Source organism: Streptomyces sp. NPDC059906, assembly GCF_042730645.1.
In the GTDB taxonomy this organism is placed as follows: domain Bacteria; phylum Actinomycetota; class Actinomycetes; order Streptomycetales; family Streptomycetaceae; genus Streptomyces; species Streptomyces rubrogriseus.
In genome coordinates this window covers 1-57,671 of the sequence record NZ_JBHWKU010000045.1, presented here as the reverse complement: position 1 = coordinate 57,671, position 57,671 = coordinate 1, and the positions used below count along the sequence as shown (strand labels likewise).

General features: G+C 70.7%; 42 protein-coding genes and 1 pseudogene (1 of these 43 running past the window's edge). 24 read left to right on the top strand and 19 right to left on the bottom strand.

The annotated features are described in order from the left end of the window. From ispG to ACFV9J_RS37555, 4 genes are all read left to right on the top strand, one after another. Positions 1-935 carry the 3' portion of a flavodoxin-dependent (E)-4-hydroxy-3-methylbut-2-enyl-diphosphate synthase gene (gene ispG, locus ACFV9J_RS37570; RefSeq protein WP_385362261.1) on the top strand. 223 nt of this gene lie to the left of the window's left edge, so the window shows 935 of its 1,158 coding nt (coding positions 224-1,158); its start codon lies beyond the left edge, outside the window; it ends in the stop codon at positions 933-935. A gap of 317 nt (positions 936-1,252) precedes the next feature. After that, positions 1,253-2,101 (top strand): GNAT family N-acetyltransferase, encoded by an 849-nt coding sequence (locus tag ACFV9J_RS37565; protein WP_385362259.1) that lies wholly within the window; start codon positions 1,253-1,255, stop codon positions 2,099-2,101. A gap of 67 nt (positions 2,102-2,168) precedes the next feature. Next, on the top strand, positions 2,169-2,711 hold the full coding sequence (locus ACFV9J_RS37560; RefSeq protein ID WP_385362257.1) for a GNAT family N-acetyltransferase: 543 nt from the start codon (positions 2,169-2,171) through the stop codon (positions 2,709-2,711). A gap of 73 nt (positions 2,712-2,784) precedes the next feature. Beyond that, positions 2,785-4,488 carry a proline--tRNA ligase gene (locus ACFV9J_RS37555; protein WP_385362255.1) on the top strand — a complete coding sequence of 568 codons (1,704 nt, stop codon included), beginning with the start codon at positions 2,785-2,787 and terminating at the stop codon, positions 4,486-4,488. Between the two features lie 379 nt (positions 4,489-4,867). Here the strand turns inward: ACFV9J_RS37555 and ACFV9J_RS37550 are convergent, their stop codons facing one another. From ACFV9J_RS37550 to ACFV9J_RS37540, 3 genes are read right to left on the bottom strand one after another with little or no spacing between them, the layout of a single operon-like run. Beyond that, complete coding sequence (locus ACFV9J_RS37550) at positions 4,868-5,767, bottom strand: aminoglycoside phosphotransferase family protein (RefSeq protein WP_385362253.1); 900 nt, start codon at positions 5,765-5,767, stop codon at positions 4,868-4,870. Positions 5,768-5,806: 39 nt separating this feature from the next. Beyond that, entirely contained in the window at positions 5,807-6,283 is a 477-nt protein-coding gene (locus ACFV9J_RS37545; RefSeq protein WP_385362251.1) for a ferritin-like domain-containing protein, read from the bottom strand. 3 nt (positions 6,284-6,286) lie between these two features. Continuing rightward, positions 6,287-6,817, bottom strand: coding sequence for a hypothetical protein (locus tag ACFV9J_RS37540; RefSeq protein WP_385362249.1), 531 nt, complete (start codon positions 6,815-6,817; stop codon positions 6,287-6,289). Between the two features lie 293 nt (positions 6,818-7,110). Between ACFV9J_RS37540 and rimP the strand changes: the two genes are divergently transcribed. The 9 genes from rimP to ACFV9J_RS37495 all read left to right on the top strand — a co-directional run bounded on the left by rimP (position 7,111) and on the right by ACFV9J_RS37495 (position 20,069). After that, a complete protein-coding gene (rimP, locus tag ACFV9J_RS37535; RefSeq protein ID WP_385362247.1) occupies positions 7,111-7,644 on the top strand; it encodes a ribosome maturation factor RimP in 534 nt (177 codons plus the stop codon). Positions 7,645-7,646: 2 nt separating this feature from the next. Next, positions 7,647-8,669, top strand: a complete 1,023-nt coding sequence (nusA, locus tag ACFV9J_RS37530) for a transcription termination factor NusA (protein WP_385362245.1) — start codon at positions 7,647-7,649, stop codon at positions 8,667-8,669. A gap of 102 nt (positions 8,670-8,771) precedes the next feature. After that, on the top strand, positions 8,772-9,077 hold the full coding sequence (locus ACFV9J_RS37525) for a YlxR family protein (protein ID WP_003973321.1): 306 nt from the start codon (positions 8,772-8,774) through the stop codon (positions 9,075-9,077). A 161-nt stretch (positions 9,078-9,238) separates the two neighbouring features. Beyond that, positions 9,239-12,322: a translation initiation factor IF-2 gene (infB, locus tag ACFV9J_RS37520; protein WP_385362242.1), complete on the top strand. Its 3,084-nt coding sequence runs from the start codon at positions 9,239-9,241 to the stop codon at positions 12,320-12,322. 151 nt (positions 12,323-12,473) lie between these two features. Continuing rightward, positions 12,474-12,767 (top strand): DUF503 domain-containing protein, encoded by a 294-nt coding sequence (locus ACFV9J_RS37515; RefSeq protein WP_003973319.1) that lies wholly within the window; start codon positions 12,474-12,476, stop codon positions 12,765-12,767. Between the two features lie 59 nt (positions 12,768-12,826). Beyond that, a complete protein-coding gene (rbfA, locus tag ACFV9J_RS37510) occupies positions 12,827-13,309 on the top strand; it encodes a 30S ribosome-binding factor RbfA (RefSeq protein ID WP_385362240.1) in 483 nt (160 codons plus the stop codon). Then, the gene (truB, locus tag ACFV9J_RS37505) at positions 13,306-14,211 is read left to right on the top strand and encodes a tRNA pseudouridine(55) synthase TruB (protein ID WP_385362238.1); all 906 of its coding nucleotides are present in this window, start codon (positions 13,306-13,308) and stop codon (positions 14,209-14,211) included. Before rbfA ends, truB begins: the two co-directional genes overlap by 4 nt. 255 nt (positions 14,212-14,466) lie before the next feature. Continuing rightward, entirely contained in the window at positions 14,467-18,969 is a 4,503-nt protein-coding gene (locus tag ACFV9J_RS37500) for a hypothetical protein (RefSeq protein WP_385362236.1), read from the top strand. A gap of 143 nt (positions 18,970-19,112) precedes the next feature. Next, positions 19,113-20,069, top strand: a complete 957-nt coding sequence (locus tag ACFV9J_RS37495) for a bifunctional riboflavin kinase/FAD synthetase (RefSeq protein WP_385362234.1) — start codon at positions 19,113-19,115, stop codon at positions 20,067-20,069. Positions 20,070-20,136: 67 nt separating this feature from the next. Here ACFV9J_RS37495 and ACFV9J_RS37490 read toward each other — a convergent pair whose 3' ends face one another. From ACFV9J_RS37490 to eccE, 8 genes and pseudogenes are all read right to left on the bottom strand, one after another. Beyond that, positions 20,137-21,180 carry an ABC transporter ATP-binding protein gene (locus ACFV9J_RS37490; RefSeq protein WP_385362267.1) on the bottom strand — a complete coding sequence of 348 codons (1,044 nt, stop codon included), beginning with the start codon at positions 21,178-21,180 and terminating at the stop codon, positions 20,137-20,139. Positions 21,181-21,608: 428 nt separating this feature from the next. Then, positions 21,609-22,559: pseudogene (locus tag ACFV9J_RS37485) on the bottom strand (ABC transporter ATP-binding protein); the annotation flags it as partial. Then, a complete protein-coding gene (locus tag ACFV9J_RS37480) occupies positions 22,556-23,512 on the bottom strand; it encodes an ABC transporter permease (RefSeq protein ID WP_385362232.1) in 957 nt (318 codons plus the stop codon). The gene ACFV9J_RS37480 and the pseudogene ACFV9J_RS37485, both read right to left, overlap by 4 nt. Beyond that, entirely contained in the window at positions 23,509-24,555 is a 1,047-nt protein-coding gene (locus ACFV9J_RS37475; protein WP_385362229.1) for an ABC transporter permease, read from the bottom strand. The genes ACFV9J_RS37480 and ACFV9J_RS37475 overlap by 4 nt, the downstream gene beginning before the upstream one ends. Then, positions 24,548-26,413, bottom strand: a complete 1,866-nt coding sequence (locus ACFV9J_RS37470; RefSeq protein WP_385362227.1) for an ABC transporter substrate-binding protein — start codon at positions 26,411-26,413, stop codon at positions 24,548-24,550. The genes ACFV9J_RS37475 and ACFV9J_RS37470 overlap by 8 nt, the downstream gene beginning before the upstream one ends. A gap of 302 nt (positions 26,414-26,715) precedes the next feature. Next, positions 26,716-29,877, bottom strand: a complete 3,162-nt coding sequence (locus ACFV9J_RS37465; protein WP_385362225.1) for an SCO5717 family growth-regulating ATPase — start codon at positions 29,875-29,877, stop codon at positions 26,716-26,718. 288 nt (positions 29,878-30,165) lie between these two features. Then, the gene (locus ACFV9J_RS37460) at positions 30,166-30,876 is read right to left on the bottom strand and encodes a hypothetical protein (RefSeq protein WP_385362223.1); all 711 of its coding nucleotides are present in this window, start codon (positions 30,874-30,876) and stop codon (positions 30,166-30,168) included. Beyond that, the gene (eccE, locus tag ACFV9J_RS37455; protein ID WP_385362221.1) at positions 30,876-32,204 is read right to left on the bottom strand and encodes a type VII secretion protein EccE; all 1,329 of its coding nucleotides are present in this window, start codon (positions 32,202-32,204) and stop codon (positions 30,876-30,878) included. The genes ACFV9J_RS37460 and eccE overlap by 1 nt, the downstream gene beginning before the upstream one ends. A 216-nt stretch (positions 32,205-32,420) precedes the next feature. Here eccE and eccB point away from each other — a divergent pair, with 216 nt between their 5' ends. Next, entirely contained in the window at positions 32,421-33,947 is a 1,527-nt protein-coding gene (gene eccB / locus ACFV9J_RS37450; RefSeq protein WP_385362219.1) for a type VII secretion protein EccB, read from the top strand. Between the two features lie 29 nt (positions 33,948-33,976). Further along, positions 33,977-35,260 (top strand): type VII secretion-associated serine protease mycosin, encoded by a 1,284-nt coding sequence (gene mycP / locus ACFV9J_RS37445; protein WP_385362217.1) that lies wholly within the window; start codon positions 33,977-33,979, stop codon positions 35,258-35,260. A 42-nt stretch (positions 35,261-35,302) separates the two neighbouring features. Here the strand turns inward: mycP and ACFV9J_RS37440 are convergent, their stop codons facing one another. From ACFV9J_RS37440 to ACFV9J_RS37425, 4 genes are all read right to left on the bottom strand, one after another. After that, positions 35,303-35,938: a hypothetical protein gene (locus tag ACFV9J_RS37440; RefSeq protein WP_385362215.1), complete on the bottom strand. Its 636-nt coding sequence runs from the start codon at positions 35,936-35,938 to the stop codon at positions 35,303-35,305. Between the two features lie 310 nt (positions 35,939-36,248). Continuing rightward, positions 36,249-36,932 carry a hypothetical protein gene (locus ACFV9J_RS37435; RefSeq protein ID WP_385362213.1) on the bottom strand — a complete coding sequence of 228 codons (684 nt, stop codon included), beginning with the start codon at positions 36,930-36,932 and terminating at the stop codon, positions 36,249-36,251. After that, complete coding sequence (locus ACFV9J_RS37430; protein ID WP_385362211.1) at positions 36,880-39,195, bottom strand: hypothetical protein; 2,316 nt, start codon at positions 39,193-39,195, stop codon at positions 36,880-36,882. The genes ACFV9J_RS37435 and ACFV9J_RS37430 overlap by 53 nt, the downstream gene beginning before the upstream one ends. A 77-nt stretch (positions 39,196-39,272) precedes the next feature. Next, positions 39,273-39,785 carry a hypothetical protein gene (locus tag ACFV9J_RS37425; RefSeq protein ID WP_385362209.1) on the bottom strand — a complete coding sequence of 171 codons (513 nt, stop codon included), beginning with the start codon at positions 39,783-39,785 and terminating at the stop codon, positions 39,273-39,275. Positions 39,786-39,906: 121 nt separating this feature from the next. Between ACFV9J_RS37425 and ACFV9J_RS37420 the strand changes: the two genes are divergently transcribed. After that, entirely contained in the window at positions 39,907-40,626 is a 720-nt protein-coding gene (locus ACFV9J_RS37420; protein ID WP_385362207.1) for a hypothetical protein, read from the top strand. A gap of 138 nt (positions 40,627-40,764) precedes the next feature. Here the strand turns inward: ACFV9J_RS37420 and ACFV9J_RS37415 are convergent, their stop codons facing one another. Together ACFV9J_RS37415 and ACFV9J_RS37410 are read right to left on the bottom strand one after the other, a co-directional pair. Further along, complete coding sequence (locus ACFV9J_RS37415; RefSeq protein ID WP_385362205.1) at positions 40,765-41,439, bottom strand: hypothetical protein; 675 nt, start codon at positions 41,437-41,439, stop codon at positions 40,765-40,767. Then, positions 41,439-42,848, bottom strand: a complete 1,410-nt coding sequence (locus ACFV9J_RS37410; RefSeq protein ID WP_385362203.1) for a hypothetical protein — start codon at positions 42,846-42,848, stop codon at positions 41,439-41,441. The genes ACFV9J_RS37415 and ACFV9J_RS37410 overlap by 1 nt, the downstream gene beginning before the upstream one ends. 456 nt (positions 42,849-43,304) lie before the next feature. On the opposite strand from ACFV9J_RS37410, the gene ACFV9J_RS37405 reads away from it, so the two are divergent. The 5 genes from ACFV9J_RS37405 to ACFV9J_RS37385 all read left to right on the top strand — a co-directional run bounded on the left by ACFV9J_RS37405 (position 43,305) and on the right by ACFV9J_RS37385 (position 47,558). Beyond that, positions 43,305-43,754 (top strand): hypothetical protein, encoded by a 450-nt coding sequence (locus ACFV9J_RS37405; RefSeq protein WP_385362201.1) that lies wholly within the window; start codon positions 43,305-43,307, stop codon positions 43,752-43,754. Positions 43,755-43,756: 2 nt separating this feature from the next. Then, positions 43,757-45,448, top strand: coding sequence for a WXG100 family type VII secretion target (locus tag ACFV9J_RS37400; protein WP_385362199.1), 1,692 nt, complete (start codon positions 43,757-43,759; stop codon positions 45,446-45,448). Positions 45,449-45,472: 24 nt separating this feature from the next. Next, entirely contained in the window at positions 45,473-46,759 is a 1,287-nt protein-coding gene (locus tag ACFV9J_RS37395) for a S8 family serine peptidase (protein WP_385362197.1), read from the top strand. Positions 46,760-46,814: 55 nt separating this feature from the next. Further along, positions 46,815-47,153: a WXG100 family type VII secretion target gene (locus ACFV9J_RS37390; protein ID WP_102932725.1), complete on the top strand. Its 339-nt coding sequence runs from the start codon at positions 46,815-46,817 to the stop codon at positions 47,151-47,153. 102 nt (positions 47,154-47,255) lie between these two features. Then, entirely contained in the window at positions 47,256-47,558 is a 303-nt protein-coding gene (locus ACFV9J_RS37385; RefSeq protein ID WP_385362195.1) for a WXG100 family type VII secretion target, read from the top strand. 237 nt (positions 47,559-47,795) lie between these two features. Here ACFV9J_RS37385 and eccCa read toward each other — a convergent pair whose 3' ends face one another. Next, a complete protein-coding gene (gene eccCa / locus ACFV9J_RS37380; RefSeq protein ID WP_385362193.1) occupies positions 47,796-51,770 on the bottom strand; it encodes a type VII secretion protein EccCa in 3,975 nt (1,324 codons plus the stop codon). 317 nt (positions 51,771-52,087) lie between these two features. Here eccCa and eccD point away from each other — a divergent pair, with 317 nt between their 5' ends. After that, positions 52,088-53,605: a type VII secretion integral membrane protein EccD gene (gene eccD / locus ACFV9J_RS37375; protein WP_385362265.1), complete on the top strand. Its 1,518-nt coding sequence runs from the start codon at positions 52,088-52,090 to the stop codon at positions 53,603-53,605. A gap of 188 nt (positions 53,606-53,793) precedes the next feature. Here the strand turns inward: eccD and ACFV9J_RS37370 are convergent, their stop codons facing one another. Beyond that, positions 53,794-54,090, bottom strand: a complete 297-nt coding sequence (locus ACFV9J_RS37370; RefSeq protein WP_385362191.1) for a DUF397 domain-containing protein — start codon at positions 54,088-54,090, stop codon at positions 53,794-53,796. A gap of 696 nt (positions 54,091-54,786) precedes the next feature. On the opposite strand from ACFV9J_RS37370, the gene rpsO reads away from it, so the two are divergent. Next, a complete protein-coding gene (gene rpsO, locus ACFV9J_RS37365; RefSeq protein WP_003973291.1) occupies positions 54,787-55,074 on the top strand; it encodes a 30S ribosomal protein S15 in 288 nt (95 codons plus the stop codon). A 283-nt stretch (positions 55,075-55,357) separates the two neighbouring features. After that, positions 55,358-57,574 (top strand): polyribonucleotide nucleotidyltransferase, encoded by a 2,217-nt coding sequence (locus tag ACFV9J_RS37360; protein ID WP_385362189.1) that lies wholly within the window; start codon positions 55,358-55,360, stop codon positions 57,572-57,574. The last annotated feature ends 97 nt before the right edge of the window (positions 57,575-57,671 follow it).

The following is a 57,671-nucleotide window of genomic DNA, read 5'->3' as shown; positions in this document are numbered from 1 at the left end:
AGGACGACGCCGACGCGCTGCCCGTCATCGCGCGGAAGTCGCAGATCCCGGTGATCGCGGACATCCACTTCCAGCCCAAGTACGTCTTCGCCGCGATCGAGGCGGGCTGCGCCGCGGTCCGGGTGAACCCGGGCAACATCAAGCAGTTCGACGACAAGGTCAAGGAGATCGCCAAGGCGGCCAAGGACCACGGCACCCCGATCCGCATCGGCGTGAACGCGGGCTCCCTGGACCGCCGCCTGCTCCAGAAGTACGGCAAGGCGACCCCCGAGGCCCTGGCGGAGTCCGCCCTCTGGGAAGCATCGCTCTTCGAGGAGCACGACTTCCGCGACATCAAGATCTCGGTCAAGCACAACGACCCGGTCGTGATGGTCGAGGCCTACCGCCAGCTCGCCGCCCAGTGCGACTACCCCCTCCACCTCGGTGTCACCGAGGCGGGCCCGGCGTTCCAGGGCACCATCAAGTCGGCCGTCGCCTTCGGCGCGCTGCTCTCCCAGGGCATCGGCGACACGATCCGGGTGTCGTTGAGTGCCCCGCCGGTCGAGGAGATCAAGGTCGGCATCCAGATCCTGGAGTCGCTGAACCTGCGCCAGCGCGGCCTGGAGATCGTCTCCTGCCCGTCCTGCGGCCGCGCCCAGGTCGACGTCTACAAGCTGGCCGAGGAGGTCACCGCCGGTCTGGAAGGCATGGAGGTCCCCCTCCGCGTCGCCGTCATGGGCTGCGTCGTCAACGGCCCCGGCGAGGCCCGCGAGGCCGACCTCGGCGTCGCCTCCGGCAACGGCAAGGGGCAGATCTTCGTCAAGGGCGAGGTCATCAAGACCGTCCCCGAGTCCAAGATCGTGGAGACCCTCATCGACGAGGCCATGAAGATCGCCGAGCAGATGGAGCAGGACGGCGTGACCTCCGGCGAGCCCTCCGTCTCCGTCGCGGGCTGATCCACCCCCCTAGGGGGGGCGTTTGGATCTTGCCGGGGTCGCGGGGTCTGGCACCCACATCTGCGGCGTTGTCGTCGGTTGCCAACTCCCCCACGCTCGACTTCGCTCGCGCGGGGGCCCCATCGCGTTGTCGCCCTCCTCCGCCTTGCAGCCGCACGCACCAGACCCCGCTCGGGTCGGCCACAAGGCACCGTCGGCCGCGGTCGGCCTGATCCGAACGACACCCCCTGGTGCCGCGTCTCCCCAGGGGGCGGCGCGGCATATTCGCGGCAGGTACAGTGCGGGGACCAGCAGATCTCAGGGTGAGGCCCCCGCACGTGTTGACGCAGACCACCTCCCGCGTGCTCGAACCGAGCGACCTGGACGCCGCGCTCGCCATCCTCGACCGCGACCCGGTCGCCAACGCCTTCGTGACCGCCCGCGTCCAGATCGCCGGCCTCGACCCGTGGCGCCTCGGCGGCGAGATGTGGGGCTGGTACGAGCACGGCATGCTCACGTCCCTGTGCTACGCGGGCGCCAACCTCGTGCCCATCGGCGCCACCCCGCGCGCCGTCCGCGCCTTCGCCGACCGCGCCCGCCGGGCCGGCCGCCGCTGCTCCTCGATCGTCGGCCCGGCCGGTCCGACCGCCCAGCTGTGGCGGCTGCTCGAACCGGGCTGGGGCCCGGCCCGCGAGGTCCGCACCCACCAGCCCCTCATGGTCGCCGACCGCCTCCCCGACGACATCGCCCCGGACCCCTACGTCCGCCGCGTCCGCAAGGACGAGGTGGAGCGGATCATGCCGGCCTGCGTGGCGATGTTCACCGAGGAGGTCGGCATCTCCCCGATGGCCGGCGACGGCGGCCTGCTCTACCAGGCCCGGGTCGCCGAACTCGTCGGCTCCGGCCGCTCCTTCGCCCGCTTCGACGCCGACGGCAAGGTCGTCTTCAAGGCCGAGATCGGCGCCGCCACCGACCGCGCCTGCCAGATCCAGGGCGTGTGGGTGGCCCCCGAGTACCGCGGCAAGGGCCTGGCCGCCCCCGGCATGGCGGCGGTCCTGCGCTACGCCCTCGCGGACGTCGCCCCGGTGGCGAGCCTCTACGTCAACGACTTCAACACCGCGGCGCGACGGACCTACCTCCGGGTCGGTTTCCAAGAGGTGGGCGCCTTCATGAGCGTCCTGTTCTGAGCCCTGGGCGTACCACCCGCACCGGCGCCCCCAACCCACCCCACCGCACCCCCTGTAGGCTCCCGGCATGGACCTCGTGATCGGCCCACTGGACCTCTCCGCGCACGTGGACGAGGCCCTGGCCGTCCAAGCCGCCGCCTTCGGCCTCGGCCCCGACGAGGTGGCCGTCCGCCGTCAGATCGTCCTGCGCCACATGACCCACCCGGGAGCCAGAGCCCTCGGCGCCACCGTCCGGGGCCGTCTCGTCGGCTTCGTCTACGGCATGCCCAACGACCGCACCCACTGGTGGTCCACCGTCGTCGAGCCGTACCTCCGCGCCCAGGGCACCGACGCCTGGCTCGACGACTCCTTCGTCATCACCGAACTCCACGTCCACCCCTCCCACCAGAACCGAGGCGCGGGCCGCGCCCTGATCACCACGATCACCGACGCCGCCCCGCAGCCCCGCTCGATCCTCTCCGCGATCGACACCGAGAGCCCCGCCCGCGGCCTCTACCGCTCCCTCGGCTACCAGGACCTCGCCCGCCGGGTCCTCTTCCCCAGCGCCCCCAAGCCGTACGCGGTCATGGGCGCCACGCTCCCCCTGCTGAGGCGCACTGCCGGTCGATAACCGATTTCCACCCCACCGGACCGCCCGGCTAACCTCCTAGCACCACCCTTACGCAGCAGGAGACACGAGAACCATGGCCAACGCACCGGTCCAGCGCATGTCGAAGTTGATGGCGAAGACGCTGCGCGACGACCCGGCGGACGCCGAGGTCCTCAGCCACAAGCTGCTGGTCCGCGCCGGCTACGTGCGCCGCACCGCCGCCGGCCTGTGGAGCTGGCTGCCGCTCGGCAAGAAGGTCCTCGGCAACATCGAGCGCATCGTCCGCGAGGAGATGGACGCCATCGGCGCCCAGGAGGTCCAGCTCCCCGCCCTCCTGCCGCGCGAGCCGTACGAGGCCACGGGCCGCTGGCAGGAGTACGGCCCCGAGCTCTTCCGCCTCCAGGACCGCAAGGGCGGCGACTACCTCCTCGGCCCCACCCACGAGGAGATCTTCACCCTCCTCGTCAAGGACCAGGCGTCCTCCTACAAGGACCTGCCGGTCATCCTCTACCAGATCCAGAACAAGTACCGCGACGAGGCCCGCCCCCGGGCCGGCATCCTGCGCGGCCGCGAGTTCCTCATGAAGGACTCCTACTCCTTCGACGTCGCCGACGAGGGCCTCGCCGAGTCCTACGCCCTGCACCGCGCCGCCTACCAGCGCATTTTCGAGCGCCTGGGCCTCGACTACCGCATCGTCGCGGCCACCGCCGGCGCCATGGGCGGCTCCAAGTCCGAGGAGTTCCTGGCCCCCGCGGAGGCCGGCGAGGACACCTTCGCGGACTGCCCGAACTGCGACTACGCCGCCAACACGGAGGCGATCACCTTCCGCCTCGCGCCGGTCGACGCCAAGGACGTCCCCGCCGCCGAGGACATCCCGACCCCCGACACCCCCACCATCGAGACGCTGGCCGCCTCCCTCGGCGTGGCGGCCTCCGCCACCCTCAAGAACCTCCTCGTCAAGGTGGACGGCGAGATCGTCGCCGTGGGCGTGCCGGGCGACCGCGAGGTCGACATGGACAAGGTCGAGGCCCACTTCGCCCCCGCCGCCGTCGAACTGGTCACGGCCGAGGACTTCGTCGGCCGCCCCGACCTGGTCCGCGGCTACGTCGGCCCGCAGGGCCTGGGCGAGAAGGTCAAGTACATCGCCGACCCCCGCGTCGCGCCGGGCACCGCGTGGATCACGGGCGCCAACAAGGCCGACACCCACGCCAAGAACGTCGTGGCGGGCCGCGACTTCGAGGTCGACACCTACGTCGACGTCGTGGTCGTCCGCGAGGGCGACCCCTGCCCCAACTGCGGCACCGGTCTCCGCCTGGACCGCGCCATCGAGATCGGCCACATCTTCCAGCTGGGCCGCAAGTACGCCGACGCCCTCAAGCTCGACGTCCTCGGCCAGAACGGCAAGCCGGCCCGCGTCACCATGGGCTCCTACGGCATCGGCGTCTCCCGCGCGGTGGCCGCCCTCGCCGAGCAGCACGCCGACGACAAGGGCCTCGTCTGGTCCAAGGAGGTCGCCCCGGCCGACGTCCACGTGGTCGCCGCGGGCAAGGCGCTGCAGACCGAGCTGGCCCTGGAGGTCTCCGACAAGCTGGCCGCGGCCGGCGTGCGCGTCCTGGTGGACGACCGGGCGGGGGTCTCTCCCGGCGTGAAGTTCACCGACGCCGAACTCATCGGCGTCCCCCAGATCCTGGTGGCCGGCCGCCGCTCCGCCGAGGGCGTCGTCGAACTGAAGGACCGCCGCACGGGGGAGCGCGAGGAGGTAACGGTCGAGGAGGCCCTCACCCGCCTCACCAGCTGACACCCGGGGTGATCCTGGCACCCCGGGTGCGTCGGTGGGTCACGTGGCCCGGCGTTACCGGGGCAGCCGGGGCGGTGCGGGCGCGAGGGGGGACGCGGCCCGGCGTTGCGGGGTGCCGCTGCGCCCACCCGTGCCGCCCCAGCGGCACGACTGCCCGCAGCTAGGGGGGCGGTCAGCCGCGTACGGCGCGAAGGGGGCGTGTCGGGGGGTGTCTGCCCGCAGTGGTTGGCGCGTCAACGCCCCGCACCCCCGTAGCCGACCGATTCCGCGCCGTTCCGAGGACGGACACCCCCCGGCGCGCCCCCGACCCACCCACCGGACAAACGGCGCTACGCACACCCCCACCGAACCCGCACAGGCGCCGCAGGCATCCGCACCGTCACAACCAGCCCGCGAACTCCAACAACAACTCCGCGTCCCGCTCCCGCCCCACCCGCCGGGCCCGCACCCCCGACTCCACCGCCCGGAACAGCGTCCAGCCGCGCAGCCGCTCCTGATCGACCTCCAACGACTCCGCCAGCCGCTTGATCCGCCGCCGAGTCGTCGACGCCCCCGACGGCTGGGCGATCAGATCCTCCACCCGGTCCCGCACCAGCCGCGCCAGATCGAACGCACTCTCCCCGACCACCGGATCGGGCCCCACCGCCAGCCACGGCATCCGATCCCCGGCGAGCACCTTGCTCTGCCGGAACGTCCCGTGCAGCAGCCGCTGCTCCGACGGCCCGCCCAACAGCTCTGCACGCGCCGCGAGCGCCGCGTCCACCAACGGTGCCACCTCCGCGTCCGCCGCCGCTCCCGCCCGCATCGCCTCCGCCTGCCGCCCCGTCCGCTCGGCCACCGTCTCGAACGGATGGGAGCCCGGCGGCTCCACCCACAGCCGCCGCAGCGTCCCCGCCGCCTCCAGCAACGCCTTCGCCTCCGGCAACGACCGCACCGACACGTCCGGATGCAGCCGCTCAAGCAACAGCACCCCCTCCTCGTCCCCCTCCTCCCGCACCTGCACGGCACCCCGCCCACCCCAGTGCACGAGCGCGGCCCGCTCGCTCTCCGGCCGCGCCCGGCGCGGGGCAAGCTTCAGCACCGCCGGCGCCCCCTGGGCCGTCCGCACCAGCACCACCAGGCTGCTGCGCCCCCCGGGCACCTGCACCCGCTCCACCGTCAACCCCCGCCGCGCCACCGCCCGCTCCGCCACTTCGGGCAGCGTCGCCAACCAGTCGTCACCCTCCGGTGCCGTCTCGCCGAACGCCCTGACCAAACGCCGCGGCGGTTCGAAAGCCATGCGCGAGCCGTTCCCTTCCCGTACGGAAAGCCGTACGCGTTACGCAGTCGGTGAAGCCGTCGCCGTACCGGAGGTATCCGGAGCGGCACCCCGCTCGGCGAGCCCAGGGAAGGCTACGCTCCCGCCCCGCCAGCGCACCGCGCGGACCGCCGCCTCGCGCAGCGCCCCGGCCGCCGAGGCCCGCCCGTCGCCCTCGGCCGCCCGCACCAGGTCGGAGTAGACCCCGGCCACCCGCTCCTCCAGCTCCGCCGCCAGCCGCACCGCCGCCGCCGAGTCCGGCACCGAGAAGGGGAGCGTGTACCCCGCCGCCGCGACGACCGGTTCACCACCCAGGTCCCGCACCTCGCGCGCCAGCACGTCCCGCCGCGCCCGGTGCGCGTCATACGCCGTCCGCGCCTCGGCACGCCGTTCCGCACCGATCCGCCCGCCGACGACCCCGTAGCCGTACACGGCCGCGTGCTCCGCCGCCAGCGCCGCCTGGAGGGCGTCCAGCCGCCCGTCCTCCGCCTTGCCCACCCGTCAGCCCTCCGTCAGCAGAAACACGTGCGCCGCCCCGGCCGCCGCGACGGAGGCCAGCAGCCGCGCCGACTCACCCGGCACATCGAGCAGCGTCTCGGCCCGCCGCCCGGCCAGCTTCCGCTCGGCCCCGGCGAGCAGGGCCAGGGCCCCCTTCTCGTCCGCCGGCACGGCATCGGAGTCGTTCGCCGGCCCGGCAGCCCGGGCGGAGGCCGAGGGGGAATCCGCCGTCCCCGACGCCGCCCGCACCGCGCCGAACGCCTCCGCGTGCCGCACGACCTCCTCCCGCAGCGGCCGCAGCCGCGCCGCCAGCCCCGGATGTGCCGCGATCACGGCTGCGTACCGCGCGGCCAGCTCCTCACTGTCCCGGGCCGCACGCGCGCGTGCCCGCTCGACAGCCGAGGGCCCGGCCCCCGCCTCGCCGGAGCCCGGCCCTCCGGTACAGCCGGAGAGCAGGGCGGCCCCGGCGGCCGACGCGAGCAGGCTCCTTCTGCGCGGCCCCCGGAGCGGGCGCGGCGATGGGGAAAGCGACACGGCAGACGTCCTCGACAGACTCGTACGGAAACGACGACAAGGCGACAAAGCGACGACAAAAGCGACGACAAACGAGAAGCAGACCAACGACGAACGAGACGGAAACCCGCAATCCCGCCCGCCCGTGATCACGGTACCCGTGCCCCGCCCGGCCACCACTCACCGCCACCTCACCGCCACCTCACCGGCACCGCCGGACCCGGGTGGACGGCAACACCCCCCGCGACCGGATACCCTTTGACCAGACACACGCACCGACCCACAACAGCACACGCGGCCGAGGAGTCACCCGGATGAGCACCACCCAGAGCGAGAGGCTGCGAGAGCTGCTTGAGCCGCTCGTCGCCTCCCAGGGACTGGACCTCGAAGAGATCGCGGTGGACTCGGTCGGCCGCAGGCGTGTGCTGAGCGTGGTCGTGGACTCCGACACCGGAGCGGATCTCGACCGGATCGCCGATGTGAGCCGCGCGCTCTCGGCGAAGCTCGACGAGACCGACGCGATGGGCGAGGGGGAGTACACCCTCGAGGTCGGCACCCCCGGCGCCGAGCGCCCCCTCACCCAGCACCGCCACTACGTGCGCGCCACGGACCGCCTGGTCCGGTTCCAGCTGCACGAGGGCGGCGAACTGGTCGCCCGCATCCTCGCCGTGGACGAGGACGGACTCGACCTCGAAGTACCGGGAGTGAAGGGCCGCAGGCCCACCACCCGCAGACTGCCCTTCGGCGACATCGACAAGGCACGCGTCCAGGTCGAGTTCAACCGCAAGGACACGAAGAACGACAACAAGACGGAACACGACAACAAGACGGAAGAGGAGGAGGCGTAGCCGTGGACATCGACATGAGCGCCCTGCGGGGCTTGGTACGGGAGAAGGAGATCTCCTTCGACCTGCTGGTCGAAGCGATCGAGTCGGCCCTCCTCATCGCCTACCACCGCACCGAGGGAAGCCGCCGGCACGCGCGCGTGGAGCTCGACCGGAACACCGGCCACGTGACCGTGTGGGCGAAGGAGGACCCCGACGACCTCGAGGAGGGCCAGGCGGCCCGCGAGTTCGACGACACCCCGTCCGACTTCGGCCGCATCGCCGCCACCACCGCCAAGCAGGTCATCCTGCAGCGGCTGCGCGACGCCGAGGACGACGCGACGCTCGGCGAGTACGCCGGCCGTGAGGGCGACATCGTCACCGGCGTGGTCCAGCAGGGCCGCGACCCGAAGAACGTGCTGGTGGACATCGGCAAGCTGGAGGCCATCCTGCCGGTGCAGGAGCAGGTGCCGGGCGAGACCTACCCGCACGGCGCGCGCCTGCGCTCGTACGTCGTCCGGGTGGCGAAGGGCGTACGGGGCCCCTCCGTGACGCTCTCCCGCACGCACCCCAACCTGGTGAAGAAGCTCTTCGCCCTGGAGGTCCCGGAGATCGCCGACGGATCCGTCGAGATCTCCGCGATCGCCCGCGAGGCCGGCCACCGCACCAAGATCGCCGTGCGCTCCACCCGCTCGGGCCTGAACGCCAAGGGCGCCTGCATCGGCCCCATGGGCGGCCGGGTGCGCAACGTCATGGGCGAGCTGAACGGCGAGAAGATCGACATCGTCGACTGGTCGGACGACCCGGCCGAGATGGTGGCGAACGCGCTCTCCCCGGCCCGCGTCTCCAAGGTGGAGGTCGTGGACCTGGCGGCCCGCTCCGCACGCGTGATCGTGCCCGACTACCAGCTCTCGCTGGCCATCGGCAAGGAGGGCCAGAACGCCCGGCTCGCGGCCCGGCTGACCGGCTGGCGGATCGACATCCGCCCGGACACCGAGCAGCCCTCCGACGCGTCGCCGGAGCAGTCGTCCGGCGGCCACGGGGAATAGATCCAAGCCGCACGCCGCTGAGATCACGACAGCTTTGCGTGCGGCACGTGTTCGATTCTTGCCCCGAAGGGGTGAGGTCGGTCCGGGGAGGTAGACTTAGGAGTGTCTGGCCGGACACGTACCCGAGCATGCCCCGAGCGCACCTGCGTGGGGTGCCGGGAGCGAGCGGTCAAGAGCGAGCTGCTGCGCACCGTGGCGGTCGAGGGTCATTGCACCCCTGATCCACGCGGTACGCTGCCCGGCCGGGGTGCGTACGTACACCCCGCACCGGACTGTGTCGACCAGGCGGTGCGCCGCAAGGCGTTTCCGCGGGCGCTCCGCGTCCCGGGTCCGCTCGATGTAAAGGCGTTGCGCCACTACGTCGAGCAGGCAGAAGGTTGCAGCAAGGTTGCTGAAAGCAGCATGTGAGCAACGTGGTAAGGAAGACATGCCGCGCGAAACCCCGCGCGGCTTGGTACCTCGCGAGTCGAAAGCAGGTCGAGATTGCGATGAGCACTCGATGAGTACGCGATGAGTACGCCCATGAACTAGCGACGGTCCGGACGCAACCCGGACCTCAGAGGAGCGAAGTGGCTAAGGTCCGGGTCTACGAACTCGCCAAGGAGTTCGGCGTCGAGAGCAAGGTCGTCATGGCCAAGCTCCAGGAACTCGGTGAATTCGTCCGTTCGGCGTCTTCGACCATCGAAGCGCCCGTAGTACGCAAGCTGACAGACGCATTCCAGCAGGGCAGTGGCAACGGCCGGTCCGCCGGTCGCCCCGCGGCCCCGAAGAAGGCGGCCCCCAGGCCCGCCGCGCCGTCCCCGGCGCAGGCGGCCCGTCCGGCCGCCCCGCGGCCGCCGGCCGCGCCCAAGCCCGCGGCTGCCCAGCAGCCCGAGGCTCCGTCGGTTCCCGCACCGGCGCCGTCCCAGGGCCAGCCCCAGGGCCAGCGTCCGACGCCGGGCCCGAAGCCCGCGCCGCGTCCGGCCCCCGCCGCCCCGGAGTTCACCGCTCCGCCGGCTGCTCCGGCCGCCCCCGCCGCCTCGACTCCGGCTCCGTCCGGCCCGAAGCCCGGCGGTGCGCGTCCCGGTGCCCCCAAGCCCGGCGGCGCCCGTCCGTCCGGTCCGGGTCAGGACCGTGGCCAGCAGGGCGGCCAGGGCCGTCCCGGCGGCCAGCGTCCCGGTGCCCCGGCGCAGCGTCCCGGCGGCCGTCCCGGCGGTCCGCGTCCGGGCAACAACCCCTTCACCTCCGGCGGCAACGCCGGCATGGCGCGCCCGCAGGCGCCCCGTCCGCAGGGCGGTCCCCGTCCGGGCGGTCCCGGTGGTGCTCCCGGCGGCGGTCCCCGTCCGCAGGGTCCCGGCGGCCAGGGCGGCGGTCCCCGTCCCCAGGCTCCGGGCGGCAACCGTCCGAGCCCGGGCTCGATGCCGCGTCCGCAGGGCGGCGGCGCAGGTCCCCGTCCCGGCGGCGGCCCGCGTCCGAACCCCGGCATGATGCCGCAGCGTCCCGCTGCCGGCCCGCGTCCCGGCCCCGGTGGCGGCGGTCGCGGACCCGGCGGTGCCGGTCGTCCCGGCGGCGGCGGTCGCCCCGGTGGTGGCGGCGGCTTCGCCGGTCGTCCCGGTGGCGGCGGTGGCGGTCGTCCGGGTGGCGGCGGCGGTTTCGCCGGTCGTCCCGGTGGTGGCGGCGGCTTCGGCGGCGGCGGTGGCCGTCCCGGCTTCGGCGGTCGTCCCGGCGGTCCCGGTGGCCGTGGTGGCACGCAGGGCGCCTTCGGCCGTCCCGGCGGTCCCGCGCGTCGCGGTCGCAAGTCGAAGCGGCAGAGGCGCCAGGAGTACGAGGCCATGCAGGCCCCGTCGGTCGGCGGCGTGATGCTGCCTCGCGGCAACGGCGAGACCATTCGCCTGTCGCGCGGTGCGTCGCTCACCGACTTCGCGGAGAAGATCAACGCCAACCCGGCGTCGCTCGTCGCGGTCATGATGAACCTCGGCGAGATGGTCACCGCGACCCAGTCCGTCTCCGACGAGACGCTCCAGCTCCTCGCCGGCGAGATGAACTACACGGTTCAGATCGTCAGCCCGGAGGAGGAGGACCGCGAGCTGCTCGAGTCCTTCGACCTGGAGTTCGGCGAGGACGAGGGGTCCGAGGAGGACCTGGTCGTCCGTCCTCCGGTGGTCACCGTCATGGGTCACGTCGACCACGGCAAGACCCGACTGCTCGACGCCATCCGCAAGACGAACGTCATCGCGGGCGAGGCCGGCGGCATCACCCAGCACATCGGTGCCTACCAGGTCGCGACCGAGGTCAACGACGAAGAGCGCAAGATCACCTTCATCGACACCCCGGGTCACGAGGCGTTCACCGCCATGCGTGCCCGCGGTGCCCGGTCGACCGACATCGCGATCCTGGTCGTCGCGGCCAACGACGGCGTCATGCCGCAGACGGTCGAGGCGCTCAACCACGCCAAGGCGGCCGAGGTCCCGATCGTCGTCGCGGTCAACAAGATCGACGTCGAGGGCGCCGACCCGACCAAGGTGCGCGGTCAGCTGACCGAGTACGGCCTGGTGGCCGAGGAGTACGGCGGCGACACCATGTTCGTCGACATCTCCGCCAAGCAGGGTCTGCACATCGACTCCCTGCTGGAGGCCGTGGTCCTCACCGCGGACGCCTCGCTCGACCTGCGGGCCAACCCGGTCCAGGACGCGCAGGGCATCTCGATCGAGTCCCGTCTCGACCGCGGCCGCGGTGCCGTGGCGACGGTCCTCGTGCAGCGAGGCACCCTGCGGGTCGGCGACACGATGGTGGTGGGCGACGCCTACGGCCGCGTCCGCGCCATGCTCGACGACAACGGCAACAACGTCGCCGAGGCGGGTCCGTCCACGCCGGTCCAGGTGCTGGGTCTGACCAACGTCCCGGGCGCCGGTGACAACTTCATCGTGGTCGAGGAGGACCGTACGGCCCGCCAGATCGCGGAGAAGCGCGCCGCCCGCGAGCGCAACGCCGCGTTCGCCAAGCGCACGCGCCGCGTGTCGCTGGAGGACCTGGACAAGGTGCTGAAGGCCGGCGAGGTCCAGCAGCTCAACCTGATCATCAAGGGCGACGCGTCCGGATCGGTCGAGGCGCTGGAATCCTCCCTGCTCCAGCTGGACGTCGGCGAAGAGGTCGACATCCGCGTCCTGCACCGCGGCGTCGGTGCGGTCACGGAGTCCGACATCGACCTGGCGATGGGCTCCGACGCCATCGTGATCGGCTTCAACGTGCGCGCCGCCGGGCGTGCCGCGCAGATGGCCGAGCGCGAAGGCGTGGACGTCCGGTACTACTCGGTCATCTACCAGGCGATCGAGGAGATCGAGGCGGCCCTCAAGGGCATGCTCAAGCCGGAGTACGAAGAGGTCGAGCTGGGCACGGCGGAGATCCGCGAGGTCTTCCGCTCCTCCAAGCTGGGCAACATCGCGGGTGTGCTCATCCGCTCCGGCGAGGTCAAGCGCAACACCAAGGCGCGCCTCCTGCGCGATGGCAAGGTCATCGCGGAGAGCCTCAACATCGAGGGTCTGCGTCGCTTCAAGGACGACGTCACCGAGATCCGCGAAGGCTTCGAGGGCGGTATCAACCTCGGAAACTTCAACGACATCAAGGTCGACGACGTCATCGCGACGTACGAGATGCGCGAGAAGCCGCGGGTGTAATCACCGCGACTTCCGGGAGTGACCGGTCCGGGGCCGGTCGGCGGAGCAAATATCCGTCGATCGGCCCCGGCCGTTCGTTGTACGGTTCAGATGATCCCGCCCGTTCGCGGCGGGGCCATCGATCCCGGACCGGCGGGTGAACCGGCTGCACATGTATGTGGGGACGCTGTCCTTCGACCTCCTCCTCGGCGACGTACATTCGCTGAAGGAGAAGCGCTCCGTCGTCCGTCCGATCGTCGCCGAACTCCAGCGGAAGTACGCGGTGAGCGCGGCGGAGGTGGAGCACATGAACCTCCATCGCCGGGCCGTCGTCGGCCTGGCCCTGGTGTCCGGCGACGCGGGCCACCTCAGCGACGTGCTCGACCGGTGCGAGCGGCTGGTGGCCGGCCGCCCCGAGGTGGAGCTGCTGTCGGTGAGGCGGCGCTTCCACGGCGACGACGACTGACCAGATCGGGCAGAAGACCAGATCAGGCAAGAGAAGAAGAAAGAACGGGAGACGGACCAGTGGCCGACAACGCGCGGGCGAAAAGGCTGGCGGACCTCATCCGAGAGGTGGTGGCCCAGAAGCTGCAGCGCGGGATCAAGGACCCGCGGCTCGGCTCGCACGTCACCATCACGGACACGCGGGTCACCGGTGACCTGCGGGAGGCGACCGTCTTCTACACGGTCTACGGGGACGACGAGGAGCGCAAGGCCGCCACGGCGGGCCTGGAGAGCGCCAAGGGCATCCTGCGCTCCGAGGTGGGCAAGGCGGCCGGTGTGAAGTTCACGCCGACCCTGACCTTCGTCATGGACGCCCTGCCGGACACCGCCCGCAACATCGAGGACCTCCTCGACCGGGCGCGGCAGTCCGACGAGAAGGTGCGCGAGGCGTCCGCGGGCGCCGCGTACGCGGGCGAGGCGGACCCGTACCGCAAGCCGGGCGAGGACGAGACCGACACCGAAGGCGCCGTCGAGGCCGACGAGACGGACGACACCGCTAAATGACCGAGAAGCACACCGCGCCCGACGGCCTTGTCATCGTCGACAAGCCGTCGGGCTTCACTTCGCACGACGTCGTCGCCAAGATGCGGGGCATCGCCCGCACCCGGCGCGTCGGGCACGCCGGCACGCTCGACCCGATGGCGACGGGCGTCCTGGTCCTCGGTGTGGAGCGGGCGACCAAGCTCCTCGGGCACCTCGCCCTCACCGAGAAGGAGTACCTGGGCACGATCAGGCTCGGGCAGACCACGCTCACCGACGACGCCGAGGGCGAGATCACGGGGTCGCGGGACGCCTCGAAGGTCACCCGGGAGGCGATCGACGCCGGCGTGGCCGAGCTGAGCGGCGCCATCATGCAGGTGCCGTCCAAGGTCAGCGCCATCAAGATCAAGGGCGTGCGTTCCTACAAGCGGGCGCGCGAGGGCGAGGAGTTCGAGATCCCCGCCCGCCCCGTCACCGTCTCCACCTTCGCGGTGTACGACGTCCGGGACGCCGTCGCCGACGACGGCACCCCGGTCCTGGACCTGGTGGTCTCGGTGACCTGCTCGTCCGGCACCTACATCCGGGCGCTGGCCCGCGACCTGGGCGCCGGACTCGGCGTAGGCGGGCACCTCACGGCGCTGCGCCGCACCCGCGTCGGGCCGTACAAGCTGGACGGCGCCCGGACGCTGGACCAGCTCCAGCAGGAGCTCACCGTCATGCCCGTCGCGGACGCGGCCGGCGCGGCCTTCCCCCGCTGGGACGTGGACACCAGGCGGGCCCGGCTGCTCACCAACGGAGTACGGCTGGAGATGCCCGAGCAGTACGCGGGCGCCGGTGCCGTCGCCGTCTTCGATCCCGACGGGCGCCTCCTCGCGCTCGTGGAGGAGCACAAGGGCAAGGCGAAGAGCCTGGCCGTCTTCGGCTGAGCCCACACACCGTCAGGTCCGCCCGTGGAGCGGCGCACACGGGGACTGCCACTGTCGCCGCTCCACGGTCCCCCCTCGGTTCCCCCACCCCCTAGGGTGTATCCGACCCACCCCTTCTGTTCACCCGTCCGGGCAGGCGCTCGGAGTGAACCGGGGGAGTGGAAGGGGGCGCGTTCGTCAGGGGCTCTGTCCCGCTGATCATCACGCGCCTACCGTCGAACACACAGCACGGGTGTACGGCGGGGAGGTTCGACGATGGCGTCGAGGAACCGGTCCCGGGAGGCGACGGGCGGCAGGGCGGGGCAGCGGCCCGGGGACGGCTCCCGACAGGCGCGGGGCGGGCCCCCGGCCGTCCGGGCGGCCGGCCCGGCGGAGCACGGCGCACCCGACGCCGCCCTCATCCGCGTCCACGACCTCGCCGGCCGCCCGCGCGGCACGGGATTCCTCGCCGACCACCACGGCACGGTGCTCACCAGCCACGAAGCGGTCGACGGTCTGACCCGGCTGGTCCTGAGCACGGCCGGTGGCCGCCGCCGCGTGGTGGCCGCCGCCGACGTCGTCCCGCTGCCCGCCCTCGGCCTGGCCCTCGTGCGCACCGAGGGCCTCGGCGCCGCCCCGCTGCCCCTGAGCACGCGGGACCGCGTCGAGGCCGGGACCTACGTACGCATCGCCGCCGGGGGCTGGCGCGAGGCCCGGGTGCTGGGCGCCACCGACGTCACCTACACCGCCACCGACCGCTTCCACCTCCTCGGCGACGCCCTGGAGCTGGCCGTCGGCACCTGCGGGCGCGACGCGCTCCGGCTGGGCGGGGGAGCGGCCGGCGGGCCCGTGCTCGACGTGGCCACCGGCGCCGTCCTCGGCGTCCTCGGCACCGCCCTCAGCTCCGGCCACAGCGACGTCGGCTTCGCCGTGCCGCTGCGCCGCGCGGCCGCGGGCCCGCTCGCCGACCTCTTCGCCGAGAACGCGGCGACGGTCCCGGCCTACGGCGCCGACCTCAACCTGGCCGGCGCGCTCGCCCTCACGGCGACGTCGGTCACGGAGGCCGTGCCGGACGGCGGACCCGCTCTCCGGGAACCGGTCGAACGGGTGGGGGTGACGCGCGAGTTCGCCGCCTTCGACGCGAGCGGCGCCCGCGTCCTGGGCCTGGTCGGCGCGCCGGGCAGCGGCCGTACGACCGAGCTGGCGGCCCTTGCCGCCCGTCGTACCGGGGGACCGGCGGCGGCCCCCACCCTGTGGCTGCGCGGGGCCGATCTGCACGACGACGACATGTCGCTGGCGGACGCGGCACGCCGCACGCTGGCCCGGTCCGCCCGCATCGTCGCCGCCCCGGACCCGGACCGCCCGGACCCGGACCGCCCGGACCCGGGCGGCCTCGGCGACGTCACCCCCGAACGCCTCGCCCACCTGGCCCGCACCGCCGGACGGCCGCTCCTGGTCGCCCTGGACGGCCCGGAGGAGATGCCGCCCGTCCTGGCCCACCGCCTCCCCGAGTGGACCGAGCGCACGGCCGCCTGGCTCCGGGAGACGGGCACACGTCTCGTGCTGGCCTGCCGCGCGGAGTACTGGGAGCACGCGGGGGCGGAGTTCCCGAGGGAACTGCTGCACGACCCGGACCCCGGGGCTCCGTCGCCCGGCCCGACCGGTGCGGGCGCGGCGCGACGACCCACGTGGGCGACAGAGGCCCCGTCACCCCTGGCGCCCACCGCTCCGGAGCCTTGGCCCGGTCCGGGCGGTGCGGTGGGGGTGCCCGGTGGCGTGTCCTCGCCCGGGGCCGGCCTGCGGGAGCCGGGGACGGGGGCTGGTGGGGGTATGTCGATGCTCGGTGCGAGTGGCGGGGTGTCCGGCTCGGCGGGGGCGGTGCGGTTGCCGACGGTATCCACGGCTCGGGGGCCTTGGCCCGGTCCGGGCGGTGCGGTGGGGGTGGCGGGCGGCGCGTTGCCGCCCGGGGCAGAGGTTGCCGTGCCGGGACCGGGGCCGGAGGCGGCCGGTGGCGTGTCCTTGCCCGGGACGGGCCTGCGGGAGCCGGGGACGGGGGCTGGTGGGGGTATGTCGATGCTCGGTGCGAGTGGCGGGGTGTCCGGCTCGGCGGGGGCGGTGGGCGGCGTGCTGTCGCCCGGGGCAGAGGTTGGCGTGCCGGGGCTGGGGCCGGAGGTGGCGGGTGGTGTGTCCTCGTCCGGGAGGGTCCTGCGGGAGCCGGGGTTGGGGGCTGTTGGGGGTGTGCCGATGCTCGGTGCGAGTGGCGGGGTGTCCGGCTCGGTGGGGGCGGTGGGCGGCGTGCTGCCGCCCGGGGCAGAGGTTGCCGTGCCGGGACCGGGACCGGGGCCGGAGGCGGCCCGTGGCGTCTCCTCGCCCGGGACCGGCCTGCCGGAGCCGGGGACGGGGGCTGCCGGGCGTGTGCCGATGGTCGATGCGAGTGGTCGGGCCTTCGGCGCGGCGGCGTGGCCGCGTCGTACCGGTGGCGCCGTCGGGCCGCGGCCGGCACCCGGGACGGCCGCGGGGCCGTCAGGCGGGGCGGCCGCCGGGCTGTCGGGCGGGGCGGCCGCCCTTGAAGGCGGGCCTGCGTCCGTACAGCGGGTGATCGCGGGCGGCGCCCGGGGGCGCGGGCAGGACGGGCTTCCGCCCTGCGTCCGCCTCGGTGACCTGCGCGACGACGAGGCGAGGGAGGCTCGCGCCCGCCACGGCGTGCCGGACGGCGCGCTGGCCGACCCGGACGCCGGGCACCCCCTCACGATCCGCCTGCTCTCGGAGGTCCAGGCCGCCCTCCCCGGCCCCCCGGCCCCCGCGCCCGTCACCCGGGACGCGGTCTTCACGGCGTACCTGGACCTGATGTGCCTGCGCGTCGCCACCCGCCTGGCCGGAGAGAACGGCCTGCACGGCACCGCCGTACGCCGACTCGCAGCCAAGGTCTCCGGGCAGGTCCACGAGGCCGCCCGGCGCAGTCTCGGGCCCGGGCAGGGCGGACTGGACCGGGAGTCCTTCGAGACGCTGTTCCCGTGCGGACCGGCCCCGGCCGGGCTGGGCGGCGGCACCGGCTGGGCACCGGCCGTGCTCGCCGAAGGCCTCTTCGTCCCCGCGGGCAGCGGCTACCGCTTCGCGCACGAGGAGCTCGCCGACTGGATCCAGGGCACCCACCTCGACCTGGACGAGGCCCTGCGCGCCCTCGTCCACCGGCGCGGCACCCCGCTCGGCACCCACACCCTCCCGGTCCCGCACCACCGCATCGGCTCCGTCGTCGAGGCGCTGCTGCTCCTCGCCCGCCAGCACGGCGTCCCCCAGCTCGCCCTGACCCTGGAGGAGCTGGTGCACGCCCTGGACCTCGACCCACACTCCTGGTGGGCGGCCAGGCTGCTCGCCGAGGCGCTGACCCGCGTGCCCGACGCGACGCCGTACACCGACGTGCTGCGGCTCCTGGCCGACGGCATCGCGGAACGGGGAGGGGACGGAGAGCCGACGCCCCAGATTTTCGGGCCCGGGTTCTGGACGGCCCTGCGCGTCCCGGAGGCCACCCGGCTGGACCTGCTGCGCCGCCTCGTCCTCGCGGACGGCCCGCCGCACGAACCCGGTCCCCGCCACCTGGACACCGTGGCCGGTCTGCTCGTCGCCGACCCCACGACCGTACAGCCGCTCCTCGTCCGCTGGTTCGACGACGAACGGCCGCTGCCCGCCACCCCGCACGCCACCGTGGCGACGGCCGCGCAGGCGCTGCTGCACACCCACCGCCACCGCGGCCTGGACGGGCTCACCGAGGTGCTGGTCGACAGCGCCCACCGCCACGCCGACGAACTGCTCGCCGTCCTGGCCGAAGAGGAGCCGTCCGCGCTCTGCCGCGCGGTGGAGCGGTGGGCGCGCGACGAACACCCCGCGCGGCAGCGCGCGGCGGTCACCCACGGCCTGCGCACCGCCCCGCACGCACGCCCCGGCGCCGACCGCACCCTGCTCCGCCACGCCGCCCTGGTGCTGCTCGCCGGACCTTCCGACAGCCCGCTGCGCGGCGGCGCGCTCGCCCTGCTCGTCCAGGACCCGGACTGCCGCGACCGCCACCTCCCCGCGGCCCTCGGCCTCTTCGCCGCCTGCGATCCGTACCTTCCGCCGAGCGCGGTGGCCGCCGCGCTGCCGACCCACCCCGAGCCCGTCCTCGAAGCCTTCCGGGCCCGGCTGCTCGGCCCGGACGCCGGTGAGGCGCTGCGCAGACTCGCCGACGCGACCACACCCCCGCTGACCCACCGGGTGGCCGCCCTCGTCGGCCGGAGCGTGGCCGAGCGCCCCGAGACCGCCGGCCACCTGGCCGCGTACGTCGACCGGCGCCTCGACCGGGACCCGGCACCCCGCGCCGTACTCCTCCCCCTGGTCACCCGCCTCCTGGACGACGGCCCCGAGCCGGCGCGGGCCGCACTCGCCGGAGTCCTCGCCGCCGACGGGGCGATGGCGAGCGCCCCGCTCCGCCGCGCGCTGCGGGAGCACCTCTACGCCCACGAGCACGAACCCGCCGTCCTGGACGCGCTGCTGCACGCCGCCGCCCGGTGCGACGGAGCGGAGCTGCGGGCCCTCGTGCACCGCATCGGGCTGCTCCTCGTCCGCACCCCCGAGGGCGCCACCCGCTACGACCGCGGCCTCGTCGACCTGGCCCGGCACCTCCCGGGGTTCGCCCCCCGGCTGACCGGCTGGCTCACCGACGCGCCCGAGGACTGGGCCGCGCTGGTGGGCCCCAGCACCCGCCGCACGATCGAGCACCTGGCGGGCGTCCGCGTCCCCGCCTGACCCGCCCGCGCGCGGCGTGGGGTGCACCGGGTCACAGCACCGATGCCGATGCCGACCGGAGCCGGACGGCATGGCACCCTTAGACCTGCGTAAGGGTCACCACGGAACCATGGAAACCACGGAAGCACCGAGGAGCGGACACAGTGCAGCGCTGGCGTGGCTTGGAGGACATCCCCGAGGACTGGGGACGCAGCGTCGTCACCATCGGCTCCTACGACGGTGTCCACCGCGGACACCAGCTGATCATCAGGCACGCCGTGGACCGCGCCCGCGAGCTGGGCGTCCCCGCCGTCGTCGTCACCTTCGACCCGCACCCCAGCGAGGTCGTCCGCCCCGGCAGCCACCCGCCGCTCCTTGCCCCGCACCACCGCAGGGCCGAACTGATGGCGGACCTGGGCGTGGACGCCGTGCTGATCCTCCCCTTCACCAAGGAGTTCTCGAAGCTCTCCGCCGCCGACTTCGTGGTCAAGGCCCTGGTCGACCGGCTGCGCGCCAAGGCGGTCGTCGAGGGCCCCAACTTCCGCTTCGGCCACAAGGCCGCCGGGAACGTGGACTTCCTCACCGAGCAGGGGAAGGTCTACGACTTCGAGGTCGAGGTCGTCGACCTGTACGTCACCGGCGACGCGGGCGGCGGCGAGCCGTTCTCCTCCACCCTGACCCGCCGCCTGGTGGCCGAGGGCGACGTGGCGGGCGCCGCGGAGATCCTGGGCCGCCCGCACCGCGTCGAGGGCGTCGTCGTGCGGGGCGCCCAGCGGGGCCGCGAGATGGGCTTCCCGACGGCCAACGTCGAGACCCTTCCGCACACCGCGATCCCGGCCGACGGCGTCTACGCCGGCTGGCTGCACGCCCAGGGCGAGGCGATGCCGGCCGCGATCTCCGTCGGCACCAACCCGCAGTTCGAGGGCACCGAGCGCACGGTCGAGGCGTATGCCATCGACCGCGTGGACCTCGAGCTGTACGGCCTGCACGTCGCCGTGGACTTCGTGGCCTTCGTACGCGGACAGGCGAAGTTCGAGACGCTGGACGCGCTCCTCGAGCAGATGGCCGTGGACGTGGACAGGTGCCGGGAGATCACCGCGACGGACGCCCCCAGGCCCTGAGGGCGGCGTCCTCCCCTCCCCTCGTCGGCGTCGGCGTGCCGGCCGGTGTGCCCTTCGGCGTCAGGAGTCAGCCCGCCCGTTCGGCGGCGGGCCGCTCCGCGCGGGCCCAATGGCAGGCGACCTGGGACTCGTCGCCGCCGCGCAGGATCTCCAGCTCCCCGCCCCGGCAGGCGTCCGCGACGCCTGCCCGCCCGGCCTCGCCGCTCGCCAGCACCGGGCAGCGGACGTGGAAGCGGCAGCCGCCGGGGATGTACGACGGGTCCGGCGGCTCGCCGGTGAGCACGACCGGGGCTCCGGGCGCCTCCGGGAGCACGGACAGCAGGGCCTGGGTGTAAGGGTGGCGCGGGGCCGTCAGCACCTGCTCCACCGCCCCGGTCTCGACGATCCGGCCGAGGTACATCACCGCGACCCGGTCGGCGATGTTCCAGGCCAGACCGAGGTCGTGGGTCACCACCAGCGCGGACAGGCCCAGCTCGGTGCGCAGCCGCAGCAGCAGCGCGAGGATCTCGCCGCGCACCGACGCGTCGAGGGAGGCCACCGGCTCGTCGGCGACGAGGAGTTCCGGTTGCAGGACGAGTGCGCCCGCGATGACGACCCGCTGGCGCTGGCCGCCGGACAGCTCGTGCGGATAGCGCAGGAAGAACCGCTCCGGCGGCCGCAGCCCGGCCCGCGACAGCGCCTCGGCGACCGCCGTCCGCTCGTCCCCGGCGTGGCCGTGGATGCGCAGGCCCTCGGCGACGATGTCGTACACCGTGTGCCGCGGATTCAGCGAACCGCTCGGATCCTGGAGGACCAGCTGTGCCCGCCTGCGGTACGCCTTGAGCGCCCGGGCGGAGTACCCGAGAGGGGCGCCGTCGAAGGTGACGCGTCCCCCGGTGGGTCTGACCAGACCCAGCAGCGAACGGGCGAGGGTCGTCTTGCCGCAGCCCGACTCGCCGACCAGCGCGACGATCTCACCCCGCCGGATGTCGAGGTCCACCCCGTCCACGGCTCGCGCGGCGGCGGCCCCGCGCCGGCCCGGAAAGGTGACATGCAGCCCCCGGACGCTCAGCAACGGGGGTGCGGCGTCCGGTGCGGCACCGGGTGCGCCTTCGGATGCGCCGTCGGGCATGGTGCTGCTCATGGGGCACTGCTCCTCACTCCGTCGTCCTCCGCCGACGCGACCCCGCCCGCACCGCGTCCATCGCCACTCCCGCGGCCGTCGGCCGCCTCGCCGCCGCCGTCGGCGGCGCCCCCGGCGGGTTCCGCGCCCTCGCCGGTGTAGCGGTTTCCGGCAGGCTCGCCACGCGCGGCGGAGGAGCTGTCCGCGGCAGGCACACCGTGTGGGGCGGAGCTCCCGCACCCGACGGGCTCTGAGCCCTCTGCCGCCTTCCCGCCCTCTGTTCCCTCCCCGCTCCCGGCATCCTTTCCGGTCGCGCCGGTCGCGCCGGTCGCGCCGGTCGCCCGGCTGTCGTCGGCAGCGCTCCTCTCGGCAGACTGGCCGCCCCCGGTGGCCCCGTTCCCGGCAGTCGTCCCGTCGCCGTACGGCGGCACCGTGCCGTCCGAACCCACGTGGACGCATGCCGCCCGGCGTCGCGTGCCCGCGTCCCGCAGTGGCTGGTCCTGGGTGGCACAGAGGTCCAGCGCCACCGGGCAGCGCGGATGGAAGGCGCACCCGGACGGCACCGCCGCAGGGTCCGGCGGGTCGCCCGGCAGGCCGCGGGGCGCGAACCTCGACGCCGGGTCCCCGATCGTGGGGAACGCCTCCGACAGCGCCCGGCCGTAGGGATGCCGGGCGTCGTCGTAGACCTGCCGGGCCGGGCCCTCCTCGACCACCCGGCCCGCGTACATCACCGCGAGCCGGTCGCAGGTGTCGGCCAAGACGGCGAGGTCGTGGCTGATCATGATCAGGCCGACGTCCTGCTCGCCCACCAGCCCCTCGATCAGCCGCAGGATCTGCGCCTGGATCATCACGTCGAGCGCCGTGGTCGGTTCGTCGGCGACGATCAGCCGCGGGTCGCAGGCCAGCGCCATCGCGATCATCACCCGTTGCCGCTGGCCGCCGGACAGCTCGTGCGGGTAGGCACTCGCCCGCGCCGCCGGAAGACCGACCTGCTCCAGCAGCTCACCGGTCCGCCTGCGCGCCCCCGCCGGCGTGGCCCTGCGGTGCAGCAGGATCGGCTCGGCGATCTGGTCGCCGACGCGGTGCACGGCGTTCAGGGAATGCATCGCGCCCTGGAAGACGATCGACGCCCCCGCCCAGCGGACCGCCCGCACCCGCCCCCACTTCATCGTGAGCACGTCCTCGCCGTCCAGCAGGATCTCCCCGCCGACCCGCGTACCCGGCGGCAGCAGCCGCAGCAGCGCCAGGGCCAGCGTGGACTTGCCGCAGCCGGACTCGCCCGCGATGCCGAGCTTCTCACCGGCCGCCAGGGTCAGGTCGACCCCGCGCACGGCGGCCGCACCGCCGGGATACGTCACCTTCAGGTCCCGCACCTCGAGCAGACTCAACGGGACACCCCCAGCCTGGGATTGAGAACGGCCTCCACCGCACGTCCGCACAGCGTGAACGCCAGCGCCACCACCGCGATCCCGATGCCCGGCGGCACCAGGTACCACCAGTCGCCGGAACTCACCGACCCCGCCTCCCGCGCGTCCTGCAGCAGCCCGCCCCAGGACACGACCGCCGGGTCCCCGAGCCCGAGGAAGGCCAGGGTCGCCTCGGCCAGGATCGCGGAGGAGATGATCAGCGTCGTCTGCGCCAGGATCAGCGGCATCACGTTGGGCAGCACATGCCGGGACATGATGTGCCAGTGCCCGCCCCCGAGCGCCTTCGCCCGCTCGATGTACGGCCGTGACTCCACCGCCAGCGTCTGCGCCCGCACCAGGCGTGCCGTGGTGGGCCAGGTGGTCACGCCGATCGCGAGCACGATCGTGCCCAGCGAGCGGGACAGTACCGTCGCCAGCACGATCGCCAGCACCAGCGTCGGCATCACCAGGAACCAGTCCGTGATCCGCATCATCACCGTGGCGTACCAGCCGCGGAAGTGCCCGGCCGTGATCCCGATGAGCGCGCCGATCAGCACCGAAAGCACCGCCGCGAGCAGCCCGACCATGAGTGACACGCGCGAGCCCCAGATCAGCAGGCCCAGCAGGCTCCGCCCGAACTGGTCGGTGCCCAGCGGGAACCGGCCGCTCGGGCTCTCCAACGGCTGCCCGGGCGCGTCGGTCACGCTGTCCACGTCCGACCCGACGGTCAGCGGCGCGGTCAGGGCCACGAGCACGAACAGCACCAGCGTGGCCAGCCCGAACACCCCCGCACGGTGCTTGCGGTACTCCTTCCAGAAGCGGGCGACGGAGGCACGGCGCCGCCGCCGGGCGAGAGCGCGCGGACCGGGCCCGCCGGACTTCACCGGCGGCGACCCGGACGCGGATTCGGTGGTCTCGGTGGTCTCGGCGCTCATCGGCCCACCCTCGGATCGAGCATCGGATAGAGCAGGTCGGCCAGGGTGTTCATCAGGATCACCGCGGCGGCGAAGACGAAGAACAGGCCCTGCACCAACGGCAGATCGGGCACACTGAGCGCCTGGTAGAACAGCCCGCCGAGACCCGGCCAGGAGAAGACCGTCTCGACGAGGATGACCCCCGCCACGGTCCGCCCCAGGTTGACGAAGACCAGCGTCACCGTCGGCAGCAGCGCGTTGGGCACGGCGTGCCGGCGCCGTACGAGATCGTCCCTGAGCCCCTTGGCCCGCGCGGTCGTCAGGTAGTCGCTGCCCATCTCGTCCAGCAGCGCCGACCGGGTGACGAGCAGCGTCTGCCCGTACTCCACCGCGACCAGCGTCACCACCGGCAGTACGAGATGGTGTGCCACGTCGAGCACGTACGCGAAGCCCTCCTCGCGCCCCGACTCCATCCCCCCGGTCGGGAACAGCCCCGGGATCGGGTCCACCCCCACCGACAGCACGATGATGAGCAGCAGGCCCAGCCAGAACGACGGGATGGAGTACAGCGTCAGCGCCAGTCCGGTGTTGAGCCGGTCACCGAGCCCGCCGTGCCGCCACGCCGAGCGGGTGCCGAGGAAGGCGCCCAGCGCGGTGTAGAGCACGAAGGCCGTGCCGGTGAGCAGCAGCGTGTTCGGCAGCGCCTCGGTGATCTTGTCGACGACGGGCGCGTGGAACTGGTACGACGTGCCCAGGTCCCCGCTCAGCGCCTTGCCGCAGTAGTCCGTGAACTGCTCCCACAGCGGCAGGTCGAGCCCGAACTCCTCCTTGTACACGGCGAGCTGCTCGGCCGAGACCGGGCGGCCACCGGTCATGAACTTCACCGGATCGCCGGGGATCAGCCGGAAGAGGAAGAAGCTCGTGACGAGCACGGCGAACAGCGAGACGGCCGCGCCCGCCAGCTTCCCCGCCACGTACCGCGGGTACGCGCTGCGGGTGAGCCCCCGCGGCGCGGCGGCCGCGGGAGCCCGCTTCTCGACGGCGGAGCCGGTGGCGCTACTCACGGTCGTCGGCCGACGCCCGCCGGCGGACGGCGAACAGCACCCCGAGACCGACGAGGACGACGACACCCGCCGCGATCCCGATCACGGTCCCCGTCGACGACGAACCCCCGGAGGAGTCACCGGAGTCCGCGGGCACCGCCGACCACCAGCTCCAGTAGCCGTCCTGCCCGTAGATGTTGCCCGCGTCGGACGGCATCGTGGTGATCGACTTGATCTGGTCCGTGCGGTAGGCCTCCACCGCGTTCGGGTACGCCATGACGTTCATGTACCCCGTGTCGTACAGCCGGGACTGCATCTGCTTGACGATCTGAGCCCGCTTGCCGGCGTCGTACTCGCCCAACTGCCGCGCGTACAGCTCGTCGTACTTCTTGTCGCAGATGAAGTTGTCGGTGGCCCCGGTGTCCTTCGGCGTCGCCGGGAGCGCGTCGCAGGTGTGGATGGAGAGCACGAAGTCCGGGTCTGGGTTGACGGACCAGCCGTCGAAGGCGAGGTCGTACTTGCCGGCCAGCCACGGGTCGGTCACGTTGTCCAGGCAGTTGAGCGTGACCGAGATACCCAGCTCGCCCCACCACTCCTTGAGATACTTGCCGACAGCCTTGTCGTTCGGGTCGGTGGCGTGGCACAGGATGCGGTAGTCCAGCGGTTTGCCGTCCTTGCCGAGGCGCTTGCCGTCCCCGTTCGTCCGGTAGCCCGCCTCGTCGAGCAACTGGGCGGCCTTCGCGGGATCGTAGGCCAGCTCCTGCTCGCCCGACGGCTCGAAGAAGTACGAGGAGAAGCGCGGCGGGATGTAGCCCGCGCCCTCGACCGCGTGGCCCTGGAACACCTTGTCGACGATGGCCTTGCGGTCCACCGCCATGAACAGCGCGTGCCGCACCCGCTGGTCCAGCAGCGAGGGGTCGCCGTCACCGAACTTCGTCCCGTCCTTCGCCCGCGCGCCAGGATTGGTGGCCAGGGCGTAGAAGCGGCGCCCGGGGGCGTCGTTGACGCGGATGTTCTCCTCGCCCTTGAGCGAGTCGGCCTGGGCCGGGGTCAGCGACGGCGACCCGGCGACGAACGACACCTCGCCCTTGCGCAGGGCGGCGACGGCGGCGTCCTGGTCCTTGTAGTACCGGAAGACCAGCTCGTCGAACTTCGGCGCGCCGCGCCAGAAGTCCTTGTTGGCCTTGAGCCGCACATAGCTGTCCGGCTTGTAGTCGGTGAGCACGAACGGCCCGTTGCCGACTATGGGGAAGTCCTTGTCGTTGTTGAACTTCGAGAAGTCGTCGACCTTCTCCCAGATGTGCTTGGGCACGATCGGCACGTCCAGCGCGGTCATCGTGGCCTGCGGCTTCTTCAGCCGGATCACCAGCTGGGTCGGGCTGGGCGCGGTGACCTTCGCGAAGTTCCCGACGAAGCTGCCGTTGGCGGTGGCGGCGCCCGGGTCCGTCATCATCGTGTTGAACGTCCACGCCGCGTCCTCGGCGGTGGCCTGCTCGCCGTCCGACCACTTGGAGTCGGACCGGATCGTGTACGTCCAGGTCAGCTTGTCCGGCGAGGACTTCCACTCGGTGGCGAACCCCGGTATGACGTGGTTGTCCTTGGCGTCGTAGTTGGTCAGGTACTCGTACGTCAGCCGGTGGATGCTCGTACTGAGCAGCCGTACCGCAAGGAAGGGACTGAGCGAGTCGACGCTCTGCGCCACGGCGACGGTGAGCACCTTGTCGCCCCCGTCGCCCCCGTCGCCGTCCTCCGCCGAGACCGAGGGGGCGACCGCCCCCGACGCGAGGAGCAGCGCGCCGGCGCCTGCTGCCGCGAGGAGACGGGTCCGCCACGGCCGGTGGGCGGTACGTCCGCTGCCGTGCTGATCGTGTCTGTTCATGACTACCTGACCTCGCGTCATCGCACGCGCAGACGCCGGGCGTCCTCGCGTGAGGCGGGCTTGAACGGTGGTGAACGCGGAATGAAGTGTGTGTCTACCAGCGGCAGTCTGCGCGCGTCAACGGTATGTCAAACCCCATGTGGCCTGCGGAAACGAGGAGTTGACCGTTACGTGACCCTCATTGGCGCAGACCACTGGCGCTTGCCTGGTGAGAGCGTGACGGCAGGGGCGGACGTTGCCGTTCGCACACGCCCGAAGGCCCGCGCCGTCGAGGACGGGGCGGGCCTTCGGAGGTGCTGGGGCTACTGCTGGGGCGGGGGCGGAGGGGGCGTCTGCCCCTGCTGCGGCTGTTGCGGCGGCTGCCCCGGTTGTCCCGGCTGTCCCGGTTGTCCCGGCTGCGGATATCCGTAACCGGGCGGGGCGTAGGGCTGGTTGTAACCGGGCTGGGGGTACGGCTGTTGTTGTTGCCCGGGCCCGGGCCCGGGCTGCGGCGGGTACGGCTGGCCCGGAGCCGGCTGGCCCGGCTGAGGCGGCATCGGCTGTCCCTGCTGCGGCGGCATCTGCTGGCCGGGCATGGGCTGCCCCGGCACCTGCTGGCCTGGCATCTGCTGGCCCGGCATGGGCGGGGCGGCGACCGGCGGCGGATTGCCGTCGGCCGTCCACAGACCGTGGGACTGCTGGTGGCGGACGAAGTCCTCGGCGACCATCGCCGAGAGGTTGAAGTACGCCTCCCGCACCTTCGGCCGCATCATGTCGAGGTCGACCTCGGCACCGGCGGACAGGTGCTCGTCGAACGGGACCACGACGACACCCCGGCAGCGGGTCTGGAAGTGCCCCACGATGTCGTCGACCTTGATCATCTTGCCGGTCTCGCGGACCCCGGAGATGACCGTGATCGACCGTGAGACGAGGTCGGCGTACCCGTGTGCCGACAGCCAGTCCAGCGTCGTACTGGCGCTGCTCGCACCGTCCACGGACGGCGTCGAGATGATGATGAGCTGGTCGGCGAGGTCGAGCACGCCGCGCATGGCGCTGTAGAGGAGACCGGTGCCCGAGTCGGTGAGGATGATCGGGTACTGCTGACCGAGCACGTCGATCGCGCGCCGGTAGTCCTCGTCGTTGAAGGTCGTGGACACGGCCGGGTCGACGTCGTTGGCGATGATCTCCAGACCGGACGAGGCCTGCGAGGTGAACCGCCTGATGTCCATGTACGAGTTGAGATACGGGATCGCCTGCACGAGGTCCCGGATGGTGGCCCCGGTCTCCCGGCGCACCCGTCGGCCGAGCGTACCGGCGTCCGGGTTGGCGTCGATCGCGAGGATCTTGTCCTGCCGCTCGGTGGCGAGCGTGGAGCCGAGCGCGGTGGTGGTGGTCGTCTTGCCGACGCCGCCCTTGAGGCTGATGACGGCGATGCGGTAGCAGGACAGCACCGGGGTGCGGATCAGGTCCAGCTTCCGCTGCCGCTCGGCCTCCTCCTTCTTGCCGCCCAGCTTGAACCGCGAACCACCGGCCGCCGGACGGCTGCTCTTCGCCTTCTGCCGCTTGTTGTTCACCAGCCGGTCGGACGACAGCTCCACGGCCGCCGTGTAACCGAGCGGCGCCGCCCCCGGGTTGGTGGCCTGCCGCTGGTCGTGCTGCATCGGCTGCGGCCAGGCGGCCCCGAGACGGGGATCGGCGGGCTGCTGGTACGGCTGGGGTTGGGGTGCCTGCGGCTGGTATTCCGGCTGCTGCGCAGGGGGCGCCTGGGGCGTGTGGGGCGCTGCCTGCGGGGCGTTGGGGGGCTGGCCGGGCTGCACCGGCTGACCCGGCTGCACCGGCTGGGCGGGCGGAGCCTGACCGCCGCCCTGAGCCTGCGGTGGTGCCTGCTGCTGCGGCACACCGGGATACGGCTGCTGCGGCGACGGCCCGTGCGGCGCCTGCGGGAAGCCGTATCCGCCGGGCGGCTGGGCGGGGGAGTGGGGCTGGGGCTGTGGCTGGGGGGCCTGCGCACCGGGCTGCGGGAAGCCGTAACCGGGCTGAGGCGCGGGCGGCGCGTCCCACCCGGCGGGCGCCGGCTGCGGAGCCTGCGGCTGGAAGGGAGGCTGCGGCGCCGCTACACCCGGCTGCTCGGGAGGGGCGGGCGCGGTCTGGGGCTGTGTCTGGGGCTGGGGCTGTGCGGGCCACTGGTGGGCCGCCGCCGGCGCGACCGGCGGGTACGACGGAGGCAGCGGCGGCATCCCCTCGGGCGCGGGGGGCGTCGCGTCCTGCGGAACGGCGTCCACGGGCTCGTCCTTCGCCGGGACGCTGTCCTCGGGCTCGTCGGCGGGCTGCTCCGCGGACTCGGACTCGGCGGCGTCCGCCAGGACGACCCGGTCCGGCTCCGGCTCAGGCTCGGCGTCGGGGGCCGACCCACCGAGGCGGGGGTCGGCCAGGCCGCCGTACCCGCCACCGGACACCGCGCCGGGAGCCTCCTCGGAGACCGACTCGACGTCGGACTCCGTGTCGACCTCGGTTTCGGCGTCGACGTCAGTTCCGGCGTCGACGTCAGTTCCGGCGTCGGTATCGGTATCGGTATCGGCGGCAGTGAAGCCCGTGCTCACGAAGGGCTCGTCCGGCGTGTCACGGACCTCGTCGGTACCGGCCGCCGGGCCCTCCCCGGCGGTGTCCTCCGCGGCGGCCCGCTGGGCGATCTCACGCTTGAGGGCGACCGAGGAGAAGCGCATGGTCGCGCCGCTTTCCAGGTCGCCGTTGTCGAGGTCGCCGGTGTCGGGCTCGCGGTCGGGTTCAGGTTCGGGCTCGGCCGCTGCCTCGGGCGCCTCGGCGGGCGGCGGCGGAGCGGGAGCCTGGAGCTGGAACCCGCCGGCCGGGAACGTCGGCAGGGCAGCGGGAGACGCGGGCTCCGCGGCAGGCGCCGGGTCGGCCACGGCCTCCGGCTCGGGCTCCGGCGGCACGGACTGCTGCGAAGGCGAAGGCGACGGCTGCGGCTCGAACCCGCTCCCCACCGGCAGCTTGGGCACCCCGGCCGGCCCCCCGCTCGGCGGCGCGGGCGGAGTGAACGGCGCACCCGGCCCCGGCGGCGGAGGCGGCGTGAACGCGGCCCCCGGGGCCGGCGCCGGAGGCGGAGGCGTGAAGGGCGCGCCCGGGGCGGGAGCCGGCACGGAGGAAGGCCCATGGGGCGTCGCGTGCGGCGGCGGAGTCAGCCCCGGCAACGGCGGAACAGGACCACGAGGCGCGGGCGGAGCCGCCGGAGCGGAGGCCGGGGGAGCGGTAGCCGGGGGAGACCCGGCCGAACCGGCGGGCGGATCGGCCCCCTCACCCTCGCCCTCCCCTTGCCCGCCGTCGCCGGACGCGTTCTGCGTGTACCAGGCGGGCGGCGCGTAGTCGATGGTGAACTCACCGGTCGTCTCGACGGAGGACTCCGCGTCGGGCTGGTCATCGCCGGGTGTAGCCCAGCCCCCGCGGATCCCGTCCCGATCGCTGCTCACAGTTCCTCCTGGTGTGGTCGAGCACCCTCATGCCGTGCTGGGGCGACCCTTGCCTGTCATTCGAAATTGTCCGAGGTCGTCCGATCCACCGGTTCTCCCCCTGAGACGCCGACGCCCGCTCACGGGTTCTGGTGTCGCGCCCGACACCAGCCTAATCACGAGTGACCCACCCCCGTCAGGCCCCCGTACCTCTGCCCACCTCGGTGCCCAACGTCACAACTGACCCAAAAAACATGTGTTCTCGCGTCATATGGGACGTAATCGGGTGATCCGGCCTACGGGGTTGAGTCAGTCCATCCGACGGGGCGTACCCAGGAGTCCGGTCTCCACATCGGTCGGCTGTGTCATCACGTACTGCCGGTCCCGTTCCGTACACCACAGGGTGACCCCGTCGGCGAGGGTCGGGAGTGCCTCGTACTCGGAGCGCGGCAGGCCGGTCACCCGGCCGATCTCCACCGCCTCGTCCGGTGAGACGCGTTGCACGCCGACCAGGCGCGCCTGACGCATCAACCGTGGCGCGAGCGGACTCAGGTAGGGCAGCAGCGTCAGCACCGACTGCCAGGGCGCGGAAACCACCCGGCCGCGAGGCGGACGCATGCCGCAGTCCCGGATGACCAGGACGGGTGCCGTCGCCGAGGCTCCCTGCGGAGGTACCCGGCCCACCTCGTGCACGGTCATGCCGGACTGACCGCCACCGACTGCCTGCACCATCTGTGCCCAGTGAGCCGGGCGACCGGTCTCCACGGCCACCCGGGCGCCGGTCGCCGCAACGCGCAGCGCCAGGACCTGCGTGGTCCACAGTCCGCCGATCAGCAGGATGTCGAAGGGCGTCGGGCGGTTCACCCCGAGCACCGCGGGCTGTCCCTCGCCGTTGACACCCACCACGACACCGTCGTCCCCGACGGGCAGGCCGAGCGTGTCGGCCTGGGCCATGGAGAGCGTGTGCCGCGGATGGCGGGGCCCCAGGAGACCGAAGCCGGTGGACGGCGTAAAGGCCATCAGCGGGCACCTCCGAGGGGCAGGGTGGCGAGCACGCCGGGCAGTTGTTCGCGGTCCAGACGCACGAGACCGGTCCGCGCCCGGCGTGCGACGTTCTCCAGGCCCCGGCGTGCGTCGGCCAGTTCCGTGCTGCTGCGGCCGGTGACCCGCACGTGCCCGGTGATCGCCACGTCGTGACGACCGCTCGGCGCCAGGGTGAGGCTGAACGTGGTCGCCAGCGCCGGAACGGCCGTCAGCTGGGCCACCAACTGGGGCAACCCGACACCCTGACCACCCAACTGGGGCCAACGGCGCACCCAGTACGTGGTGTGCCGCCGGTTGTCGCAACGCCAGCTGCGGCTGGACTCCTCGGTCCGTCGCCGGGGTGCGTCACCCTGCCCCGACTGGACGGTCACCATCGGGTTGGCGCACATGGAGGTGGCGAGGGCGGACGACAGCTCCTCCTCGGTCAGCAGGTTCACCCGGAAGCCGGCACCCGTCAGCCGGCTCGACAGGTGCTCGGCCGACCGCACCAAGCACTTCTGCGCCCCCGACAGCCCGCCGCCGCGCGCGGCCACCGCGTCGGGACACAGTTCGGGATCGAGCTTCAACGCGATCCACATGATGCGGACGGCAGGGGCAGCGACCTCGGACTGCAACTGGGCGTAGTTGGCCACCACGACCGACTGGCGCGGCAGGTGGGGCGCGGGCGCGGTCTGCGTGTGCAACACGATCTGCCCCGACGCCAGACGAATGCCGTCCACGTCGAGCGCGTCCCGGACCAGGGCCAGCGGGACCGGTCTGCGGCCGCGCTCGGCGCGCAGCGCCCCCGCGTCGGCCTCCACCTGAAGCACGGCGGTGAGGAATCCCCCGTCACCCGCCATGCCCACCGGCCGGCGGTCGTGCTCGTCCCGGTGGGTGAAGCTGTATGTGCGCAGGCTCGGTTCGCACTCCACCGCCGGGGCCAGACCTGCGTCGATGCCCTGCGCCACCGCGACCTGCGATGCCGCGCGCCGGCGCGCACGCAGCGCGAGGTGACTGGCCAGCCACTCCGGCAGCGAGCGCCGGCGTCGACGTACCACCGCCAGAAGCACCAGCATCACGGCGACGGCGACCGACGGCACCATCGCCACCGGCCCTGTGAGCCAGCCGCACACCGCCAGGGCAGCGGCCAACTCCAGCAGGACCAGCCGCTGCAGGGTGGAGGAACCACCGCGTGCCGGACGCGCCCGCAGCTGCGGGGTGACCGAGGCCCGGGCAGCCGACGCCGCGCGTCCGGCATCCGGCGGCGCGTCGGAACGACGGGGCGCCGACTGCGTGCGTGACCGGGTCCGCGACGCGGAAGCCATCACTCCAAATCCCCCGAACTCTCACCGAAGATATTGTGCTCAGCACACGACAGGCTCCGGAAGCCTACCCGTGCCCCAAGCGCCGTCCGGCAACAGGCATAGTAGGGGCCGGGCCTGACAGCCGAGTTCCGGAGGCGACCGGAGCGGGGAAGGGAGCAGTGGCGACACTGTCCCGCCGTTCCGCCACGCCCTCGCACGGGGAGAGAACGAAGACACATGGCATCACGGCGCGATGAACTGAACGCCTACACCTTCGCGAAGCGCCGCACACTCGCGTCTTTCCTGCAGCCGTCCCCCTCCGGTTCGGAGGAAGGCGCTCCCAGGCCGCTGCGCGCGATCGTCCCCGGTGCGGTCGTCGGCATCGTCGTGCTCGCCGTGTTCGGAGCGGTCGGACTGTTCAGCCCGACCGCGCCGAAGGGCTGGGACGAGGCCGGCGGGCACGTGATCGTGGCCAGCGACTCCACGACGCGCTACGTCGTCCTGAAAACGGACGGGAAGAAGCAGCTCCACCCGGTCCTCAACATGGCCTCCGCCAAGCTCCTCCTCGACCCCGACAAGGACAGCGTCATCACGGTCGACGAGGGCGTCCTCGACAGCGGCAAGCCACCGCACGGCACCACCATCGGCATTCCCTACGCCCCCGACCGCCTGCCCGGCCCCGACGACGCCGAGCAGGCCAAGCGCTGGGCGGTCTGCGAACGCCCCGGACCGGGCGGCCGGGCCCTCCAGAAGGCGGCGTTCGTCTTCGCGGAGAAGGACTGGTCCAGGACGGAGGGCAAGAACAAGCTCTCCGGTGGCGACCTGATGTACGTCGTCGGACCGGACGGCACGTCCCAGTACGTCGTCGACTCGCGCGGCTTCGCCTACCCCCTGGCCGACCCGGCCGACAAGGAACTCCTCAAAGCCCTGGACACACAGGGCCGGGCTCCACAGCGCGTCTCCCAGGAGTGGCTGGACACGCTCCACAAGGGCGACCCGATCGCGATCCCGGAGATCAAGGGCACGCCGGGCGCGGCCGCCGGCGCCTCCGACATGCTCGGGCAGTACGACAAGGTGGGCATGGTCATCAAGGCGTACGACGGGCGGCGCATGCAGTACTACGTCGTGCAGAGCGGCGCCGTGGCCCGCGTCTCGGAGTTCACGGCCACCCTGCTCCTCAACAGCGGCACCCTCGTCGAGGTCGGACAGGCCGGCGAGGCCCAGCAGGTCAGCCCCGGCGCGGTGGTCGACAGCGTCGAGTTCGAGGGCAGCCGGACCTGGCCGTCGTACCGCCCGAAGACGGTCAACGACGGCACCTCCGCCGACTCCGGCCGCAACACCGTCTGCAACGTCCTGCGCTCGGTGAACGCCAAGAACGGCGACACCACCCTGTCCACCTGGGCGAGCACCGACTTCCCCGCCGAGCTGCCCACCGGCTCCTCCAGCGCGTACGTGACCCCGGGCTCCGGGCAGCTCTACCGCCAGTTCCAGGGCAGCGAGACCAAGGCGGGCGGGGTCTTCCTGGTCACCGACACCGGACTGCGCTACGCCCTGCAGTCCAACAGCGACAGCGCCACCGACGACAAGGGCATCGGCACGTCCGACAAGAAACGTGAGCAGGAACTGAGCGAGTCCCGCATCGCCCAGACGAGGCTCGGCTACGAGAACGTGGAACCCTCACCCGTTCCGGCGAAGTGGTCGACGTTCCTGCCCACCGGCCCACGCCTGTCCGAGGCAGCCGCACGCCAGCCGCAGGGCTCGTGACGCCCATGGCCGCCCGGAAGACCGAAACGATGCAGAAGCAGAAGCCCGAGTGCGGTGTCGGCCGGGTCCGCCCACTGACGAGGGCTGTGCTCACCGCCACCCTGCTGGCCGCACCGACCGTACTCACGCTCCTCCCCGCCGCCCCCGCGGCGCGGGCGGCCGACGGCGGTCAGTGCACCTTCCCCTCCAAGAACTACGAGGGCAGGCCATGGGCCCTCCAACGCGTCAACCTGGACGAACTGTGGGCCCAGTCGAAGGGCAAGGGCGTCCAGGTCGCGGTGATCGACACCGGCGTCGACGTGAAGAACCCCCAACTCACCGACGCCGTCGACGCGTCCAAGGGCAAGAACTACCTCCCCGAGAAGAACGACAAGGGCGAGAAGATCGAACGGGGCAACGCCCACGGCACCACCGACACCGTCGGCCACGGCACCCGCGTGGCCGGCATCATCGCGGCCCGCCCGGCCGAGGGCACCGGTTTCGTCGGCCTGGCCCCGGAGGCCACGATCATCCCGATCAAGCAGAACGACGCGGAGGGCAACGGCACGGCCGCCACCCTTGCCACGTCGATCCGGCACGCCGTGGACGCGGGCGCCGACGTCATCAACATCTCCCAGGACACGGCCAAGGCGGTGAAACCCGCCTCGACCCTGGAGTCGGCCGTCGACTACGCCCTGGACAAGGAGGTCGTGGTCGTCGCATCGGCGGGCAACGACGGCCTGGGAGGCAAGGACAAAACAACATATCCGGCCTCCTACGACGGTGTCCTCGCCGTCGCCTCCTCCGACCGCAACAACGAACGCGCGTCCTTCTCCCAGGCAGGCGAGTTCGTGGGCGTGGCCGCCCCCGGCGTCGACATGATCTCCACCGTCCCCGGCGGCGGCCACTGCTCCGACAACGGCACCAGCTTCTCCGCGCCCTACGTGGCGGCGGTGGCGGCGCTGCTCAAGTCGGCGTACCCCAAGTGGACGGCCGAGCAGATCGTCGCCCAGATCGAGCAGACGGCCGAACGCTCCATCCCCGGCCACGACCGCCTCGTCGGTTGGGGTGTGATCGACCCGGTCAAGGCCCTGACCGCCGTGGACCCCGCCCACCCGGTGGAATCCCCCTCGGCCGAACAGCCCGCCACCCACGCAAAGGCCCCCGACGTCCCTCCCCTCCACCTCGGCGAAACCGCGGAGGAACGCAACACCCGCCTGGGCACCTACTTGGCCGTCGGCGCCCTGGTCCTGGCCACCGGCCTGGGCGGGGCGGCGGTGGCGGTACGGGACTCACGGCGGGGGGATGGGGAGCGGGCCAGGAACCATGACTGACGAGCCGTCACGGATCTGAGAGCACTGGTCGCCAAGCGTTTGCTAGGCGGGATCCAGCACGGGCTTCGCGGGAAGCCCACCGTTCTTCTCGCACCCCAGCTCCTTGGCCATGGCCAGCGAGAAGGAGTGTGCCACGGTCGCGTAGGCGTCCTTCAGGGCCTCGACGTTGTCTTGGGGGTCCTTCGGCATGCCCCCGCGTCGCACACTGATGGCGATGTGGACGTCATGCGAGTTGCCCAGTTTGTTGCTTTTGCATGCAAACGTGATGATCGCCTTTTCAGACGCCGTCAGAGTCTCTTCTCCCATCTTCAGCACGGTGAAATCCGGGTCCGCGGTGCTTGTCGGGGCCTGGTCGTGGAGATCCCAGGTGATCCTCAGCTCGAAATCCGGCGTGCCGCGGGGCGTGTAGATACGGCAGGCGTCCTCGAACAAGGTGGTGCGGGGGTACGCATTGACAAGGTCTGCTGCTGCTTGCTTGACCGTGTACTCCTCCCCCGACGCCTCGAACCGGGATGAGCCCGTGATCACCTTCAGCGCCTTGGCTGCGTCGGAGGAGACGGCATGGCCGCCACAGAGCTGCGTCCCCGCAACGACCTCGTAGTCGTCCCGAACCCCGTCCTTGTCCTCGTCCCCTCCGCAGCCCGTAACTCCGAGGAGCAACGAGGCGGCGACAGCCACAGAGAGGAGAGTTCCACGTACCGGCCCACGACTGATCACTATCCGTATCCTTACGTGCCCTTGCCCGTCGACCTCAGCCGGTCTCTGGGCGGTTGCCCTGCTGGTTTTCCCGGTCGTTCCCGACCCCGTAGCCGATCTGCATCGATTCGCGAAGGTCCTGCGCGAAAACGTCCTTGCGAGGGTGGTTCTACTAGCGTCGAGGGGAGTGCAGAGAGCGGAATTCAATGCGACCGGCCATCTATGCAGTTCAAGATGGTTGCGGGGCCTTCGCCTGGCAACCGCTACTCGCCCTGCAAACGCCGGTGAACTGTCACGCACTCAGTTCAGAGGGTGCATTGCACTTTCCCTTGTCATGCGCGTACGCGGCGGCACCTTTCGCCAACTCGATCAACGAATTCTGCCTGTCCGTGGAGCTTACGTTCTTTGCATTCTTGAGATGAACCACAACGCTAATGTTGTATTGGCCGCCGGGGATATTGCCAGGCGAGACGCAAGGCATGAAGATGGCGGCCACCGATTCTGAGGCCGCACTCTTTACGTCTCCCAAGAAGGGTGACAGTCGCTGCTGGCCCGCCGATTCAGCTACCTCGCTCTCCACCCAGTCTTCCAACGGTTCATCGCGCATCATCTCGGATGTGACGGACATGAGCTGATCACCGTCCCCCGAGACGAAGCAGTGGGAGCGGTAACTGTCATCATCGTCCCCACGAAGGTGGACCTCGTCGTCGAACGCGTAAGAAGATGCTTCTGCAAGCACGGAAGTGAGCACTGTTGTGGCTTTGGATGCCGACCCGAGTGACTGACACACCGCGCTCGCATTGATTTCTCCCTTCTTCTCGGAGAACGGAGGGATCCTGAACAGATAGGCGGCGCCGCCCAGAGTTACGAGCGCGATAGCAACAATCGCGACTACGTATCCATTCCGTCCGAGCTTCACGATTTCAGTCTTCCTTTTCCAGCTGTCGCGGAATGCCTTCACCATCGAGGGCGTCATGCACATTCTTTCCGGCGTTATTGAATCCCTGCTCTGCTGCCGTCACGGCCGCGGATACAATCATCGGAGAGGGGTTCCCGGCGTTCTCTCCCGCCTTTTTTGCAGCGGTCTCCACGAGCGTATAGGTCGATTCTTTGGTGCCTTCCAGATCCTGTCCATTGCGGTAGATGACCTCGCCGGAGCTGTCCTTCATGGCGCCTTCGGTAATCGCTCCGATGATCTCGTTCGCCGCGGTTCCAGCCACCCCGCCGGCAACAATCCCTCCCGGCCCGACTAGCGGCGCCGTACCGAGGCCGACACCGATTCCGACTGCGGTACCTCCCCAGGTTCCGATCTTCTCGATGACGGCGTTGTAGTCGGCGTCTTTTTTGCCGCCTTCGATCTCACCCTCATATGCTCGACCAGCCCCGATGGTGCCTTCGATCTCACCGCCTACGCGGGCGACGTCCTCGATAGTCTTCTTGAGGTTTTCGTCCTGTGAGAAGTTCGGATCATTTAGGTACATTTCGGGATGCTGGAAGTGGTATTGCATCAGACTCGTGGTGTAGCTGTGCTGACCGAGGTTGACAGCCGTGTAGCCCTCCGGATTCCGGCCCACGGAATACAGAAAGCGCGTGGTGTCGGTCTCGCTGAGTTGGGCTGCGGTACCTGCGACGGGGAAGAGTTTGGCCTCGCCTTCCGTACCCGGGTGCAAAGCGCGGTGAATGTCTGGCATGTATTCGGCAGCGATCTGTCCCATGCTGTCGGACATGTAACTGTTCTTAGTGAGTCGGGACGGGTCGTCAGCGATGGAAGAGACAACATTCTGCATGAGCCTGGCCTGTCCATCGTTGTGTGCCGGCGTATCCGCAGTCGGCATCTCGCCCGCCGGGTGGCCCGTGGTTGCCGCCTCCAGTGCCAGTGCCAGGTTGTTCTGCCCGGTATGCAGGTCGTCGCCCTTGAGGTTCGACTCCTCCGGCCAGTCCCGCTCTTCGAACAGGTACTGGAAGTTGGACAAGGAGACCTTGCCCTTCTTTCCGTCGTCGTCGGTGTCGCGCTCGAAGGGGTTGTCCGGGTCGTCCTTGGAAACGTACTGCTGGTTGAAGAAGTCCGTTGCAGCGTCAGGGCTGTTGGACAGTCCCTTCAGGTATCCGGTCAGCGGGTCGGTACCACTGTCCTCCCCGATGCGGTTGAGCCACGAACTGGCGCCACTCACGCCCCACATGGGGTTGCGATGTTCCCCGTTCCCCGTGAACTTTCGCTCGGTCTCCATGAGCTTGGTCCCGTAGTCCCTGAGGAACCCGTCGTCGTAGTCACCGGTGCGCATCAGGTTGCTCATGACCTGGAAGCCCATCGGGCCACCACCACGCTCGCCGTACAGCGGCTTGTCACCGATGTCGATCATCGTGTGTTTCCAGGTGCCCATCGCCGTCGAATCGCTCTGCGTGGCGGTGGCCAGCGTCATGCCAAGACTCCGCTGCAAGTCGTCGAACTTATCGAGGCGCTCACGCCCCAAGTCCCAGTTCCCCCGCTGAGGATCGCTGATCCCGGTCCAGAACTCCAGCGTCCCCTTGGGGCCGAGAGCGGTGGCGAACCGCTCGGCGAACAGTTCGTCGCCGGCGTACTTCTTCAGTCCCGCGGTGAGCCTGTCGAAGTCCTTGACGCTGAGATCGTCGGGGTTCTTCTTCGCCAGTGCCGCCAGCTCTTCAGCTTGCTTCACAGCCTCCGCGGCGGAGTCCCGGTCCTTGTAGTCGGCGTCGGAGAAGCCCAGCGAACTCTGGTCGGCGATGGCCTGGAGAACAGTCTTGGCCGACTCGTCGCTCTCGGTGGCCTTGTTGAGGATGCCCTGGATCTGGTCCCGCAGCGCGGTGATGTCTCCCTTGTTGTCCTGGTCCATCTTGCTGCGGGCCTCAGGCGGCGCGTTCGTGGTGACAGTGAAGCCGCCCTCGTAGTCGATGACCGTGAGGTTCTTCTTACGGCCGCCTTCTATGGCATCGAGGAGCTGCTGATGGTAGTCCTTCAGCTCCCCCACCGTGTCGTTGAGGATCCTGTAGATGGACTTCGCCTGGGTGTGGGCATCGGCGAACTCACCCGCCGTTTTCCCGATGAACTCCTTGGACACCTTGGCGTTCACGCCGGCCCAGTCGGCTTTGTTGGCGCCCTGGTGCAGATTGTCCTCGGCGTCCTTCTTCATCTCCGCAAGACTGCCGACGAGTGTCGACCAGTCCGACAGTGCATCGTCGATCAGCTTGAAGTTGGCATCGCGCAGTGCTTTGAGTTCCACCGAGCTATTTTTCCTCACGAGTTGGAGACGAGGGACAACCGGGGACGCCCGCGTGCAACAGCGGCGGGCGTGACTCGTCAGTCCTTCTTCTCCTTGCTCTGGTCGCCGTAGATGTCGTTGTGCTTCCCAGGTGGCCCGACTCGTTCGTCGAAACCGGCGTCCAGTGTCGCGATGCTGCTCATCTGTCTCAGGATGTAGCCCTCGTCGCCGTCATGGGTCTTCTTGGTGACCTGCATGTGGTTGGAGATCTGGGCGCAAGCGTCCATGAGGGACTTCAGCTGCTCGTCCCAGCGCGTCGACACGTGCTTGAGTCCGGCGCCCAACGCGAAGCCCTGCTTCGACAGATCTCCTGCCGCACTGTCGCTGCTGGCGATGTGGACGCGTGCCTTGTCCCACAACTGGTTGTACAAGGTGTGAGCATCCTTGCTGACCTTGGTCAGGGCATCGTTCTGGACCTTCAGGTCTCCGTACCGGCTCGGTGCTCGGAGAGGGCCACCGCCATCCACTTGGTTCAACTGCATGTGCGCGGAGCCACCCTGCTGCCGCTCCAGCGCGTCGGCCTTCAGCTGTTCCCACTCGTCCCATGCCATGGACGGCTACCTTCCCCGTGTACAGAACCATCGACGCCGTGGCGCTCCCGCCCGACGTCGTGCGGTGAATGGCGTCTGCCCTAACCTAGCAACGGCTGGGCAGGCGACGTAGCCCCCAAAGATGGCCACGGACATACCAGACTTTGTCGTCGGTTCGGAGGGGGACCTTGACGAAGATGCAGCTCTGCGCACCGCGACGACCTTGGAGAATGGCGGCGAGCGCGTGTCAGATCTGACGGGGCTAACGATCTTCCTGTTCGTGCTCGCTGCCTTGCTGGTCCTCATGGCCGTCATCAAAGCTGACCGCGTCCGTTCCTGGCGCGAGTCGCTGAACCCCTCTGCTCCGGACCTCCCGGACGGCGCTTTCGTGGTCGGCCGAGCGATCCTGATCGTCATGGCCGTCATTTGTGTCGTCGTAGGCTTCCAGGGGCTGGCTGTACAGGACAACGGGGAGTGGAGCGGCGACGAGTTGATGAGCGCGGTCGAGGGCGCGACTCAGGCGTTGGACGGCAGCGTCACCCACGGCGGTCCACTGGATGGAGACGCCCCGGCCGACTTCGACGGCGAATACGCCAGGAAGGTCGAGCAAGAGGTCGTCGAGCACGGTGGCGGGGACGCTCCGCAACTGGGGGTGGACGCCGCATCGGTCGGCCCGGCAGTGCCCGACGAGGCTCAATACCGCATCACAGCCAACGGGGCGGACACGGCCTTCTGCATGGACGTCAAGCGTACGCGCGACGGGTACATCGAGACCGTGGCACCCGGACTGTCCGGGGACGCGGCGGCTGTGCAGCTCCCGAAGTACACGTTCGCCGTGTCGAGCCGGACAGGCGATTGTTGAGACCTCCCAGTCCCGTAGGTGGGGCAGTCGTTTGGCTTGGCACGTTGTGAGGCACGGATTCGGCCGCGGGGGTGGTATGTCGGGCGAGGCCGCGGGGTTGGCGGCCTCCGGACTTCGCGAAGGCGGCCGGGGAGTCGTTCAGTTCGAAGGCAGTTGCGTGGGAACAGAGGGTTCGTTCTTGCACGTGAAGTCCTTGACGACTGTCTGTGCCGAATGCAGCAGGTAGGTGAGATGTGTGTGGGTATCGATGTTGCCGGTGAGCGTGTCGCGCATGGTTCCCTCGATGGGTACGCCCTGCTCCTGACTCGGCGATGCGTCGGCCACCTGGCACTTGACGTAGACGGAGTATTGCAACGTTCCGTCGTCGTCCCGGGTCACCAGCTTCACATCAGAGTTCACGGATACTACGGAAACAGACGAGTAGATGTCTTCTTCTTTGTTGAACGGGTAGTCGAAGGGGAGCATGGAGGCGCCGTAGCTGAGCGACAGAGTCCCCTGTTCGGTGTTCTTTCCGTGCGTCGAAAACCTGCACACTTCTGTACTGAGGAATGTGGGGGTCTTGTCGTTTCCAGGATCCCATTCTCTGGCATCCTGGTAGAAACTTTCTTTGGCGTCCTTCAGGTCAGTCGATTTGGAGGAGTCCGCTTCCTGCCCCTGATTGCGCTTAAGCCGTTCAACACCAGATTGCCCGAGCAGTCTCTCGCAGGTGCTCGGTGAACCGCTGTCCTTCTTCTCGGAATCACACGCCGTGGCGGCGATCAGTAGACCGGCCAGTGTCGAGGCAGCAATGATCCTTTTACTGTTCAACGTCATTAACCTCGACTGTTGTCGGTGTAGGGCGTTGCGCTGCCCCTGATTCTTTGCATCCTGAATCGAATCGATCGATTCCTGGTCGTTCTTGTACTCGTTCTCCTGGAGGCAGTCAATGGTGTGGGTTTCCATGACCGTCTCGCCGGCTGCGCCCAGCGTCTCGAAGCTGAGGGGTACCGCCACGGCTGCCGCCACCCCGGCGGGGATGACCACTCCGGAGGCCACGCGCCGACACCGACCCCGATCGCGGAGCCAGCGGCGAACCTGCGCCACTCGGTTTGCTTTTCGAGCGCCTCCGCCATGAGGCTCGCCCCGTAAACCTGTTGCGCCGAGGAGACCGTGGCGTAGGAGTCCTCATCGGACGCCAGCGCACGTGGGAAATTGGTCGTGTCCGAGCTGTCGAGGTCACGGAGATGTTGGGCGTCGGCATTGAAGAGGCCGTCCCGGTCTGCGAGTTCTCCGCTGCCACCCCAGTCGACCATGGAGTGGTTGAGGCTGTCCATGTTGCCGCCCGCGATCTTGGCGAGACTGTCCCGGACGCCAGGCTGGGCGTCGATGATGTCGGGCGTCTTGTAATTGCCCATGACGTCGGAGACGAAGTCCGGGTGGGCCTCACGGGCCGCGATCTGCTGCTCCGTCTTCATCGGCGGGATCTGCGGGTTCGGATCGTCGTAGGCGTAACCCAGGGCTACGGACTCCAGTGCGTGGCCGAGGTTGTCATAACCGATCGGCTTTCCGTCGTCGTCCTCCGGCCATTTACGGGCGCCGCTTTCGTGGCCCGCGAGGTAGTCGAAGTTGCTCATCTTGTCGTCGCCCTGGCCGGTCGAGGCGTTGAAGAAGTCCAGGGATGCCGTCGGGTTGTGGCCGAGAGTGTCCATGAAGCCGGACAGCGGGTCGTTGGCGTTGCCGGTGGGCGGGTAGTCCCAGTCGGTGGTGTCGCGCCACGCCACGCCGGGGTCACCCGAGTACTCGCGCTCGTATTCACCACGGCCTGTCCGTAGTCGTTCAGGAAGTCCGCGTCGAACCTGCCCTTGTGCAGCCTCCATCGCGGGGCTGTCCCCGTGGGAAGCATTGGCGGGGGCCATGCTGAGGTTGTTCTGGACATCCGCCAGCATCGTGCCTTTGTCGCCCTCGACGGCTCCACCGGGCGGCGCGGCCAGATCACGCCAGAACTGGAGGGTGCCTTCGGCGCCCAGTCCGGTTGCGAACGTCTCGGTGAAGCCAGGATTGTCCCGCTGCTCCTTGGCATCCGCCTCGCCCTGCTCGCGGTCGGCTTCCTTCACCGAAGTCGCCCCCGTGTTGGTGAAGTCATACTTGTTCTTCACCAGGACACGCAGCGCACGTGCGACGATGCGGTCGGTCTCCGACGCTTCCCAGAGGATCCTGGGTTGTTCCCACTCTTCCCAGGCCACTCCGTCGTACCTCCCCCTTCGGACTGCGGCGATCGAACATGCCTACCACGTAGCCGGATTGGGACGAGCGAACAGGGCGGTAGCAGGGCCGCGGACCTCCTGAACGCTTCTGCTGTGCAGCGGAAGCCCCGTCATGAACAACTTGTACTGGCGCTCGCCGGACGCCGGACACCGGACGTCGGTTGTCGGGCTGCCGAGAGACATGAGTACGAGTACTCATGGTGGAGCCGTGACGCAAGGGGCAGGCTTGGCGGGGCGCCTGCAAGGCCCGGCTGCTGTAGTGGTTGAACGCCGAAATCATTGTGTGGTCGCAACGAGACCGGCACAAATGGAAGTTGGGGAGGAGCTGCCCTGCGACTACAGTGATGAAGCCTTGAGGTTACGATCAGTTGTGATCGTGAGTCGTTCAGGCCGGCTCGGGCGATGGATGTACGGGGACGCGGGGGAGGTAGCAGCATGCTTCCGGTGGAAATGGTGGGAGGGGTGTCCGCCGCCAGGGCGGCCAACCTGGAGGTCACTGGCGAGGCGCTGTCGACGTTCGTGAAGCGGGTGGACGGCGCGCTCAGCAATCTTGAGGGATCGGCGGGCGACCCGACGCATATCGGTGCACAACGGATCAAGCCTTCTTCTCTCAACAGCGGCAGTACGGCCGCCTTTCCGGAGGCTCACGCGTTGTACCTGCAGTACAACCGGGTCCACGAAGAGCTGACCAGCCTCTCGAAGACACTGCACCTTCAGATCGAGGCGATCGGCATCGCGGTCAGGGGAGCGCACGTGGGCTTCGACAACCTCGAAGAGGAGCAGCGCCGCCGCTTCGCGCAGATCCAGGTGCAGATCAAGCAGATCGAGAATGCCAGTGGCGGCGGTAAGCAGCGCACCGAATCGACCGTCAGCGGGGGCCTGTAGACATGTCCGACAAGCATCACGAGGCGGACTATGACCGAGTCTCTCGGCAGAACACCGCTGCGGACCTGACGCGCGGCCTGGAGGAACGGCCTTCGTTCGGGCTCTTCGGTGGGCTGCTGAAGTCGGCTGTCGAATCGACGCCGCTGGGTTCTGCCATGCGAGGCCGGACGAATTTCGAGAACCACGACCTCAACGAGATGGTCGACCTCGTCGAACAGACGAATCCGGAGGACCTGGAGAGCTCGGGCAAGGCGCTGTGGGACGCGCGGGACGCCATCAAAGAGGCCGCCAAAGAGCTGGACGGTCACATCGGCAATGTTCGCTGGGTGGGCGAGGCGGGCGAAGCCTTTCGCAAGTGGGGGCGTTCTCTCGTCACCAGTACGCACGGCCTGAGTGCTTTCGCCGGCGGGGCGGGAGACCAGATCAGCGCTGCCGCCGTGGGACTGGCGAATGTGCGCACAGCCATGCCGGAACGTGATATGAGGCCGACGAGCAAGGCGCTGCGGCCCGAGCAGCTCCCGACACCTATGCAGGTCGAGAGCAACAGCGAGTACGCGGAAGCGGTTCGGGTCGAGAAGAACCGCCAAGAGGCGATCAACCAGATGAACAGGTTGTCGTCCTACTACGCGGTGTCGGAGGAGATGCTGGCAGGGCTGGAGCCGCCGACGTTCACGGCTATGCCAGATGTGGGAGTTCCGAAGCCTGAGACCACTTTCCGAGCCGGGAGGTCTGATGACTGGTCTGGTGGTGCTCAGGAAAGAGGGACTGAGCACATCCCGTACGGCTCTTCAAGCGTGGCGATTGAGGACCGGACCCAACCGCAGGCAGCAGGCGGCTCCGGTGTCTCGCCTGGTGGCATCACACGGCAGACCGTTTACACCGACGTGCCCATCGCGACGACCATTGACAGTGTTGGCACGCCCACACTTCCCACAGCTCCCGTTTCTGGTCCCACGTTGCCGACCACGCTGCCTCCGGGTGACGGTGGTGGGCCGACTGGCCCGTTCGGTCCGAGTTTCGGCCCTCCGGTGCCCCCTGGCCGCCCCGGCGGGGCGGATGGTGGGTCTGGCCGTACCAGGGCGCCCTTCTCCGCCCAGGGGCGTGTGACTCCTCCCAGTCCGGGTGGGGGACCGAGCCAGGGGAGTCCGGGCAACCAGGGTCCGTTCAATCAGGCGGGACGTCCGACGCCTGCCGGTCAGCAGCCCGTGGCTAAGGGGCTTACGTCGGGAGCCAAGTCGTCCCCCATGGGGCCCGGGGTGAGCGGTGGTACACCGCGTCCCAACCCCACGATGGCGCCGAGACCGGCGGGCGGCCCGGTCACCGGAGCCGGCCGGACCGGTGGTGTGGTCGGCGGTCGGCCGGCGAGTATCACAGGCGTAACCGGACGAAGTGGGCCGAAGCTTCCCCGTGGCACGGTCGTAGGAGCCGACGCCGGGTCTCAGTCGGGCAAGGGCCGCTCCACGGCGAAGCCCGGTATCACCGGTGCGCCCACGGGGTCGAGGTCTGCCGCCCGTGCCGAACGGAACGGTATGACCCGTGGTGGTGCAGGGCTCGTGCGCGGTCCCGGCGGACGTGGGCGCCGACGAGACGAACGTCGGGAGGAAGGCGCGGAGCGACCCGACTACCTGGTCGAGGACGAAGAGACACACCTGCCCACGAACCCGCGGCGCGATGTGCCGCCGGTTGTCAACTGAGCGCGAGCGAGGACTCACCCCATCATGAAGTCAGCAACACGCCGAGGGCTGCGAGTACGCGTAGGGGGCGCCGTCGCGAGCGCCCTGGTTGCCGTTGGCGTGAGCTTCGCCCCTGGTGCCACCGCGGCCGACGTGCAGTCGGAGCAGTGGTACCTGGGGCCGATGCAGGCCGAGAAGATGTGGAAGACCAGTACGGGGGAGGGCATCAAGGTCGCAGTAATCGACACCGGAGTTAACCCCGACACGCCTTCCCTCAAGGGGCAGGTTCTGGCTGACGAGGTGCCGAAGCAAGTCGCGTACGGTGCAACGGACGACTATCAGGGACATGGGACGACCATGGCGGAGTTGATCGCTGGCACTGGGGAGGATGGGGGGATCCAAGGGCTGGCACCAGGCGCGAAGATTGTCCCGTTCCGAGTCCCCCTGGCGGGCATGCTGAGTGCCAAGGACGAGAAGCTGGCGCCCACCCCAGAGGAAGCCATCAAGGCAGTTGCGGACAGCGATGTACGCATCATCAGTATGTCCATTGGCTCCCCCGCTTATGAGCCTGAATTCGAAGCGGCAGTGGAGTATGCCGCTTCCAAGGGAAAGATCCTTATCGCGAGTGTCGGGAATGAGGGCCGCGACGCTGGCTACATTGAGTACCCGGCGGCTTACCCGTACGTCATCGGTGTCTCATCGATCGACAAAAGGAGCCACATCTCGGATTTTGGCCAGTCGGGTAACTATGTCGACTTGGTGGCGCCTGGCGAGAACCTACCTGGGTACTGTGACCGGAACTTCAGGAAGTACTGCCACAACCTCGTAGGTACCAGTCTGAGCACTGCCATCACCTCCGCCGCAGCCGCCCTCATCTGGTCCGCGCACCCGGACTGGACGGCGAACCAGGTCACCCGGGCGCTGATCGACACGGCCGGTCGCAAGTGGCCCAAGGACGAGCCGACCTCGACCGCCGGTTACGGGACCATCCGCCCCCGGTCGGTGCTGGCGGACCCGAACTACGACGCCGGGGAGCCGTACTCCGACCCGCTGCGGAAGGAGAACACGCAGGAGGGGGAGAAGCTGGTCACGGAGATTCCGCCGGCGTCCGCCTCCGCGAAGCCGTCCGCGGGCGCAACAGCCCCGTCACAAGGTGCCGCAGGGTCTTCCAAGGACAAGCAGGCGGCCGCAGGCTCGGACGATGCGAAGGCCGTGGCGGCCGACTCCTCCGGTGACAGCAGCACGCTGTGGATCGTGCTCGGCGCCGCCGCAGCCGTGGTCGTCATCGGCGGCGGTGCCTTCGCCGTACTGCGGACGAGGCGCGCGCACTGACACCGGCGCCGTCGGTGTCGTATCGAGAGAAGGAACAGGGAGGGCAGGGCGGATCATGGCCGTCGACCAGAAGCTCGAAGACGCAGCGGTAGTCAAGCTGCAGAAGGACATGTACGAGAAGTTCGAGAGCATCCGCAAGCGGGTGCACAACCTGCAGGGTGTGATCGACAGCCTTGAGGGTCAGTGGCAGGGCATCGGCCGTGCCGCCTTCGACAAGAAGCAGTACGAGATCAACACGTCGCTGCAGAACATGGGCCGCATCCTCGCGGACGTCGTGGACGCGATGACCACGACGCGGAACATCAAGGACAGCAAGGAAGACGAAGTCCGTGCTGCCGTGAACAAGATCGACGTCCGCGACGGTGCCAAGACGTCGCCCCTCAGCGCGCTCTGAGCGGAGCGGTCAGCAGGCGCCGGAGAGCCGATCCGACGGGGCTCACGGCGCATGGGTCAGCCACAGCCGGCGCACGTCCGGCAGGAAAACAGGGAGGCAGAAATGAGCGGTCGTAACGGCGAGGGCCTGCAGGTAACGTACGACGGACTCGACGTCGCGGCGACGAACATCGCCAACGAGGCGAAGCTGCTGGACGAGGACATTCAGCAGCTCACCAAGATGGTGGAGGCCAGCAAGCAGTACTGGGCGGGCAAGGCCCAGGCCGCCTACGACGAGAAGCTGCGTCTCTGGAGGAACGAGACCACCGACATCCACCAGGCTCTCATGGGCATCGGACACGTCGTCGGTTCGTCCGGCGGTTCGTACATGGAGGGTGACCTGGCGGCGTCCAGGTACCTGCAGTAGTCGAGGCCGGAGCAGCAGCCGAAGCGGGGCGCGGTCTCGCTGCGGGAATGAATGAGGGTGGGCGTGCGCGGGAGACGCCCACCCTCTTTGGTGTCTCCGGAGGCAGTTCACTCGGCCGCCGCTCGACGGTGGCAGCGGAAACTCCGGGGCCTCAGATACCACTGCGCGCTCCGCCGGCCCTCCGCTCACGCGCGGGTGACCGGCCGTCGGCCGACGGCCGAGGCCGTCGAAAGACCCTCAGTGCCCGCCAGTGTCCTCCGCCAGTCCCACCTGGACCAACGGCCTTCCCCGCCGCCGTGACACGAACACGCCCCGCCCCGGCGGCATCGTGCGCGGCCGGACGCCGCCCAGCAGGTCGCCCTCGGACGGGTCGCCGCTGAGGACGACGCCCTGGGCGCCGAGTTCCTTGAGGCGCTGCATGAAGGACTCGTAACTGGCGCGGCCGGCGCCCGCGGTCGAGCGGGCGATGATGAAGCGCACGCCGACGTCCCGGGCGAAGGGCAGGAGTTCGGTCAGGCCCGCCAGCGGGTTGCCGCTCGACGTGGCGACCAGGTCGAAGTCGTCGATGACGACGTACACCTGCGGGCCCTGCCACCAACTGCGGTCGCGCAGCTGCTCCGGCGTGACGTCGGCGGTCGGCGTGCGGCGCTGCATCAGCTCGGCCAGCGCGTCCATGTGGTGCTGCATCTGGTTCGACATGGGCACGTACTCGGCCAGGTGCGACGGCGGGGTGACGCCCAGCAGGGAGCGGCGGTTGTCGACGACGAACAGCTTGCAGGCGTCGCTGTCGTAGCGCTCGGCGAGCCGCCGGATGAGGAGCTTCAGCAGGTTGGACTTGCCGGATTCGCTCTCGCCGAAGACGAGGAAGAACGGGTCCTGCTCGAAGTCCACGAACACCGGCTCCAGGCTGTCCTCGTCGAGTGCGAAGGACACCCCGCGCCTGGGGAAGCGGTCCCCCGGGGGGAGCTGGTGCGCCGAGAACTCGCGCGGCAGCAACCGCACCGCGGGCGCACCCGGCTGCTGCCAGTGCCGGGCGACCTCCGCCCCGAGCGCCTGGGTCGCCTCGGCGAGGTCCGTGTCGGAGGACAGTCCGTCGATGCGCGGGACCGCCGCCATGAAGTGCTGCTTCTGCGGCGTCTGGCCGCGCCCGGGGACGCCCGTCGGCACGTTCGCCGCGACCTTGCGGTCGAACTCCGAGTCCATCGTGTCACCGAGGCGCAGTTCGAGGCGGTTCATCAGGTGGTCCTTGAGGTTGCTGCGGACCTCCATGGAGCGCGACGCGGTGAGGATCACGTGGATGCCGTAGCCGAGGCCGCGTGCCGCGATGTCCAGGACCACCGACTCCAGGGCCTCATAGTCCGTGCGGAAGTTGCCCCAGCCGTCGATGACCAGGAAGACGTCGCCCCACGGCTGGTCGGTCACCGAGATGTCGCCACGCGCGCGGCGCGAGCGGAACTCCGCGATCGACGAGATGCCGGAGTTGCGGAAGTACTCCTCGCGGCGGGTCAGCACGCCGTAGACCTCGGCCGTCGTACGCCGCACCTTCTCGGGGTCCAGGCGCGAGGCCACGCCGCCGACGTGGGGCAGGCCGGCCACCGCCGACAGACCGCCGCCACCGAAGTCCAGTCCGTAGAACTGCACTTCGTGCGGGGTGTGGGTGAGCGCGAAGGACGCGACGATCGAGCGCAGCAGCGTCGACTTGCCGGACTGCGGCCCGCCCAGGATCTGCATGTGGCCGGCGGCGCCGCCGAAATTCACCCACAGCGGGTCCCGGCGCTGCTCGTACGGCTTGTCGACGATGCCGACGGGGACTACGAGCTGCCCCGCGCCCTCGTAGCCGGGCTGGGTCAGGCCGCGCCCCGCCACCTGGGCGAGGCCGGGCAGCAGGGTGTCGAGGGACGGCGGGCTGTCCAGCGGCGGCAGCCACACCTGGTGGGCCGCCGGGCCCTGCGCCTCCAGGCGCCGGACCACGACATCGAGCACGGTGTCGGCGAGGGCGTCATCCGTCTCGTCCGGGGTCTCCTCGCGCTGCGGCGGCACCACCAGGTACCGCACCGGGACCTCGGCGGCGGTGAACAGCACCGGCCGCCGGTCGACCGGTCGGGGGCCGCCGGGGGCCGCCGCCTGCTGGGCACCCGTGCGGTACACGCCCGAGACGTACGCCGCCTTGAAGCGCACCATCTCGTCGGTGCCGAACTTCAGGAAGCCGGAGCCGGGGACGTTCGGCAGTTCGTAGGCGTCGGGGACGCCGAGCGCCGAGCGGGACTCGGCCGCCGAGAAGGTGCGCAGACCGATGCGGTAGGACAGGTAGGTCTCCAGGCCGCGCAGGCGGCCCTCCTCCAGACGCTGCGAGGCCAGCAGCAGGTGGACGCCCAGTGACCGGCCGATGCGGCCGATCTGGACGAACATCTCGATGAAGTCGGGCTTCGCCGTGAGGAGTTCGCTGAACTCGTCGATGACGAGGACGAGGGAGGGAATCGGCTGGAGTGCGGCGCCGGCCGCGCGGGCCTTCTCGTAGTCGTGGATGTTGGCGTAGTTGCCCGCGTCCCGGAGCATCTCCTGGCGGCGGTTCAGCTCGCCGCGGATCGAGTCACCCATGCGGTCGACGAGAGTCAGGTCGTCGGCGAGGTTGGTGATCACGGCGGCGACGTGCGGCAGTTGCGCCATGCCGGCGAACGTCGCACCGCCCTTGAAGTCGGCGAGGACGAAGTTGAGGCTCTCGGAGGAATGAGTCACGGCCAGGCCGAGGACCAGGGTGCGCAGCAGCTCCGACTTGCCGGAACCGGTCGCGCCCACGCACAGGCCGTGCGGGCCCATGCCCTCCTGCGCGGCCTCCTTGAGGTCGAGCATGACGGGCCGGCCGTCCTCGCCGACGCCGATCGGCACCCTGAGCCGTTCGGACTGGGAGCGGGGCCGCCAGGTCCGGCGCGGATCGACGGAGGCGGCGTCGCCGAGGTTGAGGAGGTCGGTGAACTCCAGGTTGGCGAGCAGCGGCTCGTCGTCGTCCCCGCCTGCTCCCGCGCGCAACGGGGCGAGCTGCCTCGCCAGCGCCTCCGCGCCTTCCGGGGACAGGATGTCGGGGGTGCCCTCGTAGACCGCTCCGTGCACGGCCTCCAGGCGCAGCTCGTTCGGCTGGACGACGACCGAGAGGTCGCCGCGTCCGGTGGTGAGGGTGCCGGGGACCAGTTCCAGGACCGTCACGCCCTGCAGGCCCTCGGGGCTCGCCAGTAGCGACGTCGGCGGCAGGGAGACCCCGTCGAGCACGATGACCAGGTGCGGCTGGTCGGGCACCGGGCGGCCCTGCGGATGGAACCGGGGGCGGCCTTCGAGACGGGTGCCGAGCAACTCTTCGAGCGCGGTGGGATCGGCGGTCATCAGACGCCGGGAGCCCGCGCCGTCCGCGGCGCCCCCCGACTGGGCGTGCGGGAGCCACTTCGCCCACTCCCATTCCGTCGCCGCGTCCCGCCCGGTGGCGACGGCGATCACCAGGTCCTCGGGGGAGTGCAGCGCGGCGAGCGAGGCGGTGACGGCCCGGGCGGTGCCGCGCGCGGTGACCGGGTCGCCGCTGATCGTCAGGTGGTAGAACGCCCGCAGGGAGACCGCCATCGGAAGGTGCTCGACGGTGCCGTGCGTGGCGAGGAAGCGGTGCATGGCGCCCGCGGTCAGCGGTTCCAGCTCGTCCACCGGAGCGGTCTCGGGCGGCACCAGGGGAGTGGCCAGGGACTGCGGGCCGAGGCCCACGCGCACCTGGGCGAAGTCCTCGTCGCCCGTGCGCCGCTCCCACAGCCGGCTGCCCTCGGCGACCAGCGCCCACAGCTGGTCCGGCGACGGATGCAGGTAGTACTGCGCGTCGCGCTGGGCCTGCGCCGTCACGTGCGCGGTGCGCCTGGTCTGCGACAGGTAGCGGAGGTAGTCCCTGCGGATGTCGGCCATCTGACCCTGGTTGCCGCGGCGGTAGCGCACCAGCATCGCGACGCCCATGGCGACCGTGGACGCGATCATCACCATGCCCATGATCTTCATGATGGGCTGCGCCGAGGGGTTGAAGAAGAACACCACCGACCCGCCCATGCCGAGCATGGGCAGGAGTTGCATCCACGCGCCCTCCTGCTGCCCGCGCGGGAGTTCCGGCGGTGACTGCAGGTGGACCTCCTCCGTGGGCACGTTCTTCGGCAGCGCCCGAGGTGGGCGCTTGACGACGATGTGGCTCACTTCGCACCAATTCCCTTGCCGGCCCGAACCGTTCCGTCCACCGTCCGTCTACCGGTGCACGTCGATCGCGAAGAGCGATCCTACTGACACACACGGACAACAGTGGGCGGTAGGGTGCCCATGAGACGCGTGAGCAGTTGCGAACCCGCCCGGGAGTGAAGTGAGATCCCGCGAGCGGTGCGACGCTGGACACGGGCAGTTCCCCGCACAGCGCTGCGGGGGCGCCGCGGAACAACCGAGCAGGATCGTTACCGAGAGGCGGGGTGCGCCGTGCCGCACCTTGCCGCCATCACTCACGAGGGGGACGACGGGTGAGCATGACGGCCTCCGCGCCGACCGGCGCGACAGGCGGAGCGCGTACGGGTGCCGGAAGCCCGGCCGCAGCGGGTTCGGGGCTCGGCTTCTGCCGGGTCACGATCGTGGCGCCCGACAGCCGCATCGACGTGGCCCTGCCCGACGACGTGCCGGTCGCCGACCTGTACCCGGAGATCCTGCGCTTCTCCCAGCAGAGCCCCGCCGAGGGCGCGCCCGTCGGCTACCACCTCGTACGCCGTGACGGGACCGTCCTCGACAGCGCCCGCTCCTTCGCGGCACAGCGCATCCTGGACGGCGAGCTGCTCACGCTGCGTCCGTTCGCCGACTCGCTGCCCCCGGCCGTCTTCGACGACGTGTCGGAGGCGGTCGCCTCCTCCGTCGTCCACGACCGCACGCTGTGGGACGGTGCGCTCACCCGGGTGGCCTGCCTGGTGGGGGCGGGGGTCCTCCCCGTCCTGCTGGCGTTCGTGGCCTGGAGTTCCCAGATCCGTCACGACATGCACAGCCTGCAGGGCATCCTCGCCGCGGTGGCCGGCCTCCTGCTCGTCACCTTCGCCTGTGTGCGGGCGCGCGTCTACAAGGACCGGGGCTCCGCGCTCGCCCTCGGCCTGGGCGGACTCGCGAACGTGGCCGTGGCGGGCTCCGGACTGGTCCCGCTCAGCGACGGGCAGGGCATCGGGCGGCTCCAGTTCCTCCTCGCCTGCGCGGCGGTCCTGGTCGCCTCCGTCGTGCTCACCCTGGTGTCACCGAGCGGCGACAGCGCCTTCGTCGCCTTCGTCTTCTCCTCCGCGATCGGCCTGCTCGCGACGTTCGTGGGGATGCTGACGCACCTGGAGCCCATGGAGACGGCCGCGGTCTGCGCGGTCCTCTCGGTGTGCGCGCTGGCGTTCCTGCCGGGCCTGTCCGTGCGCTTCGCGCGGCTGCCGATCGGCTTCGAGCCGCCCAACCAGCCGCGCGGCTCCTACGCGTCGGACGAGGCCGCCGCGCCCGAGCCCGTGGACGCCGAGCGGGTCGCGGCCCAGGCCCGTCGCGGCCACGAACTCCTCGCGGGGCTGGTCGGCGGTTGCGCGCTGGTCTCCGTGGGCGCCTCGCTCGTCCTCGGCTTCACGGGCAACGTGTGGGCGCAGCTGCTGACGCTCGCCACCGGCATCGCGATGGTGATGCGGGCGCAGCTGTTCCGCTACACCACCCAGGTCGCCGCCACGCTGGCCGCCGGGCTCGCCTGCCTGATCGCCCTCGGCCTGGGGCTGGCGATGAGCCCGCCCGTGGAGTACTGGCGCGACGCGCTCCAGGGTGACACGGGAGCCCTCGACATCCGCAGTGTGTGGCTGGTCGCGGCGGTGGGCGTGGTCGTGGCTCTGGTCACCGCGATCGGCCTGATCACTCCCCGGCGCGGTGTGACGCCGTTCTGGGGCCGCTTCATGGAGATCGCCGAGGTCTTCGTCCTGCTGACGCTGATCCCTCTGGCTCTGGCGGTCTTCGATGTCTACGCCTCGGCACGGTCGATGACGAGCGACTGAGAACGGCGCCCACGCGGACGGCGCCCACGCGGACGGCGCTCACGCGGACGGCGCCCACGCGGCGCCGGGCGGCCGGGCGCCGAGCGGCCGGGTACGCGCCGCGCTCTCCCGCGACGCGGAACGGCGGGTGGGCGGCATCGCGCGCGGCCCGTTCCGGGCGTCACTCGGCGCCGCCCCCACCCGGAGCGTCACTCGGCGTCGGCGTCGCTCTTCCCGGGCGCCGGCTCCAGGTCGAACTCCCCGTCCCGCGCACCGAGCACGAACGCCCGCCACTCCGCTTCCGTGTACCGCAGCACGGTGTCGTGGTCGAGCGACGACCGCATGGCGACGGCACCCTCCGGCAGGTAGGCGATCTCGACCCGTTCCTCATGCGCCTCGGTGCCGGGCGCGCTGTGCCATTCGACGCCCGAGATGTCGAGGGCGTAGAGCTCGTCCCGCTCCCGGTCCTTGCGTGCTCGGAGTTCCTTGTCCTCGGCATCGGCCATCGCGGGTCCGGTCCTTCCTGCTGTGCCAACGAACTGTCCGGCCACCCTACTTGCTGCTCCCCTCCCCGATCTGCGGTTCACGCACGCTCTCACCAGGCAGGGGGTGACGGCGGCGGCCGCTCATTGACCTCTCGACTCCTTGAGAACCCGCTTCAGCCGAAAGGCGTCCGCCGGTGCGGCCGCAGCCGTCGTGCTCGTGGCCCCGGCTGACGCGCTGTGGGTGTTCGGCCCAGGAGGGACCGGTGGCGGCCCTGTCGGACGGGATCTCGGCAATGGGCTCCTGGGCGGCACACAAGGTTTTCGCCAAGGGTTTCGGCAACGAGATCAAGGGCTTCCGGCTCGGCGGCGTACGAGCCGACCGGCGGAAAGCGGCTGTGGGCGGACAACGGACACCGAACCGTCGGCCTGTGCGGACTTTCTCTCCTGTCCTGCGGCGACTGGGCCGGCCCCACCTACCGAGAGCTGCGACGCGCGCGGGGTTCGGCAGTGGGCGTACGGACCGCCCGCCCCAGGCCCCGGCAAACTCGGCGCCTCCCGGCTGGTACCCTGTGTGACGGCCGTTTGTGTACGCGCCCCCGGAGCCCCCGAGCCCTGGAGGTCGCGCCCAGCGGATCCCCGCCTTCCGAGTTACGGAAGATCCCCCGAGACGTAGACCGGGGGCACTCGGTGGCCAGTCACAGACCCAGAGGAGTACGCGTGTCGCTCGACGCCGCAGTGAAGAAGCAGATCATCACCGAGTTCGGTACCAAGGAGGGCGACACCGGCTCCCCCGAGGTCCAGGTCGCTCTGCTGTCCCGTCGGATCTCCGACCTGACCGAGCACCTCAAGACCCACAAGCACGACCACCACTCCCGTCGTGGTCTGCTCATCCTGGTCGGCCAGCGCCGCCGGCTGCTGCAGTACCTCGCCAAGAAGGACATCCAGCGCTTCCGTGCGCTGGTCGAGCGCCTCGGCATCCGCCGCGGTGCGGCGGGCGCCCGCTAGCACGCCGTGAAGGGAGCGGTTCCCATCCTGAAGGGGGCCGCTCCCTTTGCTGTACGTGCGCGCTGTCGCCGCCCCTTTGTAGTGTGGTAACAGAAGAACAAGACGTACGAGGAGAAGCGGACCGCACCGCCGCCGCCGGTCCTCGGTAGTGGCCCCCGGGGGCAGATCCCCGGGTGCTTCGATCGAAGACCGGCCCGCACTGCACGGAACGCTTCTCCGGCACCGTCCCCTCCGCCACACGGGCGGGCGGGACAAAAGACGACAAGCATCGGAGAAACCACTAGTGGAGAACGAGACCCACTACGCCGAAGCCGTGATCGACAACGGCGCTTTCGGCACCCGCACCATCCGCTTCGAGACGGGCCGCCTGGCCCGTCAGGCCGCCGGTTCCGCCGTGGCGTACCTGGACGACGACACCATGGTGCTGTCGGCCACCAGCGCCTCCAAGCACCCGAAGGACCAGCTCGACTTCTTCCCCCTCACGGTGGACGTCGAGGAGCGGATGTACGCCGCCGGCAAGATCCCCGGCAGCTTCTTCCGTCGTGAGGGCCGGCCCTCCGAGGACGCCGTCCTCACCTGCCGCCTCATCGACCGCCCGCTGCGCCCGTCCTTCAAGAAGGGCCTGCGCAACGAGATCCAGGTCGTCGCGACGATCATGGCCCTCAACCCCGACCACCTGTACGACGTCGTGGCGATCAACGCCGCCTCCGCGTCCACGCAGCTGGCCGGCCTGCCCTTCTCCGGCCCGATCGGCGGCGTCCGCGTCGCGCTGATCCGCGGCCAGTGGGTGGCCTTCCCGACGCACACCGAGCTCGAGGACGCCGTCTTCGACATGGTCGTCGCGGGCCGCGTCCTGGAGGACGGCGACGTCGCGATCATGATGGTCGAGGCCGAGGCCACCGACAAGACCATCAAGCTGGTCGAGGGCGGCGCCGAGGCGCCCACCGAGGAGGTCGTCGCCGCCGGTCTGGACGCCGCGAAGCCCTTCATCAAGGTGCTGTGCCGCGCCCAGGCCGACCTCGCCGCCAAGGCCGCCAAGCCGACCGGCGAGTTCCCGATCTTCCTGGACTTCCAGGACGACGTCCTCGAGGCGCTGACCGGCGCCGTCAAGCCCGAGCTGAGCCAGGCGCTCACCATCGCGGGCAAGCAGGACCGCGAGGCCGAGCTGGACCGCGTCAAGGGACTCGCCGCCGAGAAGCTCCTGCCGGAGTTCGAGGGCCGCGAGAAGGAGATCTCCGCCGCGTACCGCGCGCTGACCAAGTCCCTGGTCCGCGAGCGCGTCATCAAGGAGAAGAAGCGCATCGACGGCCGCGGTGTCACCGACATCCGCACCCTGGCCGCCGAGGTCGAGGCCATCCCGCGCGTGCACGGCTCCGCCCTGTTCGAGCGTGGCGAGACCCAGATCCTGGGCGTCACCACCCTGAACATGCTCCGCATGGAGCAGCAGCTGGACACCCTCTCCCCGGTGACCCGCAAGCGCTACATGCACAACTACAACTTCCCGCCGTACTCCGTCGGCGAGACCGGCCGCGTCGGCTCCCCGAAGCGCCGCGAGATCGGCCACGGCGCCCTCGCCGAGCGCGCCATCGTGCCGGTGCTGCCGACGCGCGAGGAGTTCCCCTACGCGATCCGCCAGGTGTCCGAGGCCCTCGGCTCCAACGGTTCGACGTCCATGGGCTCGGTCTGCGCCTCCACCATGTCGCTGCTGAACGCCGGTGTGCCGCTCAAGGCCCCCGTCGCCGGTATCGCCATGGGCCTGATCTCCCAGGAGATCAACGGCGAGACGCACTACGTCGCCCTCACCGACATCCTCGGTGCGGAGGACGCCTTCGGCGACATGGACTTCAAGGTCGCCGGCACCAAGGAGTTCGTGACCGCCCTCCAGCTCGACACCAAGCTGGACGGCATCCCCGCCTCCGTCCTGGCCGCCGCCCTCAAGCAGGCCCGTGACGCCCGCCTCCACATCCTCGACGTGATGATGGAAGCGATCGACACGCCGGACGAGATGTCCCCGAACGCGCCGCGGATCATCACCGTGAAGATCCCCGTCGACAAGATCGGTGAGGTCATCGGCCCCAAGGGCAAGATGATCAACCAGATCCAGGAGGACACGGGCGCCGACATCACGATCGAGGACGACGGCACCATCTACATCGGTGCCGCCGACGGCCCGGCCGCCGAGGCCGCCCGCGCCACGATCAACGGCATCGCCAACCCGACCATGCCCGAGGTCGGCGAGCGCTACCTGGGTACGGTCGTCAAGACGACCACCTTCGGCGCGTTCGTCTCCCTGCTGCCCGGCAAGGACGGTCTGCTGCACATCTCGCAGATCCGCAAGCTGGCCGGCGGCAAGCGCGTGGAGAACGTCGAGGACGTCCTCGGCGTGGGCCAGAAGGTCCAGGTCGAGATCGCCGAGATCGACTCCCGCGGCAAGCTCTCCCTCATCCCCGTCATCGAGGGCGAAGAGGGCGACGACAAGAAGGACGACGCCGACAAGTGACGTCCCGTAGCGCCACGGCGACGGCCCCCCCCCCCCCCGGGGGGCGGGGCGGCGCCCCGACCCCAACCCCCCAAAAAGGGGAGCCCGGCCAACGCAC

Coding starts and splice junctions, on each gene's coding strand:
- rimP (WP_385362247.1), top strand. CDS start 7,111: ATGAGCACCACCCAGAGCGAGAGGCTGCGAGAGCTGCTTGAGCCGCTC.
- ACFV9J_RS37415 (WP_385362205.1), bottom strand. CDS start 41,439: ATGACGTTGAACAGTAAAAGGATCATTGCTGCCTCGACACTGGCCGGT.
- mycP (WP_385362217.1), top strand. CDS start 33,977: ATGCAGAAGCAGAAGCCCGAGTGCGGTGTCGGCCGGGTCCGCCCACTG.
- ACFV9J_RS37560 (WP_385362257.1), top strand. CDS start 2,169: ATGGACCTCGTGATCGGCCCACTGGACCTCTCCGCGCACGTGGACGAG.
- ACFV9J_RS37480 (WP_385362232.1), bottom strand. CDS start 23,512: ATGAGCGCCGAGACCACCGAGACCACCGAATCCGCGTCCGGGTCGCCG.
- ACFV9J_RS37425 (WP_385362209.1), bottom strand. CDS start 39,785: ATGGCATGGGACGAGTGGGAACAGCTGAAGGCCGACGCGCTGGAGCGG.
- ACFV9J_RS37490 (WP_385362267.1), bottom strand. CDS start 21,180: ATGCCCGACGGCGCATCCGAAGGCGCACCCGGTGCCGCACCGGACGCC.
- ACFV9J_RS37390 (WP_102932725.1), top strand. CDS start 46,815: ATGGCCGTCGACCAGAAGCTCGAAGACGCAGCGGTAGTCAAGCTGCAG.
- ACFV9J_RS37395 (WP_385362197.1), top strand. CDS start 45,473: ATGAAGTCAGCAACACGCCGAGGGCTGCGAGTACGCGTAGGGGGCGCC.
- ACFV9J_RS37370 (WP_385362191.1), bottom strand. CDS start 54,090: ATGGCCGATGCCGAGGACAAGGAACTCCGAGCACGCAAGGACCGGGAG.
- ACFV9J_RS37460 (WP_385362223.1), bottom strand. CDS start 30,876: ATGGCCTTTACGCCGTCCACCGGCTTCGGTCTCCTGGGGCCCCGCCAT.
- eccB (WP_385362219.1), top strand. CDS start 32,421: ATGGCATCACGGCGCGATGAACTGAACGCCTACACCTTCGCGAAGCGC.
- ACFV9J_RS37550 (WP_385362253.1), bottom strand. CDS start 5,767: ATGGCTTTCGAACCGCCGCGGCGTTTGGTCAGGGCGTTCGGCGAGACG.
- ACFV9J_RS37435 (WP_385362213.1), bottom strand. CDS start 36,932: ATGACGCCCTCGATGGTGAAGGCATTCCGCGACAGCTGGAAAAGGAAG.
- ACFV9J_RS37500 (WP_385362236.1), top strand. CDS start 14,467: ATGGCGTCGAGGAACCGGTCCCGGGAGGCGACGGGCGGCAGGGCGGGG.
- ACFV9J_RS37420 (WP_385362207.1), top strand. CDS start 39,907: ATGGCCACGGACATACCAGACTTTGTCGTCGGTTCGGAGGGGGACCTT.
- eccD (WP_385362265.1), top strand. CDS start 52,088: ATGACGGCCTCCGCGCCGACCGGCGCGACAGGCGGAGCGCGTACGGGT.
- ACFV9J_RS37385 (WP_385362195.1), top strand. CDS start 47,256: ATGAGCGGTCGTAACGGCGAGGGCCTGCAGGTAACGTACGACGGACTC.
- eccE (WP_385362221.1), bottom strand. CDS start 32,204: ATGGCTTCCGCGTCGCGGACCCGGTCACGCACGCAGTCGGCGCCCCGT.
- truB (WP_385362238.1), top strand. CDS start 13,306: ATGACCGAGAAGCACACCGCGCCCGACGGCCTTGTCATCGTCGACAAG.
- ACFV9J_RS37515 (WP_003973319.1), top strand. CDS start 12,474: ATGTATGTGGGGACGCTGTCCTTCGACCTCCTCCTCGGCGACGTACAT.
- ACFV9J_RS37405 (WP_385362201.1), top strand. CDS start 43,305: ATGCTTCCGGTGGAAATGGTGGGAGGGGTGTCCGCCGCCAGGGCGGCC.
- ACFV9J_RS37470 (WP_385362227.1), bottom strand. CDS start 26,413: ATGAACAGACACGATCAGCACGGCAGCGGACGTACCGCCCACCGGCCG.
- ACFV9J_RS37400 (WP_385362199.1), top strand. CDS start 43,757: ATGTCCGACAAGCATCACGAGGCGGACTATGACCGAGTCTCTCGGCAG.
- ACFV9J_RS37555 (WP_385362255.1), top strand. CDS start 2,785: ATGGCCAACGCACCGGTCCAGCGCATGTCGAAGTTGATGGCGAAGACG.